Raw genomic sequence first — 57,671 nt, forward strand, 5'->3', positions numbered from 1 at the left:
CTAACATCAGGTTTGTAAGCATCCCCTTCTCCATAATATAGCGTTACTTTGTTTAGCGGTTTTTCTTTTTCGTAACGTAGTCTTGTTGCTGAAACCGCATAAAAACTTGCAATCTTTAAACCTGCTAAACTAGCTTTCCAACCAATAGTACCTCCTATGCTAAATGCCAAAATTACCACTTCTTCTTTTTCTAAACTCAATAAATTTTCAACAGCTTCCTCTACTCCACTTTCTATAAATAAACGGTGTCTCTCATGTTCTGTTATATCAAAATCTGGAATGCCAGCCAATTCACAACTACTGTAAAATACTACTTCAAAATCCTCCGATAAATTTTCAACATAGGTCGAAACCCAATCTGCATTCTCCTTTCCCCATAAATCAGATAAAATAAGTAATCTTTGTTTCATAAGCTGTTTTTTTGAAGGTAATAAAAAAATATTCCTCCCATAAAATACAATACGACATCTATGATATCAGCGGTGTATCTTGGATGAAATTTAGGCAGAACATATTCAAAAATAATTGCATAAAAACAGCATAAATAAAGAATTGCTCCAATAGAAATTTGGTAATTAGCATCATTTCTACTCCATCGTAAAACATACAAACTGACTATTAATACTATGGGGATGATTAAAAAATCATTCACATAGTTATTCACAATTACTGGAAGTTTAATCGCTAATTTTTGTGCAAGATAAATAAGGCTACCTGTAGCTAATGAAAATACAAAATAATATGGAAGTACTCTTTTATGCATACAATTCTAACCCGCAGCAACCATCGCTACAAACCAAGCTATTAAAGCTCCTATAGCACTTATTAATAAATATGCAGAATACAAAACCCAACCTACAATTCGAAACAGCCAAACTGGATGCTTTTTTAATCGTTCTGCTAAATTAGGATTCTCAATATCATATTTTACTTTTTTGAGTTCTTCTTCTTTGTAAGCTACTACTTTTTGCTCTTGTTTCTTTTCAAAAGAAATGAGTGTATCACAGTCTTTGCAATAATCTCTATTCGTATTAAAAACCCCGCAACTTGGGCACTTAATATTTTTAGTAATTACCATTTTCTTGTTCTTTAAAACTGTATTTATTTTTCTTTTTATAAGGACGAATAATCAATCTTGTTTCTCTATCAAAACGAATGTAATTATATACCCAATTCATAAATACAATTACTTTATTTCTAAAGCCTATTAATGAAAATAAATGCACAAACATCCACACAAACCAAGCAAATACTCCTTGAAATTTCCACTTAGGCAAATCTACCACGGCTTTGTTTCTTCCTATAGTTGCCATTGCTCCTTTGTCTTTATACTTAAAAGGTTTTAGTTTTTTACCCTTCAGCTTTGCTAGAATGTTTTTTCCTAACAATCGACCTTGTTGAATGGCTGGCTGCGCCATCATAGGATGTCCTCTTTCATAATCTTTGGTTTGCATACATGCTACATCGCCTATGGCATATATGTTATCGTAGCCAACTACTTTGTTATACTCATCTACTTTAAATCGATTAGCTCTTTCTATCACACATCCTTGGTTTAAACCTTTAACAGCATCTCCTTTTACACCTGCTGCCCAAATAACAGTTTGCGCTTTAAAATGGTCTTCCCCATCTGTTCTAACAGTTTCTCCATCATAATCTACTACACGTAAGTCCTTCCATATATCGACTCCTAATTTTCTTAAAAACTCTTCTGACTTTCTTGAAGAAGCCTCGCTCATCCCTTTTAGTAGTTCTCCTGAACTTTGAATCAAGTTAATTTTCATTTGTCGGATATCTAAATCCGGATAATCTTTAGGAAGTATTGCTTTTTTCATTTCTGCCAATGCTCCTGCCAATTCTACTCCAGTTGGCCCACCTCCTACAATAACAAAATTCATCAATGCTAAACGCTCTTCTAAATCGGTTACCAACAGTGCATCTTCAAAGTTTTCTAACACCAAACTACGAATATTCAATGCTTGTGGAACCGATTTCATTTCCATAGCATACTTTTGAATATTTGTATTTCCAAAAAAATTCGTGGTAGATCCCGTAGCAATAATTAACTCATCATATTCTAAATTTCCAATGGTTGTCTCTACGATATTCCTTTCCGCATTAATATTGGTAACTTTTGCCAATCTGAAATAAAAATTTTCAATATCATTAAATCTCTTTCGTAAAGGAAATGCAATACTATCGGGTTCTAAACCTCCAGTTGCCACTTGATATAATAAGGGTTGAAAAGTATGGTAATTATGTTTATCTATTAAAACAACCTGTAATTCTTGATTTTCTAATGCTCTTGCAGCTGCTAATCCTGCGAATCCTCCTCCTATAATTACAACTCTAGGAAAACTCGTTTGAGGTATGTTCATTATGTATTAGGGTTTTATATCCAATTAGCAAATTTAATTAAAAGTGAAGGGAGTTTCTTAAAATTTATTTTCTAGTTTTACGTTAAATTCTACAAACCAAACCGAGAAAAATATGTTGAGTTTTTTTAAAAAAAAGAAAGTAAAAGATTTAGTGATTAAGTGTGATACAGATATTATTCACATAGATGACAAACCTCTTACATTTCCAACTAGCTATGATGCCTTAACTCAAATTTTAGGTAGCCCTAGCAGAGAACTTAAAAAAAGCAACAACTACATTATTTGGGATCAATATGGTATTTTTTGTGGGTGTACGGATAATGATAATATTTTATCTATCAACATTTATCAAAACAAAAAAGATAAAAGCGAGTACAATACTAAACAACAGTTTAAAGGAAAACTTTTTTTAAACGACGATGAAATCACCAATACTGAATTCGGTAAAATCCCATTAGGCAAAGTCGCTATTCACAGATTAGGTAGTGAAAATGAAATTCGATTTGGCTTTAGTATTGGCGTTAATAGAGATTATAGAGAGTTATAATTCTAATTTTATTTGTTGTAAGCTTTTATTTGTATGTATTAATTGATCAACTAATAGCTTTCTTAACACTTCAATATCTTCATCAAAATAACGAGCCCATTTGTACTCTTTAAATAACGATTGAATTTGTTTTAAACGTTGATGTGCAAGTTCTGAGGTCATTAAAAAATGAGCTTCTTCAGAATTGTGTTGAATTCTTTTAATACTCACCTTATGCTCTGCATAGTCAGCTTCTAAATAAAACACCTTATCAGTACTATTTAACGGATAAAAGTCTGACCAATTTGCATATCCTACATAATAGTTCTGATTCTTATATTGGTCTATCCCTTGAATTTTCCAACGGCAATTAGCGACTCTTCCCCAGTGATTCGAATAACGAAAAACACCATTTTCAGTATAATAATAGTAGCTTCCTGATTTACTTTGAAAATGCGCTTTCATCTCTTCAAAAAAATTGAGGTTTTGCATTTCAAATTCACAATACGTGCTTCTGTAAAAATTGAATTTATGATATGTCATTTAATTTCCAAAGGCTGTTAGTACTACTTTTCTTCTTCCTCCATAATTTCTGTGCTCTCCTAAGTATACTCCTTGCCAAGTTCCTAAATTAAGCTTCCCTTTGGTAATTGGAATTTGCACCTGACATCCTAACATAGAACTTTTAAGATGTGCTGGCATATCATCGGTACCTTCATAATCGTGCTTATAATACGGCATGTTTTCAGGAATCATTTTGTTAATGTGTGACTCGAAATCCATTCGCACAGTTGGGTCTGCATTCTCATTAATTGTCAAACTAGCAGAAGTATGTTTTATAAACACCTGTAGCTGCCCTATTTTGATTGTAGTAAACTCCGGAAAAGCTTCTAACAAGATATCGGTAATTAAATGATACCCTCTATTAAACGCAGGTAATTGAATTTCTTTTTGGTAAAATTTCATATTGGAAAAGTAAAAAAGCCACTGAACGTATTCAATGGCTTTTCGTTTTATTTTGGATTCTGAAATAAATTCAAAATTACTTTACTTCTTCGAAGTCTACGTCTTCTACGTTATCTCCTTCAGTTGAAGAACCTGCATCTGCATTTCCTTGCGCACCTGCTCCGTTAGCTTGTGCATCTTGTTGTGCTTTATACATTTCTTCTGAAGCAACTTTCCAAGCTTCATTAATCTTTTCCATTGCAGCATCAATAGCAGCAATATCTTTAGATTCGTGTGCTTTCTTTAACTCTTCTAAAGCAGCCTCGATTGGTTCTTTTTTATCTGCTGATAATTTATCACCAAACTCTTTTAATTGCTTTTCAGTTTGGAAAATCATAGAATCTGCTCCGTTAATTTTGTCTGCAGTTTCTTTTGCTTGCTTGTCTGCTTCAGCATTTGCTTCAGCATCAGCTTTCATCTTTTCGATTTCTTCATCTGTTAATCCAGAAGAAGCTTCAATACGGATGTTTTGAATTTTTCCTGTCGCTTTATCTGCTGCAGATACGTTGATAATTCCGTTTGCATCTATATCAAATGTTACTTCAATTTGAGGAATTCCTCTTGGTGCTGGTGGAATATCTGTTAATTGGAAACGACCAATTGTTTTGTTATCTGCTGCCATCGCTCTTTCACCTTGTAATACGTGAATATCTACCGATGGTTGATTATCTACTGCTGTAGAGAATACTTGCGACTTTTTAGTTGGAATGGTTGTATTTGCATCGATTAACTTTGTAAATACATTACCCATAGTTTCAATTCCTAATGATAACGGTGTTACATCTAATAATAATACATCTTTTACATCACCTGTTAACACTCCTCCTTGAATTGCTGCTCCTAACGATACAACTTCATCTGGGTTTACTCCTTTACTTGGCGCTTTACCAAAGAACTTCTCTACTGCTTCTTGAATAGCAGGGATACGAGTTGAACCTCCTACTAAGATGATCTCATCAATATCAGAAGTTGATAAATCTGCATTTTTTAATGCTGTTTGACAAGGCTCGATAGTTCTTTTTACTAAATCGTCGATTAATTGCTCAAACTTAGCTCTACTTAAAGTTCTTACCAAGTGTTTTGGTCCACTAGCTGTAGCTGTGATATATGGTAAGTTAATTTCTGTAGAAGTTGTACTTGATAATTCAATCTTCGCCTTTTCTGCAGCTTCTTTTAAACGTTGTAATGCCATAGGATCTTTACGTAAATCCATACTTTCTTCAGCATTAAACTCTTCTGCTAACCAGTTGATGATCTTTTCATCTACATCATCACCCCCTAAGTGAGTATCTCCATCAGTAGCTAATACTTCAAATACTCCGTCTCCTAATTCTAAGATAGAAACATCGTGTGTACCACCACCAAAGTCGAATACTACAATTTTCTTATCATCATTCGCTTTATCTAATCCGTAAGCTAATGCAGCAGCAGTAGGTTCGTTAATAATACGACGAACTTTTAACCCTGCAATTTCACCAGCTTCTTTAGTAGCTTGACGTTGTGCATCGTTAAAATATGCTGGTACTGTAATTACCGCTTCTGAAACTCCTTGACCTAAATAATCCTCAGCAGTTTTTTTCATTTTCTGTAATATCATTGCAGAAATTTCTTGAGGCGTGTACATACGATCATCAATCTTTACTCTTGGTGTATCGTTGTCTCCTTTCACTACCTTATAAGGAACTCTATCTGCTTCTTTTTGAGATTCAGAATACTTATTTCCCATAAAACGCTTAATAGAATAAACTGTTTTTGTTGGGTTTGTTACTGCTTGACGTTTAGCAGGATCACCTACCTTACGCTCACCACCTTCAACAAATGCTACAATAGAAGGTGTTGTTCTTTTTCCTTCAGCATTTGGAATTACTACTGGCTCATTTCCTTCCATTACAGACACACATGAGTTCGTAGTACCTAAATCTATACCTATAATTTTACTCATAATCTTTATTTATCTTTTAAAGTTTTTAATTCAATTTTACGAGTAGTAAATAGTCAAAGTGTATGCCAATAAACTTCAGCTATTATTTTGGCAGAAAAAGAAAAGATATCGATAGTTTTTTATGACATAGTGTCATTAATCTATTCCGTTTATATATGAATCGTAGACAAGTTGAATATTTTCGTAGGTGTTTTCAAGTGATTTCTTAACCCCTTCGCTATTTTTAAACGCTACCTCTGTAATTCCTTCTTCTAATTGCGGAGTTAAAACACCTTCATAATTAGAATGCATAAGGTACCAATGTGTTTCTTTTAAGCGATATTCATTTTGCAGTGCGAATAAATGGTACGTAACCAAAAGCTTCCTTTCAATGGTAAGGTTTTCAATACCACATTCTTCTTCTACCTCTCTAATAGCAGTTTCTTCAATTTCTTCTCCTCCTTCAATACGTCCTTTTGGCAAGTCCCATTTATTACCTCTATAAATGAACAAAACATCTTTCTGATTGTTCAAAACCAATCCTCCTCCTGCAACAATTACTTTAAATTTTATTTTGAAAGCCTTCCAAGTTTCAGCTAAATTGTTAGAAAACAAATACAGCCCATTTAATTCCCCTATTTTTAACTTATAAATAAGTTCTTCTATACTTTCATTTTTGTAAATATAAACAGGGTAATTATCTTCATTTTTAAATGAAGTTGTAAAAATTATTGGTTTATCATTGACAAAAACTTTATACATTTGTGCTATGGATTTTAACAAAGATACAGCAAAAAAAACTGCCGAGCTTCTTTTGCAAATTAAAGCTATAAAGCTAAACCCACAAACTCCTTTTACTTGGGCTTCTGGGTGGAAATCACCTATTTATTGTGATAACAGAATTACATTATCGTACCCAACTGTTAGAAATTTTTTAAAAGAGGAAATTGCTAAATTAGTTGAGGAAAAACATGGTAAACCTGATGTCATTGCTGGGGTAGCAACTGGCGCTATAGCTATTGGGATATTAGTTGCCCAAGAGCTAGGAGTCCCTTTTGTTTATGTAAGACCTGAACCTAAAAAACATGGGAGACAAAATCAAATTGAAGGGCATCTTGAAAGTGGACAAAATGTAGTTGTCATTGAAGATTTGATTAGCACAGGAAAAAGTAGTTTAAATGCTGTTAAAGCTTTAAAAGAAGCACATGCTAATGTAAAAGGTATGATTGCTATTTTTTCTTACGGATTTGAAATTGCTACTGATAATTTTAAAAACGATAACGTAGAGCTTACTACTTTAAGTAATTATGAATACTTACTAGAACAGGCTTTGGATAGTAAATATATTACTAGCGAAGAACTTCTTACTTTAGAAGACTGGAGAGTTGAACCTAGCAAGTGGAAACAAAACGAAAAATAACAGCACAATACAATGAATATAGAAGGAAATACAGTAACTGTAAAAAAATCGTCTGAAGATTTATTCAATTTTTTAACCAAACTTGAAAACTTTGAACAATTAATGCCAGAAAACACTCAAAAATTTGAAGTTGATGGTGATAGTTTTATTTTTGGATTGAAAGGAATGCCAGAAATTAGATTGGTTATGAAAGAAAAAACAGAATATTCTAATGTAACTTTAGGTGCTGCCAGCAGTAAATTACCTTTTACTTTAGCTGCTGATATTAACGAAATATCAGAAAACGAAAGTAATGTAACGTTGAAGTTTAATGGTGAGTTTAATGCAATGATGGCAATGATGGTAAAAGCTCCTTTAACAAAGTTTATTAGCACTTTAACTGAGAATTTAGCAAAATTATAAACTGGCAAACGAAACCTCTTTCAAACCAAACTCTTGAATTGTTTCGTTTTCTAACTCAATTTGGAGATTTCCGTTCCTTGAAACTCCAACAATTTTACCCATAAACAAAATGTTCTGATTGTCTTTAAACATCATCGGAACATTTTTTTTATACAACACATCTAAATATGCTTCTTCTAAAAATTGAAATTCTTTTTTATTCAAAAGCTCAAACTTTTCTCTCAACTTAGAAAGAATAGCCTCTAGTAAAATATCTAAATCAATCTCCCTTTCTAAAATCATTTTTATTGAAGAAGCATTGGCTAATTTTTTTGAAAACGAATCTTGATTCACATTCACCCCAACTCCTATTACAGAAGAGCTTATATTACTCCCTCTTAATGAATTTTCTATTAAAATTCCTGCTAGCTTTTTATTTCCTGACAGAATGTCGTTAGGCCATTTTACTTTTAAATCAGGTAGTTTTAGGTCTTTTAACGCTTCATAAACACTAAGGGAAACACAAAAGTTCAGGTACTTATGATTAACTATCTGTAGCTTTGAAAAGCTAGAATACACGCTAAAAGTCAAGTTTTTACCCTCCTCTACAACCCATTCAGAATTCATTTGCCCTCTACCCTTTGTTTGAGTTTTAGCAACTACTACTGTAAAATCATCAATTGACATTTTTGACACCATATTCTTTAAAAAGGTATTAGTAGAGTCAATGGCATTAAGTTTGATTATTTTCATACAGATTTTGTGAGTAAAACAAGTATCAATATTACATAAATTACTCGCAAAAAAATAATAACTTTGCTAAAACTTAATTTTTTTTAATGACAATAAAACAAACAAACACAGACGATCTAATAGCTGTGATTATTAAAGGGATTGATGATGTAAAAGGTGAGGACATCCAACTACTAGATTTAAGAGAAATAGAAAATACTGTTTGTGATTATTTTGTAGTTTGTTCGGGTAATTCAAACACACAAGTCAACGCCATTTCTGGTTCCGTACAAAAAGTAGTAAGTAAAGAACTTAAAGACAAACCTTGGCATATAGAAGGACAAGGCAATTCTGAATGGGTTCTTATGGACTATGTAAATGTGGTAGTTCATATCTTTCAAAAACAAGTACGTGAATTTTACGATATAGAAAGCCTTTGGGGTGATGCTAAAATCACCGAAATTAATCCAGCTTAATTGCTAACTATTTAGACAACTTTTTATGAGTGATAATAAAAAAAACACGCCAAAATTTACCTTCAATTCATTTTGGTTATACATACCTATCTTAGTAATATTATTAGGGTTGAGTTTCTTTAATTCTAGTAACTTAGGATCTCGTAATATTTCTAAAAATGAGTTTACAAAAATTCTTCAAGCTAACGATATTGAAAAAATTGTTGTAGAGAATAATAATGTTGCTCAAATTTATTTAAAGCCCGAAGCAGAAAAAAAAGAAGAACATAAAAAATTAGCTGATTCTCCTTTTTACCGAAGTGGTACTCCATTATACACATACAACTTTGGAGATTTGCAAAATTTCGAAAATGAAATCAACAAAGAAAAAGAAGAGAAAAATCTTGATTTTGACAAAGTAAATATTGAAAGAACTAGTATGATGGATACCATCATCAGCTTTCTTCCTTTTATTTTACTTATTGCTATTTGGCTTTTCTTTATGAGAAGAATGTCAGGAGCTGCTGGTGGTGGCGGTGCTGGTGGACAAATTTTCAACATCGGTAAGTCAAAAGCAAAACTTTTTGATGAAAACACCAAAGTAAAAACTACTTTTAAAAATGTAGCTGGTTTAGAAGGTGCCAAAGAAGAAGTACAAGAAATTGTTGACTTCTTAAAAAGCCCTGAAAAATACACTAAATTAGGTGGTAAAATTCCTAAAGGAGCTTTATTAGTAGGACCTCCAGGTACTGGTAAAACCTTATTAGCGAAAGCTGTAGCAGGTGAAGCTGGTGTGCCTTTCTTTTCTTTATCAGGTTCTGATTTTGTTGAAATGTTTGTAGGTGTTGGTGCCTCACGTGTACGTGATCTATTCAAACAAGCGCAACAAAAATCTCCTTCAATCATTTTTATTGATGAAATTGATGCCATAGGACGTGCCAGAGGTAAAAATAGTATGACTGGTGGAAACGATGAGCGTGAAAATACCTTAAACCAATTGTTAACAGAAATGGATGGTTTTGGTACTGATACTAATGTTATTGTATTGGCAGCAACAAACCGTGCAGATGTACTAGATAAAGCTTTAATGCGTGCTGGTCGTTTTGATCGTCAAATTTATGTTGATTTACCAGATTTACACGAACGTAGAGAAATCTTCAATGTACATATTAAACCTTTAAAATTAGCAGAAAATGTTAATTTAGAATTCTTAGCTCAACAAACCCCTGGCTTTTCTGGTGCTGATATTGCTAATCTTTGTAACGAAGCTGCTTTAATTGCAGCTAGAAAAGGCAAAAATGCTATCGAACATCAAGATTTCTTAGATGCTGTTGATAGAATTGTTGGTGGTTTAGAAAAGAAAAATAAAGTAATTACTCCAAAAGAAAAGAAAGTAATTGCGTTTCATGAAGCTGGTCATGCAACAGTAAGCTGGATGCTTGAACATGCTGCTCCTCTAGTAAAAGTTACAATTGTACCTCGTGGGCAATCACTTGGAGCTGCATGGTATCTTCCAGAAGAAAGAAAAATTGTTCAAACAGAGCAAATGCTAGATGAAATGTGTGCTACTATGGGTGGTAGAGCAGCTGAAAAATTAATTTTCAATAAAATATCTACTGGAGCGTTAAGTGATTTAGAGAAAGTTACCAAACAAGCTCGCGCGATGGTTACTGTTTATGGATTAAATGATAAAGTTGGTAATATTACTTATTACGACTCGTCAGGAAATGATGCTTTTGTTAAGCCTTATAGTGATGCTACGGCTCAAAAAATTGATGAAGAAATTTCTGAAATCATAGAAAACCAATACAAAAGAGCTATTGATATACTGGATCAAAACAGAGATAAGTTAACTGAACTAGCTGAGTTATTACTTGAAAAAGAAGTTATCTTTAAAGACGATTTAGTCAAAATTTTTGGTGATAGACCTTTTGACAATAAAGAAGAATCTAAAATTACAACAGAAGAATAGTTTTATATTTGAATGAATTTTTTCAAAAAATTATTTAAAACATACCAAGAATCATCTAAAGAAAAGGAAATAAATGAACAAATAGTTCATTTATCTTTAGATGATTCCTTTGTTCATAACTTTATTAATAGAGGTGGTAAATTTTTATATTGCACTTCTATTAATGAAGTTACGAATAATTTAAAACACATTTTACAAGAAAACAACTGGAATAAAATTACTTGTACAGATTTTGATTTATTAAAAATTACTGAAAAAATTGATGTAGCGGTACAAAAACATTCCTCTGAATCAATACCTTTTTTTACTTCTTGTGAGCATCTTATTGCTGATAAAGGAGAAATACTATTCTCTTCTAACCAACTAAGCAGTTATAAATTAGCTTCATACTCTAAACATTTTATTGTATATGCTACTACTAGTCAATTAGTGAAAAATACAGGAGAAGGATTAACAGGTATAAAAACACATTTTAGTGGCAACATTCCAACCAACATAAGTTCTATAAAGAATTATAAATTTGAGGTTGATGATGATAATTTTTTAAGTTATGGGAACAATAACACAAAAGATTTATATTTGCTGCTCTTTGAAGACCTTTAAAATATGTCTAATCTTTTAACAAGAACTCTTTCTGCCCTTGTTTATGCTGTACTATTTATTTCTGCTATTCTTTTTTCTGCAGAAACGTATATAGGCTTACTAGCTGCATTTGCTACAGTTTGTATTTGGGAGTTTTCTAAACTTTTAAAACTCAAAAGTCTTATCCCTTATATACTTTTAGCTTACAGCACCTATATCTCTGTACAAAACATAACTTTTAATTATAGCAATATTCTATTTGGAGCTACTTTAACTGGATTACTTATCCTTTTATATTTATTAATAAGCTCTAAACCAATTAAGATGGATTCTTTTGGGCAAAAGGTATTTTTACAAGCTATCTATTTAATCTTGCCTTTTTACTTTCTAATGAATCTTCCTTTTATTAATAGCATCTATAATCCAAATATTATTATTTATATCATTCTTATTATTTGGACAAACGATAGCTTCGCTTTTTTAGTAGGGAAAAACTTCGGAAAAAGAAAGTTATTTGAAAAGGTATCGCCTAAAAAAACAATTGAAGGTTTTATTGGTGGCTTACTATTTTCAATTGTTGCTGGATTTATAATTGGTCAGTACTCAGGAATTTTTTCTACGCTTAATTGGGTAGTTATTTCAATTATTGTAGCTGTGTTTGGGTCTTTGGGTGACTTAGTTGAGTCTAAATTTAAAAGACAAGCCAATATAAAAGACAGTGGTACAATTATGCCAGGTCATGGAGGATTATTAGACAGGTTAGACAGCTTGTTTTTCCTTGCTCCCTTCGTATATTTGTATGTACATTATATAATGTAAACTATCTGCACATTTAACTATCCTACCCCATGGAAGATGATTTAGATTTAAGATTTAAAGAAGCTTATATAAAAGCATCTGAACTAGAGGAAAAACTTCCTCCAGACATTATGCTTAGACTATATGCTTACTATAAACAGGCTGTAAAAGGTGACAGATTTACATTTAACGACAATAGTGACTTACGAAATGCTTTTAAATTTAACGCCTGGATGCAGTTAAGAGGTATGAGCGAAAAGGAAGCTAAAAAAGAATATATTAAATTAGTAAATTCAATCATAAAATAAACCTCATGAAAAAAATCGTTTATTCATTAATTATCTGCTTTACAATTTCTCAAATGATTTCTTGTAAATCAGAAGCTAAAAAAGAAACAGAAACTACAAAAGAAGAAATTAAAACAGAAAAACAAGCTGCATTTGTTTTACAAGATGCTAACAACTCTATAAACTGGGTAGCCTATAAAACTACAGAGAAAATACCTGTTAAAGGGCAATTTCAAAAAGTAAATATTACTGCTGGTGGTGAAGGTAATACTGCTAAAGAAGCAATTAATAATGCTGAATTTTCTATCCCAGTTAGTAGCATTTTTACCTCAGATACTAGTCGAGATTTTAAAATTAAGAAGTTTTTCTTCGGAATTATGGATAAAACGGAGTTACTTTCTGGTAAGTTAGTGTTAGAAAATGACTCTATCGGTTATGCAGACTTAACAATGAATAGTGTTACTAAAAAACTTCCTTTTAAGTATACCTTAAATGGAAAAGAATTTAACTTAAACGCTACCATGAAAATTTCAGATTGGCAAGCTCAAAATGCTTTAGATTCATTAAATACAGCTTGTAAAGATTTACATAAAGGTGCTGATGGTGTTTCTAAAACATGGGACGAAGTAGCCTTAACTATCTCTTCTATTTTTAAGTAAGTAGAGAACTAAATATTAATAAAAAAATCCGAAGTATATGCTTCGGATTTTTTTATTCCAATTAACTTGAACTTTTACAGGCATAGTGTATTAATCAAGCTTTCTTCTTCTCTTCTCTTTCCATTCTTAAATTCATAATTCCTAACATAAAAACATTAAGATGTAATTAACATAAATATTTTCAATTTCAATAGTAAAGCTATTAAATTTGCGATATTAATTTTTATTTATGAAAAATTTACTATCAAATTTGAAAATAGAAATCCCATCAGGAACTTACATTAAAGACCCTCAGACTTCTGATTTAGGAAAAAGAATCATAGAACATAGCATTATATTAATTGAGGATATTGGTTTTGAGAACTTTAACTTTAAAAAGCTAGGTAAGCTAATTGGATCAAATGAAAGTTCTGTATATCGCTATTTTGAAAGCAAGCATAAACTACTGATATATTTAACTTCATGGTATTGGGGTTGGATTCAATACCAATTGGTTCTTGAAACATACAGTATTCAAAACCCTAAAGAAAAATTACTAAAAGCCATTGAAGTAGTTACTAAAACCACTAAACAAGACAGTAATTTTTCTCATGTTAATGAAGTTTTATTAAACTCAATTATCATTAACGAAAACTCCAAATCTTACTTAACAAAAGAAGTAGATATCGAAAATAAAGAAGGTGTCTTTAAGCTATATAAAGAGGTGATAAAACGTTTTGCTGAAATAATATCATTGTATAACAATTCTTACAAACACCCTCTAACATTAGCAAGTACAATAATTGACGGTGCTTTGCATCAACAATTTCTTAAACAACACTTTAAGTCATTAACTAATTGCAATGATAAAACATCACCAACATCTTTTTTTATTAACTTAACCTTAAAAACACTCTCTGATGAAAGAAAATAATCAACTAACCCCTTGGCAGCGTTTTTTAGGCTTAGTAAACCTTGAGAAAAAAGACACATTGCAAATAGCCTATTATGCCATTTTTGAAGGTATTGTAGCTCTATCGCTTCCTTTGGGAATTCAAGCAATTATAAATCTGTTACAAGCAGCTCAAATTTCTGCATCATGGATTGTTCTTATAATACTTGTTACAGGTGGTGTAGCTTTTAGCGGCATTTTGAAACTAATGCAATTTAGGATTATAGAAACGATTCAACAAAGAATTTTCACAAGAGCGTCAATAGAGTTAAGTTATCGATTCCCAAAACTTAAGATGAGTGGATTAAGAAACTACTATCCACCAGAATTAGCCAATAGGTTTTTTGACACTTTAACTATTCAAAAAGGATTTTCTAAGATTTTGATTGATGTTCCATCAGCTCTTATACAAATTATTTTTGCACTACTTCTACTATCATTTTACCATCCCTTTTTTATAATATTTGGCTTATTGGTACTTACATTAATATTCGTGGTATTCAAATACACCGCAAAAAGTGGTTTGGAAACAAGTTTAAATGAATCAAAAAACAAATACAAAGTTGCTCACTGGCTACAAGAAATCGCTCGAACAATCATTAGCTTTAAACTATCTGGTAAAACTAACTTAGCTCTTCAAAAGAGTGATATATTGGTTAATGATTATTTAAAATCAAGAGAAAGTCATTTTAAAGTTTTAGTGATACAATACATCCAAATGATTAGTTTTAAAGTAATTGTTACTGCTGGACTTTTATTTATGGGTGGCTTTTTAGTACTAACCCAACAAATGAATATAGGTCAATTTGTAGCTGCTGAAATTATCATTTTATTAATAATCACCTCTGTTGAAAAATTAATTTTAGGATTGGAATCTTTTTATGATGTCCTTACTTCCATTGAAAAACTAGGTCAGGTTGTAGACAAACCCATTGAATCACAACAAGGCACAAATATTAATAACGACAGACCATTTACTATTGAAGTACAAGATGTTTCATACAATATAAAAACCGAGGACAAACCTATACTGAAAAATATTTCTTTTGATATCAAACCTAGTGATAGAATTCTAATTCAAGGAAGTAGTAATTCAGGAAAATCGAGTCTTATAAAACTTATATCTGGTTTAATAGAACCTACCTCAGGACACATTTTTGTAAATGATTTATCATTAAAAAGCCTTCTTATTAACAATTACAGAGCAAATTTAGGATTATCATTAAACGGAGAAACTCCTTTTGAAGGAACCATAAGAGAAAATATAACTTTCGGAGACGCCTCAATTAGTGATGATAAAATTTATGAAACATTTAAAATAGTTGGATTAACCGAATTCTTAAAACAACAGTCTAAGGGATTAAATACCGATTTAAAACCAGAAGGGAAGCTTATAGGTTACACAGTTGCTAAAAAACTTATACTAGCAAGAGCTATTATAAAAAAGCCTAAACTATTAATTTTAGAAGACCCACTAGATCAATTTGAAAAAGATGAGGCAAATAAAATCATTAATTTTATTACAAACCCTTCTCAGCCATGGAGCTTAATTATCATTAGTAAAAATGAAAATTGGAAAGAAAAATGTAATAAACAAATTACTCTTCAAAAAGGTAGTATCACTAACTTTAAATCATAGGCATCCATGTTAAACATATCTAAGAATAAAATTTCCAATCAAGTAGACTTAACTAAGCTTAAGTCTGGAAAAGAAATTTTCACAAAAGAATACCACAAACGATTTAAAAAGTTCCTGCTTTTCTTTTCACTATTACTACTGATTATATTATTTCTGCCTTGGACTCAAAACGTATCCAGTAACGGAAAAGTTACCACTTTAAAACCAAATCAACGTCCACAAACACTCCAATCTCAAATTCCTGGACGTATTGAAGAATGGTTTGTACAAGAGGGAGATTTGGTAAAAAAAGGAGACACTATTTTAAGAATTTCTGAAATAAAGAGTGACTATTTTGACACTAAATTAGCTGAAAGAACCGACAAACAGTTAAACTCAAAAAATCTATCTGCAAAAGCCTACACAAACAAAATAAGTGCTTTACAAAAGCAAATAGCTGCTATTCAAAACGAACGTATTCTAAAGCTACAACAAGCTAAAAATAAGTTGAAACAAGCTCATTTAAAAGTTAAAAGTGATAGCATTGATTTAAAAGCAGCCGAAATTAAACAAAACATAGCTCAAACACAATTAAACAGAACACTTACACTTCAAAAAGAAGGCTTGAAAGCTGTAAAAGATGTGGAAGAAAAAAGAGCCAAACTTCAAGAACTAACAGCAAAATTAGTCTCTCAAGAAAACAAATTTTTAAGTTCTAAAAATGACCTTATCAATGCTCAATTGAGTATTAGCAGCATCCAAGCTTCTTATATTGATAAACTTTCAAAAGCAGAAAGTAGTTTATACACAGCTCAATCTGATGCTTATGATACAGATGTACAAGTATCTAAATTAGAAACCAGTTTAGCTAATTATAACAAACGTAGCTCTTTATTATATATAACGGCTCCACAAGATGGGTATATCAATAAAACGATAAAATCAGGAATTGGTGAAACCTTTAAAGAAGGTGAACAACTTGTTAATATTATGCCCGCTAATTATGATTTAGCTGTTGAAATGTATATACAACCTATCGATTTACCATTAATACACACTGGTGAAAGTGTTCGTGTTCAATTCGATGGCTGGCCTGCTATGGTATTCAGTGGTTGGCCTAATGTATCGTACGGAACCTATGGAGCTAAAATTGTAGCTATAGAAAACTTCATCAGCAGTAATGGTAAATACCGTGTATTAATTGTTCCTGATAGCAATGACGAACCTTGGCCCAAAGCTATTAGGGTTGGATCAGGAGCTAAAACTATTGCCATGTTAGAAAATGTGCCTATATGGTATGAATTGTGGAGACAACTCAACAGCTTCCCTCCTAACTTTTACCAACCAAAAAACAAAAACGACAACTATAAATCAAAGGAAGATAAATAATGAAAAAACTATATATCATTTTTTTATTTCTGAGCTTTGCTTCCTTTTCTCAAAACGAACTAGCAACTCAGCTGAGTTTAGAAGAATATTTAGGATATGTAAAAAAATACCATCCAATAATAAAACAAGCTGAACTTATTACTAGCACTAACGAAGCTAAATTATTAAAAGCTAGAGGGGCTTTTGACCCAAAAATAGAGGTGGATTATAGCAGAAAAGAGTTTAAAGATACTGAGTACTACAAAAAACTGAATTCCACTTTTAAAATCCCAACATGGTACGGAGTGGAATTGAAAGGTAGTTATGAAAATAATTCTGGTCAATATTTAAACCCTGAATTTAAAACCCCTGAAGATGGTTTATATAGTGTTGGAGTTACTGTTTCTTTAGCTCAAAACCTATTCATCAATAAAAGAATGGCTACCTTAAAACAAGCAAAATTATATGCAAAACAAGGTAAACTCGAACAACAATTATTGGTGAATGATATTTTGTTTGAAGCTATTTCTGCCTATTTAAATTGGCTACAGTACTATCAAAGTTATGATATATATAAAGACTATTATACCAATGCAAACACTAGATTACAAAATGTAATTAAAAGCTTTAAAGCTGGTGACAAACCTGCTATAGACACCTTAGAAGCTAATATTAATTTTAAAAACAGACAACTAGATTTAGAAAAATCGAAAATTAAATATATCAAGTCAAAATTTGAGTTAGCTAATTTTTTATGGATTGGTAACAACATTCCTATGGAATTAAAAGAAAATATGATTCCGGACACCAATACTATTTCTAATATCGATACAATTTTAAACACTTCTGTAAGTGTGTTATTTTCTGATAATTTTGACAATCATCCTAAATTAAAGCTATTAGAACTAAAGAAAAAGAACCTCAATATTAATAAGCAGTTAATGATAAACAATTTACTACCTAAAGTAAACTTTCAATATAACTTTTTAAGTTCTAAAGTAAGTAATTTAGATGCTTTTGATGTAGCCAATTATAAAAACTCACTACAGGTTAGTATTCCTTTATTTTTAAGAAAATCCAGAGGTGATTTAAAACTCGCTAAAGTTAAACTTCAAAATATCAATTTTGAAATTGCTTCAACCAAAGTTTCTTTACAAAACAAGGTAACAGCCACCGAACAAGAAATTGAATCTTATCAGAAACAAAATGATATTTTAAAAAAACTTGTAAATGATTATACAACTCTTGTAAAAAGTGAAGAACGCAAATTCTCTTTAGGTGAAAGTTCTATATTCTTAGTCAATTATAGAGAAGTAAAGCTAATTGAAAGTAAGTTAAAAGAAATTAAAAACCAATATGAATATGCTAAAACAAAAAGCAAATTAATTAAACTACTTGGTAACTTAAACAGTTTATAAAACAAAAAACCGAAGTAAATACTTCGGTTTTTTTATGTCTGCTTCTTCTATTTTAGAATTTTAGAAACTAACTCTTTTTTAGCTTTCTCGTCATCACCAAACAACCATTGCAATACATTATCCTCCCACATCTCATCACGTTCTGTTTCTGTAATAATATTTCTGTCAATCGCTAAATCTAAAATTTTTCCTGGATATGATGACTGAATTTCACTTTCCATTTCTCCTAACGGATAAGGGTCATCTAATCCTATTAACACCTGCTTTGATCCTTGATTTTTGATCAATAAGCCTAAAGAACCTGTATCATGAACCAGTGTATCAAAGAAAATATTTTTATGCCCTACAGCCTTACGAGGATGTTGTTTTCCTTCGAACAAATCAGGTCTTCCGTCAAATCCTTGTATACGACGTCCTAAATTCATTTGTGCTAACTGACCTCCATGAGCAAAACACACGCGCATATTAGGATACTTTTCATAATATCCGTTTAAAGTTAAGAAGTGATATGCATCTGCACATTGCGCCAACATCCAAATTAAGTGGAAGCGCCAACTTGTATTTTGTAGTTTGATAAATTTCTCTCCATCATACGGATGAATTTCAACCGCTAAGTTGTATTTATCAGCTAATTCAAAAATAGGCTCGTTCTCTTCATCAAAAATACAACGCCAAGTACCAATGGTATCCATATAGTGCGTTGGTAAGCACAACAAACGCATTCCCAATACCTCAACACAACGTTCTATTTCCCATAAGGCACCACGAACAAATCCTGGGTGCACCACAAATCCACAAGTAAATTTACCCGGATTATCATGCTGTACACGCGCATTAAAATCATTCTGAAAGCGTAAAGCTTGTTTCATCTCTTCTAAGCGCAAACCATTTCCATATAATTGAGATAAGTTCAATACAACCGCATGGTCAATTTTAAAATGCTCCATCCATTCTAGCTTTTCATCCAAGAAAAAACTAGAATCAGTTACTGGTCGACTCCAATCTTTTTGAAGCATAAATTTTCTATCCTTATCCACCCAAAAGATTCCTTTGTCTTTCATAAACTGTGGAATCTGTTCTGGATATGGTAATAAGTGTGAATGTCCGTTTATTCTTAGTTTACGTTTTTCCATTTTTATTGTCATTGCGAGGCTTTAGCCGTGGCAATCAGTTTTTTTAGTTTGAAATTACTTCGTCATTCTTCCTCGTAATGACGATTATATTTTGATTAAATTCCGACCTTCTCAGAAACAATAAATTACTTTATCTTATTAGGAGCCTCCATTACTGTACCACATTTATCACAAGTACATTTCTCTTTATCAGAATAATACTTATCAAATATTATTGGCATATCAGTTTCAATATTATCTAAAGCAAATTCTTCTCGGTATAATTGATGTCCGCAATTTTCGCAATACCATTCTAAAGCATCCATCATTCCTTCATCACGTGGATATTCTATAACCAAACCTACCGTATTCACTTTACGTTGTGGTGAATGTGGTACCTTTCCTGGCAACAAATAAATATCTCCTTCATTAATTTCAACATCTATCATTTCACCTTTATCATCAATAATTTTCAGCACCATATCTCCTTCTAATTGATAGAAAAACTCAGGTGTTTCGTTGTAATGGTAATCCTTACGGTTGTTAGGTCCTCCAACAACCATTACGATATATTCACCATTATCCCAAACTTGTTTATTTCCTACTGGTGGTTTTAATAAATGACGATTTTCATCAATCCACTTTTTGAAATTCAAAGGTTGTACTAACTTGCTCATTTTATTTAGATTTTGTCATTGCGAAACAAATTTCAATTTGCTGTAGCAATCCGTTATTTTATTCTTGAGATTATTTCGTCATACTTCCTCATAATGACGGAAACTTTATAAAGTTACTTAAATTTGTATTGATTCTATATGCTTACAAACTTTTTGTTCTTCCTCCATCTACAGGAACATTAATTCCATTGATAAAGCTTGCTCTTTCGCTTGCTAAAAACACAATAGCATTAGCTACTTCTTCAGGTTTAGCAAAACGTTTTGCAGGCGATGCATTTTTCATCATTTCGGCAACTTCCTCAACTGTTTTACCTGTTTTTGCTGCTTTATTATTGATGATTTCTGTCAAACGTTCTGTAGCAGTTGCCCCAGGTAATACGTTATTTACCGTGATTCCGAATTGACCTAATTCATTCGCTAATGTTTTACTCCAATTAGCAACTGCTCCACGAATCGTATTCGAAACTCCTAAACCATCCAACGGCTGTTTTACAGAAGTAGAAATTACATTAATAATTCTACCATAATTTTCTTCTTTCATAAACGGTACTACAGCTTGTACTAACACATGATTACATTTTAAATGCATCGTAAAAGCACGTTCAAACTCTTCTAATTTAGCGTTGAATACTGGCCCTCCTGCTGGCCCTCCTGTATTATTTACCAAAATATGAAACTGTAAATTTGTTGCCTCTAACTTCTCTTTTAAATCTGTTGGATTTGTAAAATCAGCAACTAAATAACTGTGATTTTGATTGTCATTTGGTAACTCAGCTAATACCGCTTTTAATTTATCTTCGCTACGAGCTACTAAAGTTACATTTACTCCTTCTTGAGCTAATTGTATTGCTGCTGCTTTTCCTATTCCTTGTGTACTACCACATACCAAGGCGTTTTTATGTTGTATATCTAAATTCATTTTATTCGTTATTCTGAATCATTTGTTTAATCTTAACCGCTTTCTCAAAATGATCTAATTGGTGTGTCTGAATCCACCAAGTAGCCACTTCCATCAGTACTTTCGGATTGTCATTTTTATTTTTGAAAAATGCATAAAACGAAAGCCCTACGTTTTCTCCTTTTTTAGCAATTTTCTCTTCACAAACAGCAATTATTTTTTCCTTTATTTCCTTATTCATATTTTATACATACATTTTTGGGTTCTGTAAAAAAGCGTAAAGCTTCAAAACCACCTTCACGTCCTACTCCACTCGCTTTTTGACCTCCAAAAGGAGTTCTCAAATCACGCAACAACCAAGTATTTACCCAAACAATTCCTGTATGTAATTCTTTAGACATACGCATGGTTCTCGTCAAATTGTTAGTCCATAATGTTGATGATAATCCATATACCACATCATTAGCTAATTGTAAAGCCTCTTCTTCCGTTTTAAAAGACATTAAGGTTACTACTGGTCCAAAAATTTCTTCTTGATTTAATCTACATTGATTACTAGAAACCTCTATAATAGTAGGCTCTAAATAATATCCATTCTCACTACCTTCTACCGTAACCGTATTTCCTCCATATAAAATCTTACCTCCTTCTTGTTCTGCAATATCTATATATGATTTTACCTTTTCTAAATGTGGTTTCGATACCAAGGCTCCAATATTTGTATCTTCATCAAAAGGATTTCCTATTTTTAGTTCTGATACTTTCTGAACAAAATCTTTTTTGAATTGCTCATAGATACTTTCTTCTACAAAAATTCTACTTCCGCACAAACAAATCTGACCTTGATTAGCAAATGAAGAACGAACTGTTGTTGCCAACATATTTTCATAATCGCAATCCGCGAAAATGATGTTTGGATTTTTACCTCCTAACTCCAACGATAACTTCTTAAACATAGGTGCTGCTGTACTAGCTATGTGTGCTCCTGTAGCAGTTCCTCCTGTAAATGAAATCGCTTTAATATCTGGATGTTCTATAATAGCTTGTCCTGTGGTAGTTCCTAATCCATGAACTATGTTCAACACCCCTTTAGGTAAACCTGCTTCATTACAAATTTCACCTAATAAATAGGCTGTCATGGGCGTTACTTCACTTGGTTTTGCTACGACACAATTTCCTGCAGCTATTGCTGGAGCAATCTTCCACGTGAATAAATAAAGTGGTAAATTCCACGGAGAAATACATCCCACTACTCCAATCGGTTGACGTAACGTAAAATTCATAGCTCCTAAGCCAACACTTTCATGCGCTTCGGATGAAAATTGTGTAATCGCATCTGCAAAATATTGAAAATTTGATGAGGCTCTCGGAATATCTATCGCTGTAGCCAAACTTAATGGTTTTCCATTATCTTTAGCTTCAGCTTTTGCCAATTCTGGTAATCTCTGTTGAATTAACTGTGCTATTTTAGAAAGAATATCTCTACGTTCGTTTAAGGTAGTATTCGACCACTGCTTAAAAGCAGATTTAGCACTTTGATATGCTTTTTCTACATCTTCAGTAGTAGAGTTAGGTATTTGACCGTATACTTCTCCAATAGAAGGATTGTAGTTATCTATAAACCCTCCCTTAATTGGATTAACGAATTCTCCGTTTATGTAGTTTTTAATGTTCTGCATAAGGCTTTTAGCTTTTTGCTTTTGGCTTATACGCCACCACTTTAATTTCAATCAATAAATGAGGGTGTGGTAATTGATGTACGGCTACGGTTGTTCTCGTTGGTCCGTTATAGTCAAAGTATTCAGCATATACTTCATTATAGCCTCCAAAATCATTCATATTTACTAAGAATGAAGTTACATCTACAATATCAGATAAATCAGCCCCAACTTCTTGTAAGATATCTCGAATGTTTTCTATTACCGCTCGTGTTTGTTTTTTAATATCTAAGTTGGTCGTTCCGAATTCATCTACCTCAACTCCTTCAAAAGAATTATCAGGTCTTCGAGAACTTGTTCCTGATACATAAATAAAATCTCCTACTTGTTTTACATGTGGAAATTTCCCTCTTGGTATTGCCTTTCCTTTGATTACTTTACTATCCATGTTTTATATTTTTTGATTCCAAACGCATTTTTCATGAGATTTCTCCCTTTGGTCGAAATGACATTTACGAACTGGCTAATTCTAATAGTTTTATCGTTGTTTTTAAATTGCGTGTAGTTGCTACTACTTTCAACTTCTTTTCGATTACACTGTTTGTCAATTTAGTTTTTCCAAAACCTGACGGACAATACAAACACACCACATCATCAACTATTTTATATTTGTCTTCGTTAATTCCTTTAACTTCAATAACTGATTCTTGAGTTACTCTATCTAAAAAAGTAAAAGCTACTATTTTTTCATTTTCTTGTGAAAAAGGATAACTATCTAATGTACTTTTCCATTCCTTTGGAGTTCTAGCCAACACAGGCACATCATATCCAAATTTAGCAGCAATCGCTTCTTTAATTTTCTGACAAACTATCTCTTTTCTTTCTTCAGAATCTAAAATAATATTACCACTTTGAATGTAGGTTTGTACATTTTGAAACCCTAATTCATTCAATATTTCTCGTAATTCAGCCATCGGAAGCTTGTTTTTTCCCGAAACATTGATTCCTCTTAGTAATATTATATATCTATTCATTTTACTTATCACTAAATCTAAAGTGGTTAATTCTCTTATGTATTGGAACCAATTCAAGTTCCTTTCTTAAATCTCTTCTTAACTCCTCCAATAACGGTGAAAAATTTCTTGTTTTAATACCTTCTTCCAAAAAGAGAATCTGTTCTGGAGTTCCTAAAAACTGTATTAACTCAATCGCTTCTTCAAACTCTTTTCTCTCTTTAGTATCTGTTTCTCTATTAGATGAAAAAGCTATTACCCTATAAGCTTTAATTAAATACTCTAACCTAATCCCTCTTTTCTTATTTTTAAAATCTTTTTTAGAATTAAGTCTATAAGCTACAACCCATCCTATTGCTATAATCGATGCAGACAATATACTTCCTATCTCAATATTCCAATCAATGCTCATTTTAGTTTTTTTATTACAGTCCTGCTATTTTATCTTCTTCTAAAATCTCATTAGTTTCTTCTTGCACCTTTTTTAATACCTCATTCAAATCAGTGATGGTATCTAAATCGTGATGAGCTACCATATTTAACAAGGCTTTATCTTGCGCACGTCCTTTTTTCATCGCTTCTGCATACGGAATTTCTTCATTAAAGGTTACCATTGAGTATTTTGAAAAATATTCTGTTGGGAATGTTTTTTCTAAATCCATTTCTAACTTTCTTTTTTGCTTAAATAATGGATTCGCTACATGATCTCGCATTTCATAAAAATTGTCAATAGCTAAATCAGCAATCGCATCGGTATCTTCTTTACGTGCTTTTTCATACGCTTTAAAAGTCGCTTGCCAATCTCCTTCGTGTGTATCTAAAATCGTATCAAATACAGTTACATCTTCAAACGATGCATTCATTCCTTGTCCATAAAAAGGAACAATCGCGTGTGCTGCATCTCCCATTAACAAGGTCTTGTTTTGATAATGCCAAGGTGAACACTTTACCGTTCCTAAAGCCCCTGTTGGGTTGTTTAAAAATTCGTCTTTTATGCTTGGTATTAAAGCCAACGCATCTGAAAATTCTTTTTCAAAAAACTCGGTTATCTTTTCTTCGGAATTTAAATTATTGAAATTGTATTCTCCTTCGTCGTAACTTAAAAACAAGGTTACCGTAAAACTTCCATCTAAATTCGGTAACGCGATTAACATGTACTCTCCACGAGGCCAAATATGCAAATGATCTTTACTTATTTGATGGTTTCCTAACTTGTCTGCAGGAATTTCTAATTCTTTATATCCGTGCGTTAAGAAATTCTGTGAATAGCTAAACAAGAATTTTCTTTCTAAATAGTAACTCTTTCTCAATGCAGATCCAGCACCATCGGTTCCAAAAATCACATCTCCATCTACTGAAAACTCTTCCTTGGTATTAAAATTCTTAAAATATGCTACCGTATTTTCAATATCTACCGAAGTACATTCGGTATTAAAATGTATGGTTACATTTTCGTGTTTCTCTGCTTCGGTTAGTAAAATTCCATTTAAATCACCACGAGAAATTGAATTGATATACTCTCCTTCTCTACCTGAATAGTTCGATGCAAACGTATTCCCTTCTCTATCGTGCATTAAACGCCCGTACATTGGAATACAAATTTCACGTGCTTTTTCTTCCACACCACATAAACGTAAAGCTTTAAAACCACGATCAGATAATGCTAAGTTGATAGAACGTCCTGCTGAAATATCGATAACTCGTAAATCTGGACGACTTTCATACATTGCTACCTTATAGCCTCTTTGTGCTAAACGAAGTGCTAATAAACTTCCGCATAAACCAGCACCTATAATTACTATGTTTTCTTGTTTGCTCATTTGTTTTATAACAATGTTTTTAAAATTTCAACCATCCTGTATACATCTTCAAAACTATTATACATTGGCACTGGTGCGCAACGGATTACATCAGGCTCTCTCCAGTCGGTTATAATATTATTTTCGGTTAGTTTTTTGTGTAAACTTTTATCTGCATTCTTTACTTGAATAGATAATTGACACCCTCTTTCTTTTGGATTCGATGGCGTAATTATTTTAATTCTATCCGTATCAATCTGATTGATTAAATATTCAAAATAGCCCGTTAATTTTTCCGATTTGGCTCTTAACGCTTCCATTCCTACTTCTTCAAACATATCTAACGAAGCTCTAATTGCTGCCATCGATAAAATTGGCGGATTTGATAACTGCCAACCTTCTGCTCCCTGCATCACATCAAACGGTTGACGCATATTGAAACGAGTTTCTTTATTATGGTTCCACCAACCTGCAAAACGAGGTAACTCTTTATTATGTGCATGCTTTTCATGTACAAACAACCCTGCTAAACTTCCTGGACCCGAATTCAAATATTTATAAGTACACCAAGCTGCAAAATCTACTCCACTATCATGTAATTCAGGTGAAATATTTCCTGCTCCGTGAGCTAAATCAACACCTACCATACAATTTTTAGCATGTCCTATTTCTGCGATACGTTTGATATCTAAATACTGTCCTGTATAATAATTCACACCTCCTATCAATAACAAAGCAATTTCATCACCTTGCTCATCTACTATTTTCTCAAGATCTTCAATACGTAATAATTCTTCTCCTTCACGAGGTTTCCATTCTATCAATCCTTCTTCTGTATCAAACCCATGGAATTTTAATTGCGATTGTACCGCGTATCTATCCGAAGGAAAAGCATCGCTTTCTATAACAATTTTATACTTTGTTTTAGTCGGTTGATAAAACGACACCATTAACAAATGTAAGTTGGTTGTTAAGGTATTCATCACCACAACTTCTAGTGGTTTTGCTCCTACTATATTCGCCATCGAATTTGTTAAAAATTCGTGATATGGCATCCATGGGTTTCGAGCTTCAAAATGCCCTTCTACTCCATATTTCGCCCAATCGTCTAATTCTTGTTGAATGTATTGTTGCGTTTGTTTAGGTTGTAATCCAAGAGAATTTCCTGTAAAATACAACCAGTCATTTCCTTTTGCATCTTTTGGAATATGAAACTGCGCTCTTAAATGCGCTAAGTTATCTTCTTTATCTAGTTGTTGTGCGTAATCGAGTGTTGGTTTATACATACTTATTATATTTCTAAAAACCATTTCTAAAACACTAAAGATACTTCATTTTTACCTCAAAATAAAACCTAAAGTGTTTCACATAATAAAACGGTGTTTTATAAATTTACATATTTTTATTATATTAGTCAATAATTTTTTGAGAAAATGAATACAGATTCTAAAAATTTAAACCAATCTATCATCAAAGCGTTTGCTGTTTTAGATGCTTTCACCAATGATAAAAAAGAATGGGGCGTTAGAGAATTAGCTACTAAAACTGGCTACAACAAAAGCACCGTATATAGATTACTAAGCACTTTAGTTTCATTAAATGCTGTGCAACAAAACGACAACGAAAAATATCAACTAGGAAGCAAGCTGTTTGAATTAGGCAATCGTGTTTCTATATATAAATCACTAAGAGATTTAACCAATGAACCAATACAAAAGGTAGCCTTAGAAATTCAAGAGACTGTTTTGTTGGGTATTTTAAAAGAACAGCAAGCATTTCATATTAATAAAGCTGATAGTTTACAAGGGCTTAAAATAAGTACCTCTATTGGTTCTTACGCACCTGTTAACGGAAGCGCCATTGGAAAATTACTCTTAGCTTTTTCTTCGATAGAAACTCAAAAAACTTTTTTCAACTCGATTTCTTTAGAATCGTTTACCAGAAACACTATCACTTCAACTTCAAAATTCAAAAAGGAATTATTACAAATTCAACAGCAACAATTTGCGTTAGATATTGAGGAATCAGAATTGGGTTTAGTTTGTATTGCCATTCCTATTTATAATAAAAAAGGGAAAGTGATTGCTGGCATTAGCGCTTCTGGACCTTCTAGTAGATTTAAAATGGAAAATGTATCTAGTTACATTCAGATCTTACAAAAAGGTGCCAATACTATAGAACAAAATTTAAGTGACTTTGATAGTTTATAAAATATGGAACAAATAAAAACACTTTTGCAATCTTTTGCTGACATCTCTGAAAAGGACTCAAATTATTTTTGTTCTAAGCTCGAAAAAGTAACACTTCAAAAGAGAGAAATCATATTAACCAAAGGAACAACAGAAAACTATCTTTCTTTTGTTGAAACAGGAATTTTAAGATTATTTATTCCTAAAATTGAAAACGATGTAACTTTTGGATTTGTTTTTAAAAATAGTTTTATCAGTGCTTATGATTCTTTTTTAACACAAACTCCTTCCGAATACAGTATCGAAACGTTAACCCCTACGGTTTTATGGAGACTATCTTTTAATGATTTAGAAGACATCTACCGAAACACCACTATTGGTCATGAAATTGGAAGGAAAAATGCAGAGAATTTATTTTTACTAAAATCAAAGCGAGAGCTATCCTTATTAAACAATACACCAGAAGAAAGGTATCTCAACCTCTTTCATGAAAGACCTGAGTTAATTCAACATATCCCTTTAAAATATATAGCATCTTATATCGGAGTAACTCCACAAGCACTGAGTAGAATTAGGAAACGAATTTATTAACCCAAGTTCATTGGTTCTATCTAAAAGTTTCTTCAATTTTGAATAAAACTTTTTAGTCAATGAAACCATTATTTATTTTACTCTTAACTTTTATAATTTCTATAGGAGCGCAAAAACTTATTTCAAAAAACATCAATTACCTGCTTTCTGCTAGAATAGCCATGTGTGCAATGCTATTATTTACCGCTTTAGGACACTTTTTGTTTACTGAAGGCATGAGTAAAATGATACCGAATTTTATTCCTTTAAAACCAACTCTAGTATTAGTTACTGGAGTTTTAGAAATTATATTAGCCATAGGTTTACTATTACCAACTTACAAAAGAACAACAGCTTGGATTCTTATCTTTTTCTTACTATTGATGCTTCCTGCAAACATAAAATCTAGTTTAGAAAACTTGAATTACCAAACAGGTACTTATGACGGAAAAGGACTTTCATATTTATGGTTTAGAGTTCCATTACAACTCTTTTTTATAGCGTGGATTTACTTTTCTACCCTAAAAACGAACACTATAACAGCATTCAATTTATAAAACTTACCTCTAAAAATAAAACGAGGTCTACAAATTATCTGTGGACCTCGTTTATTTCTTAATAAAATCAAAACCTTATTAATACAGTACTCTAAATTTAATAGTACCATCTACTTTTTTCAGTTTTGCAATTACTTCTTGGTTATACTCTTTATCTACATCGGTAATTACGTATCCTACCTTTTCATCTGTAGACAGGTATTGTCCTGTAATGTTCAACTCGTATTTCGCTAACACTTTATTGATCTTCGCCATTACTCCAGGTACGTTTTTATGAATATGTAAAAAACGGTGTGCATTTTTATGCTTAGGTAAACGAATATTTGGGAAATTAACCGCATCTACTGTATTTCCTGAATTGATATACGCCATAATTTTGTTCGGAACAAAATCAGCAATATCCTTTTGAGCTTCTTCTGTACTACCTCCTACATGCGGAGTTAAAATTACATTATCTAATCCTTTTAACTCGGTATAAAACTCCCCATTTTTTCTTGGTTCTTCAGGATATACATCTACAGCAGCTCCTGCAATTTTACCAGACTTTAATCCTTCTACTAGAGCTTCAATATCCACTACAAATCCACGTGATAGATTCACAAAATGAACTCCATCTTTCATTTCAGCTATTTCTTCTCTACCTATAAAATTTTTGTTGGCGGAATTATCGTCTACATGCAACGTAACTACATCAGAAACATTTAACAGCTCTTTTAAGGTGTTCATTCTGGTAGCATTTCCTAAAGCTAATTTGTCTTCTACATCGTAATAGTACACATCCATTCCAAGCGCTTCAGCTAACACCGATAATTGCTTTCCAATATTTCCGTACCCTACAATCCCTAACTTTTTACCACGAACTTCTCTAGATCCCTCTGCTGTTTTATTCCATTGACCGTTGTGAATTTCTGTACTTCTTTGAAATACACTACGCATTAACATAATAATTTCTCCAATCGCTAATTCAACTACAGAACGTGTATTACTGTAGGGTGCATTGAAAACTACCACTCCGTTTTCTTTACATGCCTCTAAATCGATTTGCTTGGTTCCAATGCAAAAAGCAGAAACCACCATTAGTTTTTCAGCAGCTTCAATCACTTTACGAGTTACTTGTGTTTTAGAACGGATTCCTAACACATGAACATCTTTTAGTTTCTCTATCAATTCATCTTCCGACAAACTTCTTGAAACAGTTTCTACAGAAAACCCATCACTCGTTAACTTTGTAAAAGCATCAGGATGTACATTTTCTAACAGTAGAATTTTAATTCTATTCTTTGGGTATGATAAGTTTCTAGGCAATTTGTTAACGTATAAAAATTCATCTAAATTTGGTGTAATATGGTCGGCATTGGCTATTGTTTTATCTCGCAATACATTTTCTGTATAGGCAAAAAACTTATCTGCCACACCAGCTTCTTTGGTTACTGCATCACTATAGCCATCTCCAATCACCTGTACTTCACCATCTAAATTTAAGGATTTTAAACAATCTATTTTACCATTATGTTTAGATAATGGGTTTTTAGTGTCAAATCCTACAATAATTCCAGCTTCGTCAACCTCAAATGTATTTGCAAATACTCTTTCCGAGGGAATATTATATGCAGCTACTATCGGATCTATAAATTCTTTAAATCCTGCGGAAATCACATAAATATCATCAGAGAATTTTTCAAAAAACTCTTTGTTTCTCTCTATTGATGGAGATACTTTTTGTTTTAATTCTTCTATTAATAAAGGTAAATCCGATTCTTTTGCTTTTAATAACTGAATGCGTTTTTCTAAGGATTCAGTAAAAGAAATATCACCATCAATTCCTTGATTGGTAATATGGATTATCTTTTGAACAATCTCCTTTTTTTTCGGATTTTCAGCTAGCGTGATTTCTGCCAAAACATCTAATGCCTCTACACGAGTTAACGTGCTATCGAAATCGAAAACGAAATTTCGTTTTACTAAATTCATGTTACTTTTTATTGTGTTTTTGTTGTTGTGTTGTTAAGCCAACGAATGTACAAAGGTTTTCATAAAAACACACATATCAAACTAGTTAACTTTCAATTTTTAAAAGGATATGATTTTTAATACTACCTCAATTACACTTTAGTAACATTCAGCACTAAAGAATTTCATTTTTAAAGTAAAAACAACAAAAATAACCATAAAACAGGAACCGCTTCTACCCAAAAAGAACTATAATATTTAGATTGATTCGTTTCTGCTCTCATTAACAAAAAGAGTATTAAAAAAAACAGTCCTAAAAACACTGATCTAAACTGAGTATTAGGGCTAATCATAAATTCTAAAACCAAACATAAAAGCAATAAAACATACCCAAATTTTTTTGTGTTTTCTACACCTATCTTTTTAGGTATGGTTTGTAAAGAAATGGCATCGTACTGTACATCGCGAATATCAAAAGGCAACAACAATATTATGATTAATAAAAAACGTTGCATAACAGACAAGTATACTTCTGCTGTAAAAAAAGTATCATTAGCGTATACTGGTAACAATACCGTGGTGCCTGCCCAAACAATAGCTACTACTATTATTTTTAAATACCCAATACTTCTCAAGTTTTTTTGAAATCCACTTAGAAAAGGAACTGCATATAAAAAAGTTAACAACCCAAAAGGCACAAAAAACAGCAAAGTTTTTAAGGGAAGTAACCATGCAAAATAACACATCAACAAAAAGCAGATCAAAGAAAAAATCTGGATTATCTTTAAGTGTGTTGTTAAACTACGATGATGTAATTTTGCTACTCCAGCATATTTTACAAAATTATACCCCGTAATTGTTGCAAAAAAAACAAATAAACCCAACGGTTCATTGTACGAAAGTTCAAAATATAATTCTGTAATTCGCACCAATGCATACACCGCTAAAGCAACATGAATACTAGAATTTATATAAAAATCGAGTGCTGTTTTAAGAAACTTCATCTAACAAAAATAGCTTTTATGTTTATAACCCTACTGTTTGGTTAATAAAATATCACTTTTTAACAAAAAAATATGTAGTATCAAGTCAGGCAATTTCACTATTTTTGAGCCACTTAAAACAACAACACAATAATGAACACAAATTCATTTCAATTAAGACATATAGGTCCTCGTGTTAAAGACCAAGACCAAATGCTTAAAACGATTGGTGTAGAGAGTTTAGACCAATTGATTTATGAGACTATCCCTGACGATATTCGCTTACAAAAAGAGTTAGATTTAGCTCCTGCAATGAGTGAATATGAATACTTAACTCGCATCAACGAGTTAGGTGCTAAAAACAAAGTTTTTAAAAGTTATATCGGTTTAGGATATCACGAAGCAATTATACCTAGTGTAATTCAACGTAATATTTTAGAAAACCCAGGATGGTATACTGCCTATACACCTTATCAAGCTGAAATAGCACAAGGTCGTTTAGAAGCCTTGTTAAATTACCAAACAATGATTTGTGATTTAACAGGAATGGAGTTAGCAAATGCTTCGTTATTAGATGAAGGTACCGCTGCTGCCGAAGCCATGGCTTTATTATTTGATGTTCGTGAAAGAGCACAAAAGAAAGCCAACGCAAACAAATTCTTTGTTTCAGAAGAAATTTTGCCACAAACTTTATCAGTATTACAAACACGTGCCATTCCTATCGGAATTGAATTAGTAGTTGGTAATCACCAAAAGTTTGATTTCTCAGAAGAATTCTTCGGAGCTGTCGTTCAATACCCAGGTAAACACGGACAAGTTTATGACTATACTGAATTTGTAGCAAACTGTAACGCAAAAAACATCAAGGTAGCTGTTGCTGCTGATATTTTATCTTTAGTAAAATTAAAGGCTCCAGCTAAATTTGGTGCAGATGTAGTTGTTGGTACTACTCAACGTTTCGGAATTCCGTTAGGATATGGAGGTCCTCATGCAGGGTTCTTTGCTACGAAAGAAGCATACAAACGTAGTATGCCAGGACGTATTATTGGAGTTACGAAAGATGTTGACGGTGGTCGTGCATTACGTATGGCATTACAAACACGTGAGCAACATATTAAACGTGAAAAAGCAACTTCTAACATTTGTACTGCACAAGTATTATTAGCAGTTATGGCGGGTATGTATGCAGTGTATCACGGAAAAGATGGATTACAATATATTGCTGACCGCGTTCACACAAGTACTACAACCTTAGCGAAAGCTTTAACCGATTTAGGTTTCAAACAAAAGAACACGTCTTATTTCGATACTATTTTAGTTGAAGTTGAAGCTAATAAATTACGTTCAGTAGCTGAAGCGAACGGAATCAACTTTAACTATATTGATGAAAACCACATTTCAATCTCTGTAAACGAAACAGTTGGTTTAAAAGAAATCAATGCTATTGTTGATTGTTTCGAACAAGCTTTCAATATCACAGATATTACGGTTACTGAATTTACTACAACGGATGTAATTCCTGCTGGGGTAAAAAGAGCAACTTCTTTCTTAGATAACGAAGTATTCAACACGTATCAATCAGAAACTGAAATGATGCGTTATATCAAAAAATTAGAACGTAAAGATTTAGCGTTAAATCACTCGATGATTTCTTTAGGGTCATGTACCATGAAACTAAACGCTGCTTCTGAAATGTTACCATTGAGTAATCCACAATGGGGTAATATCCACCCATTTGCTCCTTTAAATCAAGCAGAAGGATACCTAATCATGTTAAAAAACCTTGAAAACCAATTAAACGTAGTTACTGGTTTTGCAGGTACTTCTTTACAACCTAACTCAGGTGCACAAGGGGAGTTTGCTGGTTTAATGGTAATTAGAGCTTATCATGAAGCAAACGGAGATACAAACAGAAATATCTGTTTAATTCCTGCATCAGCTCACGGAACCAACCCTGCATCGGCTGTAATGGCAGGTATGAAGGTAGTAGTTACCAAAACTGATGAAAAAGGAAACATCGACGTAGAAGATTTACGTGCTAAAGCTAAAAAACATAAAGATAATTTAGCTGCTTTAATGGTAACCTACCCGTCTACTCACGGAGTATACGAAAAAGCAATTAAAGAAGTTACACAAATTATCCACGATAACGGTGGACAAGTATATATGGATGGTGCAAACATGAACGCACAGGTAGGATTAACCAATCCTGCTACCATTGGTGCTGATGTTTGTCACTTGAACTTACACAAAACATTTGCGATTCCTCACGGTGGTGGTGGACCAGGTGTAGGACCAATTTGTGTGGCACCACAATTAGTACCGTTTTTACCAACCAATCCAGTAGTAGCTACAGGTGGTGATAATGCCATCACTGCTATTTCAGCAGCTCCTTGGGGTTCTGCATTGGTATGTTTAATTTCTTACGGATACATTACTATGTTAGGTGCTGACGGATTGACAAATTCTACCAAGAATGCTATTTTAAACGCCAACTATATTAAAGAGCGTTTAAGTGGTCATTACAGCACTTTATATACTGGTGAAATGAACCGTGCTGCTCACGAAATGATTTTAGACTGTCGTGAGTTTAAACAAAATGGAATTGAGGTTACTGATATCGCAAAACGATTAATGGACTACGGATTCCACGCGCCTACTGTATCATTCCCTGTAGCTGGAACGATTATGGTGGAGCCAACAGAATCTGAAAGCGTAACAGAATTAGATCGTTTTTGTGATGCATTAATCTCTATTAGAAAAGAGATTGCTGAAGCGAGTAAGGAAAACCCTAACAACCCGCTTAAAAATGCACCTCATACACAAGAAATGTTAACTGCTGATGAATGGAACTTACCATATTCTCGTAAACAAGCAGCATTTCCATTAGAGTATATTGCAGACAATAAGTTTTGGCCTTCTGTACGTCGTGTAGACGATGCTTTTGGTGACCGTAACTTAATTTGTTCTTGTAATCCTATTGAAGATTATATGGAAGCGGAAGCTTAATTATAAATAAAAAAAAGCCCTCGAAATTTCGAGGGCTTTTTTTATGCTACTCTTACGATTCTTTCAAGCGGAATGATAGTAGATTCTTTTAGTATTACTGATTTATCAGTAATACCCCAAACAGTGGTTTCTACTTTCTTTAAACCATCCACATCCATAAAAAATATTTTTACCTTTTCTCTTTCTAGATTTCCTAAAGACAGAGCTCGCTGTAAATCTAAAAAACGATTTACCACTGCTTTCTTTTTATTTAACACCTCTTCTTTTGGAAATTTTAAGAACTTAATTTGTTCTTTTGCTACGGTTATAAAACCTGTGTTTGTAGTCATATTATTGGGGAATTATAGGTTACTACTTTGTGATAATTAGATTTAAGTTATACTACATAAATCTCATCGCCAATGTATACATTCCAAACTTCAATTACAAATAATTCAAACAAATAATATAAATTTTAATTTTTACAACAAAACACATCCTGTAAATTAAACAATTAACAACAAAATAGCTTAATGATTAAAAATAAAAAAAACCAACATTTAGAAATTATTCTCTTGAATAAGATTTAGCTTCTCTGAACCTCACGGTTTCTCCTATCTTCGGAATGACACTTATTAATCGTCATAGCGAGGAGTGATAACGACGCGGCTATCTTTTGCTCGACTAACAGATTGCTTCACTGCGTTCGCAATGACAATAAATTAATCGTCATTTCGAACTGAAGCAACGCGGAGTGTGAGAGATTTCAATAATAAGAGTTACTTCACTTCATGAGATTTAGCTTCACTGAACCTTACGGTTCCTCCTATCGTCGGAATGACACTTACTAATCGTCATAGCGAGAAGTGATAACGACACGGCTATCTTTTGCTCGACTAACAAATTGTTTCACTGCGTTCGCAATAACGAAACATCCCGTCTTCTCGAACTGAAGCAACGCGGAGTGTGAGAGATCTCAATAAGAGGAATTACTCTACCTTAATTTTATATATTTGGAAACAAATTTCTATGTAGCAGTAACCTCAATTTTTAATGATATATCTTTCTGTAATTATACTCGTAGGTGTTTTTTATATATTCAATAAAAATACCTCAACCTCAAATTGGAAACAACCTACTACTCCATTCCCAAACAAATGGAGAATTATTCTAACTAAAAATGTAGCTTTTTACAACGCATTAAATTCTGATGAAAAAAAACTCTTCGAATTCAAAGTATTTGAGTTTATATTAAATCATGAGGTTATAGGAGTCGACGTTACGGTTACCATTACTGATAAACTATTAATCGCCTCAAGTGCTGTAACTCCTATTTTTAATTTTCCTGAATGGCGCTACCCTAATATCAAGAAAATTATATTATATCCTGACATGTTTAACAAACATTTTGAAACAGAAGGAGATAATAATAGAAGAATATTAGGAATGGTAGGTAACGGATATTTGGAAGGTAAAATGATTTTATCAAAACCGGCATTACATTTAGGCTTTACCAACGAAACAGATAAAAAGAATACTGCCATCCATGAATTTGTGCATTTAATTGATAAATTGGATGGTTCTATTGATGGAGTACCACAGGTTTTACTAGAAAAACAATACAGTATTCCGTGGATAGAATTAGTCAATAAAAAAATTGAAGAAATCTACAACAATACGTCTGACATCAACCCTTATGGAGGAACCAATAAAGCAGAATTCTTCTCGGTTGCCAGCGAATATTTTTTTGAACGCCCTAAACTATTAGCAAAAAAACACCCAGAACTCTATCATTTATTAGAGCAAATCTTTAAGCAAGATATGGATGACATGAACTTACACTTAAAACGTCTTGACATTTCCAGAAACGATCCTTGTCCTTGTGATAGTGGTTCAAAGTATAAGAAATGTTGCGGAGTGAACTAAACCTTCTCCTCTACTCGTCATTTCGAGGGAGGTACGACTGAAAAATCTTCAGAAAAGAGGACACTCCCTTCATGAGATTTAGCTTCGCTGAACCTTACGGTTTCTCCTAACACCTAATGAACGTCATAGCGAGGAGTAAAAGCGACGCGGCTATCTTTTTTTCGACTAACAGATTGCTTCACTGCATTCGCAATGACGAAACCATATTGTCATCTCGAACTGAAGCAACGCGGAGTGTGAGAGATCTCAATAACAGGAGTTACACCTCGTGAGATTTAGCTTCGCTGAACCTTACGGTTTCTCCTATCGTCGGAATGACACCTAATAAACGTCATAGCGAGGAGTGATAACGACGTGACTATCTTTTTCTCGACTAACAGATTGCTTCACTGTGTTCGCAATGACAATAAAATTTAATGACTCATATTCTGCGTGTTATATCTCTTTTATTTTTTTATATATTTGAAAGAGACAGAAAAAAATACTTAAAAACAATTAACTAACCCCTAAAAACCAACTAACTATGAAACAAAAAATTTTATTCGTACTAAGCCTACTATTCGGATTAATGTTTATCAACTCTGGACTTAACAAGTTTTTAAACTACATGCCCATGCCTGAAAATCTTCCTGAAAAGATGATGAGTGCTATGACCGCAATGATGGAAATAGGCTGGTTAATGCCCTTAGTAGGATTTGCAGAAATTTTGGGAGGTCTCTTATTCATTATTCCTAAAACAAGAGCTTTAGGTGCTGTAGTTATTTTTCCTGTAATGATTGGAATTATGCTTACACACATTCTTCAAGCTCCTTCAGGACTTCCTATAGCTTTAGCATTATTTGCTATCAACCTTTGGGTCATTTATGAAAATCGTGAGGCTTATCAACCTATGATAAAATAATTATTTAGTGTGTCATTTCGAACTGAAGTGTAACGGAAAGAGAAACCGTAAGGTTCAGCGAAGCTAAATCTCAAGGATAAGAGTTACTAACCTCATGAGATTCCTCCTATCGTCGGAATGACACCTAATAAACGTCATAGCGAGGAGTGATAACGACGTGGCTATCTTTTTCTCGACTAACAGATTGCTTCACTGCGTTCGCAATGACGACAACTGAAGTGTCATTTCGACCAAAGGGAGAAATCTTAACCTTAGGAGCTGTTAGTTTCATGAGATTTCTCGCTATCGCTCGAAATGACATAAAAAATGACGTTTATTATAAATCAATCTCTTTTAACGCTTTAATGTTGTTACGCTCTAAGAACGCATCAATGGTTTCAAAGTGTTCTATGACACGTTGGTCTTTAAATTCAAATACTTTTTGAGATAAGCCTTGTAAGAAATCACGGTCATGGGATACTAAAATCAACGTTCCGTCGAAGTGTAATAAGGCTTCTTTAATTACCTCTTTTGATTTTAAATCTAAGTGGTTCGTAGGCTCATCTAATATCAATACGTTTACCGGTTCTAACAAGAGTTTTACCATTGCTAAACGGGTTTTCTCTCCTCCAGAAAGTACTTTTACTTTCTTTTCTAAATCATCGCCCGAGAACATAAAACGTCCTAATATATTTTTGATTTGCGTTCGGATGTCTCCTTCAGCAACCTCATCTACCGTTTGGAAAATTGTCAATTCAGGATCTAATAACGAAGCCTGATTTTGAGCAAAGTAGCCCACTTTAGCATTGTGCCCTAAACCACATGCTCCTTCAAAATCTATTTCTCCCATAATTGCTTTAATCATGGTTGATTTTCCTTCTCCGTTTCTTCCTACAAACGATACTTTTTCTCCACGAGCTATCGAAAAACTCGCGTCTTTAAACACAGTTAAGTCATCATATTTTTTGGTCAATCCTTCCACTTTCACAGGATAATCCCCTGAACGTGGTGAAGGCGGAAAACGCAGTTTTAATGCCGAAGTATCTACCTCATCAATCTCTACAGGAACCAATTTTTCTAACATACGCTCACGCGAAGCTACTTGATTCGTTTTCGAGTAGGTTCCTTTAAAACGCTCTATAAATGCTTTAGTATCAGCAATGAACTTTTGTTGTTCTTGGTAGGCTTTTAACTGATGTGCACGACGCTCTTTACGCAATTCTAAATAGTGCGAATAGTTCGCTTTGTAATCGTGAATGGTTCCCATCGTTACCTCAATGGTTCGGTTGGTAATATTATCAATAAACGCTTTGTCGTGCGAAATTACCACTACCGCTTTGGCTTTGTTTAATAAGAAATTTTCCAACCAAATTACCGATTCGATATCTACGTGGTTGGTAGGCTCATCTAACAAAATTAAATCGGGTTTTTGCAGTAAGATTTTTGCCAACTCAATACGCATGCGCCAACCACCACTAAACTCTGAGGTTGCTCTTTCAAAATCTTCTTGCTTAAATCCTAATCCTTTTAAAGCCTTTTCTACTTCTGCTTCGTAATTTACCTCTTCTAATGCGTAGTATTTTTCGCCTAAATCCGATACACGTTCGATGATTTTCATATAATCATCCGATTCGTAATCGGTACGAGTTTCTAATTGTTTGTTGAGGTCTTCCATTTCTGCTTTCATAGCAAAAACCGATTCAAATGCTTTAGAAGCCTCTTCTTTTACCGTACAATCGTCTTCCATTAACAAATGCTGCGGTAAATAGGCAATTACGGTATCTTTCGGACTACGAACGCCTCCTTTCGTAGCTTTGGAAACTCCTGCAATAATTTTCATCATGGTGGATTTTCCTGCGCCATTTTTACCCATTAAGGCAATTTTATCGTTTTCGTTTATTACAAACGAAACGTCGCTAAACAAGGTGTTACCACTAAACTCAACCGTTAATTGATCTACCGTAATCATACAAATAATTTTAAGCGGCGAAATTAGCAAAAATGGTGTATACCTTTGATAAAATTTTGGTATAACCTGAGTTTTATAAATTAACTAAAATCAATGGGGTGTCATGTCGATAGCATTAAGTATGAGTGATGAGAAATCTCAACAATAGATGTTATTCACTTTAATGAGACCCCTCTTTTCAATTGGGATGACGCTTTCTAGTGATCTTTAAAGGTAAAAACCAATACTGTTTACAGCTGCTTACTCATACTACAACTAACAAAATTCTACTTTTAAGTATTGGTTGATAGTTTTTTCTTGAGCTTTTTTAATGTTTACACCGAGAGCTTTTATAAAATCTGTTGAGATTTGAGGCTACGGCTAGCACCGCTGTCAACTTTTTTACGTGTGTTATTAATTTATCTATTGCCGTAGTATTAGCGACCCATGCCGTAGTGTCTTCAGAGCACGCCGTGATATCAACGACCCATACAAGCTTTTATGATAGCTAAAACTACTTTTATTACCTAAATAATTAAGCTTATGGGATTCCATAAGAAAATTAAATTATTATTGTTAAGTTCGTAAAAGTATAAACAAGTTAGCGGCAATTAAAACAAACAAAACGCATTTGACAAAAAACCCAAAAATATATTTGATTGATAAGAATAAAAGGTTGATAAAAGGAATTGTCGACACGGAAAAGATTATTCAAAAAATTATCAATACATCATTCAAAAAACTGGGAATTGCTCAAAATTTTAAATCTAAAAACCTTAAAAGAACTACAAAAGGAGAATTTACTTATTTCCTATACCTTTACAATTCGAAAGATATTGTCTCTGATTGGGAGGAATTCTTGCCTAAAAGTCTTACACAAGGAGAAGACTTTATCCAGCAAAAACTTTCTCTAATACTTTTCGTAGAAACTGAACATCACATTTTTTGTGTAATTGGCGGTAATGCTTATCAAATAATCCTTCCGTTTATAGACCAATCATTTGGTCTCTCAACTTATGCTCGAATTATGCAACCAGAAAAGGATGAACTTGCATCTATCAAATCGAGAGGAATTACAGGGACAAGAGCTGGACTAAGTGAACAATTCAGGAATAACTATCGAATTATTGATTTCATAAAATTTGGTAAGGTACCAAAAGAAATACATTTGAGATTAAGTCAAGAAACAACAGATTTATATTTCAAATTTCTTAAAAGTAAAAAAACAGATAGAATTCAATTTTTTGTAGGTAGAGCTTTTCAAATTAAAAAGACGATTGATTTTAAGACTCTGCATAAGATTATAATTGAACTTGGATATATAATGGAGTTAGTACCATCGGACTACCTAAGTTCTTACGAAGAAATTACTGATGAAACATTTAAAGCAAATAGATTACACCCAGAATTGATCACGCGAATTTTCAACGACACGGAGAATTTGGGAAAAAGAAATCAAAATTCAGGTACAACATTCGAACACGATTTTTGCAACCCAAATAATATAGAAAAATTCTATGAAGCTGATATCTATAAGCTAAAAGCGAAGACAGAAAATGGAGGCTATAAAATTTTTAAAATAGTATCAGATAGAAATGAAATTTATGATGCGGTTCTAAATCGTGCTGTAGAATTATATGGTGTAAATGATAGGTTTAAATTTATGGTTTTTATACAAGGCGTTAGAGTTACTTGCCATCAAAACAATAAAAAAACCGTTGCTTCAAGCTTTTTATTTCATATTTCTACAGAGTTTCCGATTGATGGCAAACCAGTTTTCTTAGTAGACACTAAATGGTATCATTTGCGAGATTCATTTGTTGAGGATTTAAAAAATAACACAAAGCACGTTTTAAAGACATATTCTGCACCACCAAAAATTGTAAATCTACCTTGGGATAAACAATTAATCAAAAAAGAAAAACACTATAATTTGCTTTATGACAAAATCCCGAATTATATTGTTATAGATACTATAATAGAAGACGGATTAGAACTCTGTGATATACTACATTATGACAATAGAAATTTATATTTAATCCACGTCAAATATGGTTTCAAATCTGAAATGAGAGAATTGACAAATCAAGTAATTATCTCGGCAAGAAGATTAATAAAAACATTAGGTACAGATGACAAATTAATACTGGAAAAGATTTATAAAAAGCTAAAAAAGAAAAAGAGAAGCGTTGATGGATTATCGTTAGACGAATTTAAAGATTTATTTGATAAAAAAATCTCTTTTGTTTTAGCTTTCACTTCTCACTTGAAGAAAGATTTGGATGTTTTATCTAATATTGAGTCGTTTGATTCAAATATCGCAAGATATTCACTAATACAATGTTCAAGTGAAATGAGAGCAAATTATTTTCCAATGCTTACACATCAAATTATGAGAAAATAACTACCGCTAACAATGGCTATAAGTAATTGCTTGTTATCGCCTACTTACGAAAGCCCTCGCAAACTTTCTATCTGCTATTTATTTGCTAACTTTAGTGCTTAAACACGCAACGAAATTATACATAATCACATTACAAATAATTTATGCTTGGAACATTTAAAGAAAAAGTTGAATTAATAAAAGAATTAGATATTCAAAATAAGTATGTTTTTTCCGAAAAGGCATCTTTAGATGATATTCTTATTTTTGAAAAAAAATATCAATTAAAACTACCTGAAGATTTCAAAGATTTTGTAACTAATGTTGCAAATGGAATTAAGGACAATGAACATAATGAGGTAATTTTTGACGAGACAAACTTTACAAATTATTTTGCTGACCTTGATGATGAAAGTCATAATCCTTATATAGAGTTTCCCGTTGTTGAAAGAACAAAAGACTCAACTAATGAATTTGATTATGACGAACTAACTAATGGGTGTATCAGTCTTGCTGGAACTGGTTGTGGCAATGGATATGTATTAATAATTAAAGGAAAAGCAAAGGGGCAGGTATGGGAAGATGAATTAGCATCAAATTCAGAAGTAATTCCTAAATATAATAATTTTAAAAGATGGATTGATCCCAAACTTGACAACATTATAAGAGAACTTAAGCCAAAGAAAAAAGTAAAAAAGAGTATTTGGGAAAGAATAATAAACTATCTGTAATACCTGATAAAATTAAAAGTTTAAACACATAATTAATCTTCTTACATAAAAATTAACTGATATTTTGATAAAGACTTTGAAACACATTAATATTCTATTATTGTTTTTAATATTTAGTTGTTCGAATAATAAAACAAAATTGAATGATAACAATAATTTAGCACAGAATATTGACACTATTAGATATTCTTACGATGGATTTAATAATGGTTCAAGGCTTGATCTGTTAAGTGATGGGAGGTTTATAAACGAAAATTATGTGTTTGGTTGTACTGGTGGTGGAGAAAGAGAAAAAGTATTCGGAACTTATAAAATGGATAATATAAACTTAAAATTGAGTCCTAAAACAATAGAACTTACCGAATATCCAATCGAATATCCTTTTGACAGGAAATCAAAACCAAAAACGACTAATATTAATTATGGAGTTGATTCACTTAAAATTAAAACTGAATTTCAAATTGTTACTTGGGAAAATAATAAATACCTTCTTTCTAGTTTTTATGATTATGGCTGGAGTCTTGAAAAGGAAAACGATTACATTAGATTCGCTAATCATTTAAATGTAGGTCTAGAACCTAGTACAAACGGAATGTATCTATCCAAGAAAAGTAAAGATTCAATAAAATCAGAATTTAATTTAAAACAAATTCCTGAAAAGTGGCAAGAGTTTTTTTTAACACAACCTATTTCAGCCAAAATAAAAAGTTTTAAAAAAATAACCGACCCGTACGATAACGAAAATTATTGGTGGGAAATAGAATTAGATAAAGGAAAGAATGACAAAATGAACAACCGTCTATCAATGACTACAAAAGATGATATGATTTTTTTAGAAATCGATTCTGTTTTAACAAATCGTAGTTTTGGTGTATATCGTCTACCTGATTTTGACCATAAAAAGTATCCTATTGGTACTGAATTAAGAACTAAATGGAAATAAATACGTTTACTAGCAATGCATAAGCTATATAAACCTTTAATGTAAAATCTTAAACAGTAATTCTTTAAAATATTGACATAATTTATCAACTTTAAAAATCATCAACTAAACAACAATACAAAATGACACACCCTTCTTTTTTACTTCGTTTGGCAGCTGCCATTATTTTACTAACTCACAGCATTCCCGGAATGTTTGACAACGGAATCAACGATTTTGGTAATTTGTACTTAAACCCAATGGGGTTTGCGCCTTTTGGTGTTTTTATCGCCTGGTCTATTAAACTATCGCATCTGGTTGCTGCTTTTTGTTTGCTTTTCAATAAGTATGTTAAATGGGCAAGTGCTGTTACCATATTTGTACTTATCGCAGGAATCGCCATGGTTCATTTTAAAGAAGGCTGGTATGTAGTAGGTGGCGGGAGAAATGGTGTAGAGTTTAGTTTTTTATTAATTTTTGTGTTATTAACATTGATGTTTCCTAACGGATTATCCTTTAATCAACTAAAAAAGAGTGAAAGCAATGCGACAACTGAAAAATAAGATTCAAACATTCTTAAGTCTTGCCTTATTAACTGTTTTGGTGGCTTCATGTTCAAACCCTAAAAACAAGGCAACACAAGCTAGCAACGATATAAAATCTGTTGAACTTAAAGACTCTATAGGTAGTGCTAGCAGTAATCAGTTTATAAGTCAACACTATTTACATGAAAAAACATACGGCCGTTATAATTTTACAACCGAACAGCAATGGGATAGTCTGAACAACATTTCTTACAAACCCATAGTTCATAAAAAAGGAAAAGTACACCCTGATTATCGCACATTTGGATGGCATGTATATTCCAACGGTTCTTCTTATAAGAGTTACAACTTTTCTCTGCTTTGGGGAATTTCGTACTTTTCATACACCGTTGAACCCGAAACGGGCAACTACAAAAGCATTCACCAATGGAAAACTACTCCGTTAATTGATAGTGCCAAAGTGAATGGTTGTAAAGTGTTTCTTACCGTTTCTAACTTTGGAGTTGAAAACAATGCTGTGTTCTTAAAAAACTCAAAAGCTCAAACAACATTGATAGATAAGGTAGCCGAATTACTTGCGTTAAAAAATGCAAATGGCATTAATATTGATTTTGAAGGAGTTGCCAAAGAAGACAGAAATCGCTTTACGCAATTTATCATTCAGGTTTCTAAAAAACTAAAAGAAAAGAATCCAAACTATATGGTTTCTATATGTTTGTATGCTATTGATTGGAACGATGTTTTTGATATACAAGCTATCAATCCGTATATCGATTTTTATACCCTAATGGGGTACGATTACTACGGTAGTTTTAGCAAAACTACAGGACCGGTAACACCTTTTAAATACAGCAAAACATTCGGAAATGGTTTAGAAACTTCTGTCAATTATTACAAAAATAAAGGGGTACCACTGAATAAACTAATTGCGGGACTTCCTTATTACGGAGCAGAATGGTATACAAAAAATTCTGAAATGGGTGCTAAAGTAACCAAATTCAAATCGCATCCTCGTTACAATACTATACGAGACATTTACATTGATTCCTTACAAATTCCCATCAAATTTGATTCTAAAAGCGCTTCAAGCTATATGGTTATTAAAGACCACAACGATGAGTATAGACAGTTGTTTTTTGAAGATGTACAATCTCTTTCAATGAAATACGACTGGATAAAAAGCAATAAAATAGGCGGTGTCGGTATTTGGGCTCTGGGCTATGACAATGGGTACTCTCAACTATGGGATTTGTTATCTGAAAAGTTTTCTAAAGAGTAAGAATTTCTACTATAGAACAATAAAAAACTCCAAGATTTCACTTGGAGTTTTTTATTGTTTTTAACATTCATGTTTCCTAACGGATTATCCTTTAATCAACTAAAAAAGGGTGAAAGCAATGCGGCAACTGAAAAATAAGATTCAAACATTTTTAAGTCTTGCCTTATTAATTGTTTTGGCGGCTTCTTGTTCAAACCCCAAAAACAAGTCAACACTATTTACATGAAAAAACATACGGTAGTTATAATTTTACAACCGAGCAGCAATGGGATAGTCTGAACAATATTTCTTACAAACCTATATAGTTCATAAAAGTAAAAACTAAACACACGTTTCATATTTTTATACGACTTTTAAATGTTAAAACTATGATAATTATGTGACTTTTTATACCATTTATGTGTTATATATAGTAAGAGCCTACCTGCAATTATTTATGGTAAAATTAAATGAACGGCTTTTTAAAATTATAAATAATTATAAAAATAAAGTATGAAACGTATTATTGTATTATTAATAATCCTTTGTGGATTTACAGTAAATGCTCAAGAAGTAAAAAAAGAAGGAAAAACCTACAAAGTTAAAAAGGAAAAAATCTATCTAGATGGAGAGGAAGTAACAAACATTTTAAAAGATGAAGAAAAAACAACTATTTTAAAACAAGCTACTTTAATTTCTGAACAAAAGGAATTAAAAGAAAAAGCAAAAAAAGAGACCGAAAGAGCTAGAAAAAAGGCAGAGAAGAAACGCCAAAAAGCGAGAAAAAGAGCAGAAAAAAAGATACAAAAAGCCGAAAAAGCAAAAAAGAAATTAGATAAGTTAACTGACAAACTAAGAAAAACTGAAAAAAAATATAGAAAACTAAAAAGAAAGGGAAAATTATCGCCTAATGCTGAAGAAAGATGGCTAAATAAAATAGATAAGACAAAAGTAAAAATTGAAAAAACAAAAAGTAAGTTATAAATTTAGGTATTGCAAACTGTGATGATTAACCAGTAATAAAAAAGTCGTCTAAAAAGTAATTTTAGACGACTTTTTTATACTATTACCTCAAGTTTATTTTGTTTTCCTAAACATTAACCAGAAACCGATTAATACTAACGGAATACTCAATACCTGACCAGTATTTAGAGAATTGAATACCCAATCTTCTCGTCCGTCAACTTGTGCTTCTTTTAAAAATTCTATTACAAAACGTAACGACCACAACACTACCATGAATAACCCAAACAAAAATCCTGTTTGATTCTTTTTATCGGTTTTCCAATAGAAATACCACAAAGCTACAAACAATGCTAAATAGCTAAATGCTTCGTATAATTGGGTTGGGTGACGTGGCACCGTCTCTCCTGCTCTTTTAAAAATAACTCCAAAACTGCTTCCTGTTGGTTTTCCATAAATTTCAGAATTGAAAAAGTTCCCGAAACGGATAAAAAATCCAGCTAAGGCTACCATTATTCCTAATCTATCTAAAATAAACAACCAAGGTTTGTGTAAGTGTTTCTTAGCATAGAAATACATAACAAGTGGAATTGCAATTGCCGCTCCGTGACTTGCAAACCCTGTAAATCCTGTGAATTTCCATCCATCTAACAATCCGAATAAAGCAGAAGAACCTTCGTGCTTTTTAAACGGTAGTATAATTTCTAGTAAGTGGTTTTGGTAATAGTCCCAACTGTAAAAGAACACATCTCCTAAACGCATTCCTACCAACATAGAAACGAATACGTACATAAATAACGGATCTAGTTTTTCAACTGGAATGTTATCGTTAATGTAAATCTTTTTCATTAATCGAAGTCCTAATACAAATGCTGCCACAAACATTAAGCTGTACCAACGAATACCAAAACCTCCAATATTTATTATTTCTGGGTTCCAATCCCACACTATGGATAAAAAATTCATCTATTCTTATTTAGTTTTAACATTGTCATTGCGAATGTAATGAAGCAATCTTAAAAAAGAGATTACTTCGTCATAAACACCTCGTAATAACGATTATTTTTTTTCTTTTTTCTCAGGAACAGGATCATAACCACTTCCGCCCCACGGATGACAACTAAAAATTCTTTTCAATGCCAACCAACCACCATAAAACAATCCGTGTTTTTGTAATGCTTCTATGGTGTAGCTTGAACAGGTAGGTGAATACCTACACGTAGCGGGTGTAAACGGTGAAATTGCAGTTTGATAAAACCGAACCAACAATATAAATGGATATGTTAGGATTTTTTTCAATTAATTAACTGTAAACGTTGTTCCTTCTCTACCGTCTTTTAATTGAATTCCTAAAGCTAATAACTTATCGCGAATTTCATCAGACAACGCCCAGTCTTTATTTTCGCGAGCTTCTTTACGCATCGTGATTAACATTTCTACCACACCACTTAGTTTTTCAGAATTGTTCCCTTCTGAAGTTTCATTCATCAAACCTAAAACATCAAAAACAAATGCGTTAACGGTGTTTTTAAACACTGCTAAATCTTCAGAAGACAAACTTGCTTTCTCTTCTTTTATCTGATTGATGACTTTTACCCCTTCAAATAAATGTGATATTAAAATTGGCGTATTAAAGTCGTCATTCATGGCATCGTAGCAATCTTGCTTCCACTTTTGAACATCAAATGTAGAAGTAGCACCTGCTTCAATTTTATCTAAGAAAGTTACAGCTTCCATTAACTTCGCATGTCCTCTTTCAGCTGCTTCTAAAGCTTCTCCAGAAAAATCTAAGATACTACGGTAGTTGGCTTGCATATTGAAAAAACGAACCACACTAGCTGAAAACGCTTTTCCTAAAATGTCATTTTCTCCTGTTAAAATTTCGTTTGGTAAAATAAAGTTCCCTGTTGATTTTGCCATTTTTTGACTGTTCAACAACAACATATTGGTATGCATCCAGTAATTTACTGGTTTTACACCACTACAAGTTTGCGACTGTGCAATTTCACACTCATGATGTGGAAATTTTAAATCCATTCCTCCTCCGTGAATATCGAACTGCTCACCTAAGTATTTGGTACTCATTACCGAACACTCTAAGTGCCAACCAGGAAAACCATCACTCCAAGGCGAAGGCCAACGCATGATATGACGTTCATCGGCTTTTTTCCAAAGTGCAAAATCTTGTGGATTTCTTTTATCTGACTGCCCGTCTAAGGCTCTGGTGTTATGAATAGCATCTTCAAACTTTCTACCCGAAAGAACTCCATAGTTTCCTGTTTCGTTATATTTTAATACATCAAAATATACCGAACCGTTTACTTCATACGCAAATCCTTTATCCATGATTTCTTTAATCATTTCAATCTGCTCTACGATGTGTCCTGTCGCAGTAGGTTCTATACTTGGCGGTAAAAAGTTGTAATTGTTTAATACGTTGTGAAAATCTACTGTGTAACGTTGAACCACTTCCATTGGTTCAATCTCTTCTAAGCGTGCTTTTTTAGCAATTCTATCTTCTCCTTCATCTGCATCATTTTCTAAATGACCAGCATCGGTAATATTACGCACATAACGCACTTTGTACCCTAAGTGTAATAAATAACGATATACCACATCAAAAAACATAAAAGTTCGTACGTTTCCTAAATGGGCATTGCTATATACCGTAGGACCACATACGTACATTCCTACACGTCCTTCAATTACGGGTTTAAAAAGCTCTTTTGATTTGGTTAAAGAGTTGTATATTTTAAGTTGATTTTCTTTGTATAATTCCATAGTAAAAGTGACTATTAACGAACGCTAAGATAGGCACTTTAAAAAGAATACAGAAATGGAATTTGTTAGCAATTTTATAAAAATAAAAAGTAGTTTTATTTCTGTTTCTTTATTTATTTTTCAATTTTAATTGACTGTATTTACCGTCTATTTCTATTTTTTTGTCTTTTGAAATAAGGGTAAAATCTCCGTTGTATTCTACGCTTCCGTCTTTTAACTTCTTAATTCTATCACTTTCTATAGTAAACACCTTGTTGGCTCCTACCAAGTTTACACCAGCTTCTGAATAGTTTAAAAAAACTTTTAAATTATTATGATTAGAATGCACTTTTGTAATTGTTAAGTTTCCGAACTCATTATTCACTTCTACATCATTATATACATTACTTAGTACCACTCCTGACGAGTTAAAATTTAACTTGGTATTGGTAACCGATGCTAACTGAGCATCGGTTACATTATTTAAGAACAACGTACACGCGTTTAATGAATTTATGTTTACAGGTGAATATGAAATATTCAATTTTCCACCATCAAGCGCATCAGCTTTAAAGGTACCGTAACTAACTTTTCCTGAAGCTTTGGTTTTTGGCAAGGTTACTTTACTGTGACGGGTATTTAAATCAAACGTTGCTGATTTTGGTACTTTTACAATAATTTTCTTGGTAACTTTTACTTTTTTACCGTTTACCATAAAATTGTTACTATCAGATGAAAAAGAGTAGCTAACACGATTTTTATTCATTTTTCTTCTTGCTTTATGCATCTCTTCTCTTGCCTTGTGCATTTCTTCTCTTGCTTTCGCTAGCTCTTTTCGTATCTCTTCTCTATTAATTTTTCGAACCTCAGCTCTCGCTTTCGCCACTTCTCTTCTAAGTTCTTCTTGATTAATTCTTTCTACCTTAATCTTTTTTAGTTCTTCTTTAATCTCTTTTTTTCTTTCTTCTTGATGTTTTTTAAACTCTTTATATTTATCTGTTTTCTTGAATTCTTCCCATTCTTTCTTTGATTTTATGGTAATATCATTTACACCATCTTTCCACCTAAAGAAATAATTATCACCGTCTTTTGCATACTTATCAAAGTCAAATTCGATGTCTTCTAAGCCTGTAACAATTTCTTCAAAATTAATTTCTGGGATTTCAATCTCAGGAATTTCTGGCATCTCTGGCATTTCAGGAATTCTTACCTCTGGAACTACAATTACCTCATCGTCACTATCAAATTGAAATGCTCTTGGAAAGTTATTATCTGATGAATTAAAGAACACAATATTATCATTTCCTAATGAACGGAAACTATTTCTATTTGCGTTGATTTGCACTTTACTTTTGTTACCTAAAGCTTCAAATTTCCAGTTATCTAAATACTTTTGAGCTTCTTTTTTATCAAGCCCTTCCACTTCAACAACTGCCTCTACTGAGACTTCGTTCTTGTTCCAAGTAGTTACATCGATCTCTGCATTAGATGCGTTAATGCTTACTACTACGTCTTTATTGGTTTTAAAATTTTCACTAAACTTTTTGTTGTATTTCTGAGCAGATACAACGCCAGTTACTAACAGTAAAAAAACACTGATTTTAAATTGTTTGAATGTCATTTTGAGTTGGATTTTTAAATTCTTGTAATTGTTTTTGCATACGTTTTAACAGCTGTAAACGCAGTTGCAGGTTTCCAATCAATGCATTGATAGTATCGTCGTTAACTCCTTTTGTATTGAGCTCTTGGGTTAACGATTTATATTCTTTGGTTAGTTCACCTATTTTGGTCAAATAACCGTCAAAAAGTTCTTTGTTTTCACTTGTTAATTCAAGTTGACTTAACTCGTAATTAATGGTATTTACATAATAATCTTCAACCGTTTTTAACTCGGGTGAAATGGTACCTAAACTAATTTGGTTTCGAATTTCTTTTGGAACCTCATTTATTATTGGATCTACAGTATTCGTTGGATAAAACTGAATTCCCAAACTCACCAACAACACTACAGACGCCGCTATATATAACCACTGATATGATTTTTTTGTTCGTGGTGTTGTATGCAATTCATCTAGCAACTTTTGTTGAAAACGCTGTCTGTGATTGGTTGATAATTTTTCTGTGTTTTCAACCTCATTTTTTAGTATTTCTCTAATATCTTTAGACATGATGTACTGCTTTTAATTGCTCTTGTACTTGTTTTTTTCCTCGTAATAAATGTGTTCTCGAACTCACTTCAGAAATCCCTAATATTTGTGAAATTTCTCCATGGTCATATCCTTCTAATAAGAACAGTGTCAACACTATTCTGTACTTTTCTTTTAATTGCTGAATGCAGTTTACTATATCTTGATACGATATGGTCGACGCTACATTCCAATTATCATGATCATCATCTACCAATGTGGTTGTTTCTTCATTTAAAGAAATCAATTCTAGCTTCCTCTTCTTTAAATAATCAATACTCTGATTGATAACAATCCTTTTCAACCAAGCACCAAACGTTACTTCTTCTTTGTACGAATCAATATTTTTAAACGCTTTTATAAATGCTTCTTGTACTACATCTTCCGCAGTAAATGAATCTTTCACATACCGCAATGCTACTGTAAACATCGCATCACAATACAAATCATACAATTGCATTTGTGCTTTTGCATCATTATTTCTACAGGCATCTATAACCGGTTGATGTATCTGTTTGGTTGACTTCATTATTGATTTCTTACCTTAAAGACGAGTCTTTTTCTGCTCCGTTGCATTTTCCTGCATTTTTATTTCTAAATTTACATTATTATTCTGTTTTAGCTATACAATGACCGACAAAAACAAATCTGCACTCTCTGAAAAAGATGGGGTTTCACAACCTGAAACTACTAGTAAATCATCCGCAGAAAAAATAAAACGTAGCAGAAGAAAAAATACCTCTACCGAAGAATTTGTAACCCAAATATTAGCAGGAAACATTCCTTTTTTAAGTAGAGCGATTACCTTGGTAGAAAGCACCAACCCGAAACACCAAGAACAGGCGAATGAAATTTTAGAAGCCTGCTTACCACATGCTAACAAATCGGTACGAATCGGAATTACGGGAGTTCCTGGAGTAGGAAAAAGTACATTTATTGAGTCTTTCGGAAAACATTTAACTTCGCTGGGTAAAAAAGTCGCGGTATTAGCAGTAGACCCAAGTAGCTCGGTACACAAAGGAAGTATTTTAGGAGATAAAACCCGTATGGAAGAATTGGTTACTGATGAAAACGCATTTATCCGTCCCTCTCCTTCGGGTACTTCACTAGGTGGTGTTGCCCAAAAAACACGAGAAAGTATTATTTTGTGTGAAGCAGCAGGTTTTGATACCATTATTATTGAAACTGTAGGAGTTGGTCAATCAGAAACTGCGGTACACTCCATGACCGATTTCTTTTTATTACTGAAGTTGGCAGGTGCTGGTGATGAATTGCAAGGAATTAAACGTGGAATTATTGAAATGGCAGATGCCATTGTGATTAACAAAGCAGACAGCGGTAACGAAAAAAATGCGAAGATTGCAAAAGTTGAGTTTAACAGAGCCTTACATTTATATCCACCTAAAGATAGTGGGTGGCAACCCAAAGTTTTGTTAGCAAGTGCGCTTCAACATCAAGGAATTGACGCTATTTATACTATGATTGATGAATACATTACGTTGGCAAAAAACTCTGGATATTTTCAACAAAAAAGAAACGAACAGAATAACTATTGGTTGTTAGAAACCATTAATCAGCAACTAAAAAGTAATTTTTACAACAACCCAAAAATTAAAGAATTATTGCAGCAAGAAGTTGCCAAACTAGAAAGCGGAAAAACCACACCGTTTACGGCTGCAAAGCGATTATTAGATAAAAACTATGGAAAATAATAACAGTTTAACTTGGAGTGATTTTACAAAAGTAGAGATGCGTATAGGTACTATTATTTCTGCTGAGCTATTTAAAGAAGTAAAAAATCCTGCCTATAAAATGCAGGTAGATTTTGGTGACTACGGAATTAAAAAAACCTCTGCACAAATTACCAAGCTATACCAACCTGAAGACTTGATAGGAAAACAAGTCGTTGCTGTGGTAAACTTTCCTAAAAAACAAATTGCGAATATGATGAGTGAATGTTTGGTTTTGGGTGGTTTAGGTGATGATAAAGAAGTGACACTTTTAACAGCTGAACGTGCGGTTAAAAATGGGACTAAGGTTGCGTAAGTTTTTACTAAAAAAAGTTTTAGTGCTTTGGTTGAAAGAAATGACAAAACGTTTACACCCAACGGTTCAACAGTTTTAGTAACAGATGATGTACTTACCATACTTGGAGAAACCAAGTCTATCGCGAAACTGTATAAGGAATACATCAGTTATGAAATAGATAAACTAGATACGGAGGAGACTACTTAATTTTTGGTTTGATTTCTAAAGTTTAAAATAGCTATATTCGCTACTAAGCTATATCAGTTTACTAAAATGACGGATATCTAAATCATTTAGTCAAAAGCTGAAAAAATAACCTATGGATTTTAAACCAATAAGAAACAAATTAAGAAATCTCACTCTTGACTCAGTAACAAATGAGCTTTTAATAATCCTAAAAGAATTTGAAAAAGGTGAAAAAAAACATAGATTTTGGCATCCTTTGATTTTATTGAAGTGGAATTTAGAATTTTCAGATAAGAAACTCAAAGCTAAAAAAGCTAATAGAACTGATATTTTAAGACTCTTAAAAAAAATAGATGAATTAGAAATGTCTCATAATACCTTTCGTATTAAAAAAGGACAGAGTTATACAAAAACTTTTACGATACTGGCCCATCAACAATTCTTATATCAAGAATTTACATGGTGGGATAATTTTGCAAGACAATTAATTTTATTCAATGATTTAAAATCAAGGTACTCCATCAAAGAGTCTTTTAAAAACTTAACAAACCTTTCTGTATCTACATTTTTAAATATTTCATGTATAATTTAGCTTTATTCTCATAATGAGGAATTAACGAAAATACCTTATTATGGATATATAAATAATGACATTAAGACTCTCTTAATTACAATCTATTCGCAAGAAGAAGTAAAATCGTATTTAGATTTGCTAACTGTATCTAAAGATAATATTAATGAAGTATTGAATGAAGACAATAGAGTTTTAAGAAACTATAACCTTCAAACTTTTGAACCCTCTTTATTTACCAGAAAACCATATTTCTTGCACAAGAATAAACTATTAATTCCTCATAAAGATATACTTCATCATAACTTTAATTATTTTCTTTATGAGTACTTAAAACAAAAAGATGAAAACTTCACTACTGAACTTGGGTTGCGTTTAGAAAAATATGTCCAATTGGGACTTAATGAATCAAACCAGAATTATACAACTGAAAATCAATTGAAGAAATTAATTGGATTAAAAGAAAACTTAGTAGATTTTATTATTTCAGACAAAGTTTTTGTGGAAGTCAAAGCAATAGAATCAAAACCCTATGTGGGTGCTAATCCTACCGATAAAATTCTTGGAAATGAATTTAGAAAAAATTTGGTTAAAGCCTATGTAAAACAAATGGTTAATGTTGCCCATAATTTAAAATCACAAACTGAATATTTTGGCATTATAATTACATATAAAAAATTATTTTTAGGAACCTCTGAAGATATTTGGAATCAATTTTTGGAGGAAGAAACTCATAAAGTTTGGAAAAACAATGAATATTTAATTATTCCTTATTCAAATTTATTTGTAATGGATATTTACACTTGGGATAAGCTAATTCAAGTCTTAAAAGACAATTCTAGTGTAACATTGGAAACTATTTTGAGAAAAGTAAAAGAAGATAATGCCACGGAAGAAACTAAGAAATTTCATTTTTCTATGCATCTTGACGATTATAATTTTACAAAATTTGATTTATCTTATTTAAAAGAAGCAAATGACAGAGTTTTTTCAAAGACTAATTTGTAGTAATTATTATATATAATGCGCGACTCTACACCCCAAAAAAATAGACCCTTTGACAAAAGGGTTACTTAGTTCAGTACAAAGCCTGCGACTAAAACTTTCATCCTCTAACTATATATAGTTGATATCAATAACGAAACAAAACTCTCCTCTCCTAACTTTCTAAAAAAATCTAATTAACGTATCTTGCAGTCTTATTAAAAGACGCCTATAATGCAAGACAATACTACACGTACTTATATAAAAAATGTGTTAGAAAATATGCCAGTAGATTGGCTAAATCTAACCACACACCGACTGGATATTTATGTAGAAGAGCTAGCTAAAACTCAGTTTTTAGAGCAATTTGAAGATTTATATAAAAACAACAATGCAACTGCTACTGCATTGAAGGAATTACCTACTGCATACGATTATATTCGTTTAGGACACCCTTTATCATCTGTATTAGAATGGACGATAGCCAAATTACATAACACAAAAGCAGAAAATATAATTAGCTTTTCGTCGCAAACCGTTCCTGTATTAGCAGTGTTAAGAGCAAATTTGTTTGCTAACAAAAACACACGAATAGTATACACTAATGAATTACCAAGCTCTTTTGATGCAGAAGTAATTAAAAATGTATACGGGTATCAATTTGAGTTACAAAAAATTAATAGTATTGAGAATATTACAGAATTTGACGGTAGTACCGTATTCATTTCTGAGCAAAAAGATATTTGTCTTTTCAATAGCAACTCAACTATTGATTTTATCATTAATACACGCCCTGAATTAGGAAGTATTGTATTCGTAAATGGTGAACAAAATGATGCTTACATTTCAGAAATTCAACATGTAAGAAGAAGAGAAACCATTGCCATGACTCCTGCCAACACCTTGGTAGCTTTAAAAAAGCTTGTGGGTGAATCTGCTGACACTACTGTGACTGATGTAGTACAAAACAAAGCTAAAGTTGAAAAATTAATCAATCAAATTACCAATACCAGCACAAAAGCTTTGGTAGCATCAAGTGGACTTTCAATTCAGTATGCTATTTTAATGGGATTGATCGATTATGCGCTTGAAAATCACCAAGGAAAATCAATTAAAATTGTAGTTCCACCAAACTGTTACGGTGGTACTAATGATCAAGCAAGACGTGTAGCAGCTTGTTTAGATAATGTAGAAGTGGTTGATTTTGCTGTTGACGGAGACAACAATATGGTAGAAAACATTGATACGGTCTTAACCAATATTGCTGAACAAGATGCGGTTCCTTATATCATTGCTGAAATTCCTACCAACCCAAGGGTTGAAGTACCAAACCTTACCGATTTAAGAGATGTTTTAAGTAAAAAACGTACTACTCCAACTGGTAAAATAGCGGTAGATCCTGTTTTTATTTTAGATCAAACTTTCTGTCCAAACGTACACTTTTTAGGTGATACGGATATGTTAGCTAGCGTTAGAACTATTTCTTTTGCCAGCGGATCTAAATTCCCAAGTGGAGGTAAATGTACTGCGGGTTATTGTATTGGAAACAAAACAACAAATGTTTTAATCGATAAAATCGAAAAGCACTTACACATTTGTGATAATGAAGCGACTCCGCTTCAATATGAAATATTAGCGACACAAATGCCTTCGATGACGCAACGAATTAGCGATGCTTACAAGAATACTCGTGAGTTTGTAAACTTTATCCATGAGGTTTTACCAGAAGCAAAAATTAATTTTGTGTCAGAAGAACTAGCTTCACAAAGATTTACGCCATCAGTCTTTTCATTAGACCTTCCTACCAAGGGAAATACAGCTGAGGAAAAAGAAGCCTATAAAAGAGCCTTAAACTTGAAGCTTATCAATTTAATGATTACTGAAATTCCTGATGAAAGTAAGTATTGTGTAAGTTACGGACAGCTAAAAGGATGTTACTGGACAATCCCAGCTACCTCAACGCAAGGAACTACCAAAGAAGGTGATAAAGATTATATTGCCCGTGTAGCACTATCTCCTGATATGGATTTGGAACTTCATAAAAAAGTTTTTCTAGATTTTGTAAAAAGTATATAATTAAAAGGAGGTTTAAAAACCTCCTTTTTTGTTATTATTCTTAAACTATTTAATTAATGTAAAATCTTAAAAAGTAATTCTTTTAAGATGTCTGCTTGAGTTTGGTTAGCTCCTACTCCTTTACTCTTTACATCGGCTTCGCGTAATAAAGCTATAATTTGCGATACTTTACGCATTGGATAATTACGAGCAGCATTAACATAATCATCAACAAAATAAGGGTTCACCCCTAAATTTTTAGCTACAGAAGCTTTCGATTTATCTTTCAGTCCGTGATACATTAACAGCTGTGTAAAAAAACTGTTCAGCAAAGAAATTGTCATTACCAATGGATTGTTCTTTGGGTTTTGTGCAAAATAATTGATAATCCTATTCGCTTTTACCACATCACGCTGTCCCACTGCTTTACGTAGCTCAAAATTGTTAAAGTCTTTTGAAATACCAATATTTTCTTCAATATGTTTATCGGTAATAATCGT

The 57,671-nt window shown here is 32.5% G+C and carries 61 protein-coding genes (2 of these 61 only partly in view); 31 read left to right on the top strand and 30 right to left on the bottom strand.

The window, feature by feature from the left end:
- The 4 genes in view from DFQ07_RS08350 to DFQ07_RS08365 are tightly spaced (at most 6 nt apart) and all read right to left on the bottom strand, a layout consistent with a single transcriptional unit that may run on beyond the window.
- Positions 1-410, bottom strand: the 5' portion of a protein-coding gene (locus tag DFQ07_RS08350; protein WP_133535838.1) for an alpha/beta hydrolase. The gene continues 115 nt to the left of window position 1, outside the view; only the first 410 of its 525 coding nucleotides appear in the window; the start codon lies at positions 408-410; its stop codon lies off the left edge, out of view.
- Positions 407-763, bottom strand: a complete 357-nt coding sequence (locus tag DFQ07_RS08355) for a hypothetical protein (protein WP_133535839.1) — start codon at positions 761-763, stop codon at positions 407-409. The genes DFQ07_RS08350 and DFQ07_RS08355 overlap by 4 nt, the downstream gene beginning before the upstream one ends.
- Positions 764-769: 6 nt before the next feature.
- On the bottom strand, positions 770-1,078 hold the full coding sequence (locus DFQ07_RS08360) for a hypothetical protein (RefSeq protein WP_133535840.1): 309 nt from the start codon (positions 1,076-1,078) through the stop codon (positions 770-772).
- Positions 1,065-2,378: an NAD(P)/FAD-dependent oxidoreductase gene (locus tag DFQ07_RS08365; protein ID WP_133535841.1), complete on the bottom strand. Its 1,314-nt coding sequence runs from the start codon at positions 2,376-2,378 to the stop codon at positions 1,065-1,067. The genes DFQ07_RS08360 and DFQ07_RS08365 overlap by 14 nt, the downstream gene beginning before the upstream one ends.
- A gap of 112 nt (positions 2,379-2,490) precedes the next feature.
- Between DFQ07_RS08365 and DFQ07_RS08370 the strand changes: the two genes are divergently transcribed.
- Positions 2,491-2,925 carry a DUF7738 domain-containing protein gene (locus DFQ07_RS08370; protein ID WP_133535842.1) on the top strand — a complete coding sequence of 145 codons (435 nt, stop codon included), beginning with the start codon at positions 2,491-2,493 and terminating at the stop codon, positions 2,923-2,925.
- On the opposite strand, the gene DFQ07_RS08375 is transcribed toward DFQ07_RS08370, so the two are convergent.
- From DFQ07_RS08375 to DFQ07_RS08390, 4 genes are all read right to left on the bottom strand, one after another.
- Positions 2,920-3,447 (bottom strand): hypothetical protein, encoded by a 528-nt coding sequence (locus DFQ07_RS08375; RefSeq protein WP_133535843.1) that lies wholly within the window; start codon positions 3,445-3,447, stop codon positions 2,920-2,922. The genes DFQ07_RS08370 and DFQ07_RS08375 overlap by 6 nt on opposite strands.
- Positions 3,448-3,870: a secondary thiamine-phosphate synthase enzyme YjbQ gene (locus DFQ07_RS08380; RefSeq protein WP_133535844.1), complete on the bottom strand. Its 423-nt coding sequence runs from the start codon at positions 3,868-3,870 to the stop codon at positions 3,448-3,450.
- Positions 3,871-3,946: 76 nt separating this feature from the next.
- Positions 3,947-5,851, bottom strand: a complete 1,905-nt coding sequence (gene dnaK / locus DFQ07_RS08385) for a molecular chaperone DnaK (RefSeq protein WP_133535845.1) — start codon at positions 5,849-5,851, stop codon at positions 3,947-3,949.
- A gap of 135 nt (positions 5,852-5,986) precedes the next feature.
- The gene (locus DFQ07_RS08390; protein WP_133535846.1) at positions 5,987-6,592 is read right to left on the bottom strand and encodes an NUDIX hydrolase; all 606 of its coding nucleotides are present in this window, start codon (positions 6,590-6,592) and stop codon (positions 5,987-5,989) included.
- Between the two features lie 7 nt (positions 6,593-6,599).
- On the opposite strand from DFQ07_RS08390, the gene pyrE reads away from it, so the two are divergent.
- The gene (gene pyrE, locus DFQ07_RS08395; RefSeq protein ID WP_133535847.1) at positions 6,600-7,250 is read left to right on the top strand and encodes an orotate phosphoribosyltransferase; all 651 of its coding nucleotides are present in this window, start codon (positions 6,600-6,602) and stop codon (positions 7,248-7,250) included.
- Between the two features lie 12 nt (positions 7,251-7,262).
- Complete coding sequence (locus DFQ07_RS08400) at positions 7,263-7,652, top strand: Rossmann-fold NAD(P)-binding domain-containing protein (RefSeq protein WP_133535848.1); 390 nt, start codon at positions 7,263-7,265, stop codon at positions 7,650-7,652.
- Here DFQ07_RS08400 and DFQ07_RS08405 read toward each other — a convergent pair.
- The gene (locus tag DFQ07_RS08405; RefSeq protein WP_133535849.1) at positions 7,647-8,384 is read right to left on the bottom strand and encodes a biotin--[acetyl-CoA-carboxylase] ligase; all 738 of its coding nucleotides are present in this window, start codon (positions 8,382-8,384) and stop codon (positions 7,647-7,649) included. The two genes, DFQ07_RS08400 and DFQ07_RS08405, sit on opposite strands and share 6 nt — an antisense overlap.
- Before the next feature lie 86 nt (positions 8,385-8,470).
- Between DFQ07_RS08405 and rsfS the strand changes: the two genes are divergently transcribed.
- The 10 genes from rsfS (at position 8,471) to DFQ07_RS08455 (ending at position 18,451) form a co-directional block, all read left to right on the top strand.
- The gene (rsfS, locus tag DFQ07_RS08410) at positions 8,471-8,839 is read left to right on the top strand and encodes a ribosome silencing factor (RefSeq protein ID WP_133535850.1); all 369 of its coding nucleotides are present in this window, start codon (positions 8,471-8,473) and stop codon (positions 8,837-8,839) included.
- Between the two features lie 25 nt (positions 8,840-8,864).
- Complete coding sequence (gene ftsH / locus DFQ07_RS08415; RefSeq protein WP_133535851.1) at positions 8,865-10,790, top strand: ATP-dependent zinc metalloprotease FtsH; 1,926 nt, start codon at positions 8,865-8,867, stop codon at positions 10,788-10,790.
- 12 nt (positions 10,791-10,802) lie between these two features.
- Entirely contained in the window at positions 10,803-11,393 is a 591-nt protein-coding gene (locus tag DFQ07_RS08420; protein ID WP_133535852.1) for an LUD domain-containing protein, read from the top strand.
- A 3-nt stretch (positions 11,394-11,396) separates the two neighbouring features.
- On the top strand, positions 11,397-12,191 hold the full coding sequence (locus DFQ07_RS08425; RefSeq protein WP_133535853.1) for a phosphatidate cytidylyltransferase: 795 nt from the start codon (positions 11,397-11,399) through the stop codon (positions 12,189-12,191).
- 29 nt (positions 12,192-12,220) lie between these two features.
- Positions 12,221-12,478, top strand: coding sequence for an acyl-CoA-binding protein (locus DFQ07_RS08430; protein WP_133535854.1), 258 nt, complete (start codon positions 12,221-12,223; stop codon positions 12,476-12,478).
- Positions 12,479-12,483: 5 nt separating this feature from the next.
- On the top strand, positions 12,484-13,116 hold the full coding sequence (locus DFQ07_RS08435) for a YceI family protein (RefSeq protein ID WP_133535855.1): 633 nt from the start codon (positions 12,484-12,486) through the stop codon (positions 13,114-13,116).
- 229 nt (positions 13,117-13,345) lie between these two features.
- Positions 13,346-14,029, top strand: coding sequence for a TetR/AcrR family transcriptional regulator (locus tag DFQ07_RS08440; protein WP_133535856.1), 684 nt, complete (start codon positions 13,346-13,348; stop codon positions 14,027-14,029).
- Positions 14,016-15,686 (top strand): peptidase domain-containing ABC transporter, encoded by a 1,671-nt coding sequence (locus DFQ07_RS08445; protein WP_133535857.1) that lies wholly within the window; start codon positions 14,016-14,018, stop codon positions 15,684-15,686. The genes DFQ07_RS08440 and DFQ07_RS08445 overlap by 14 nt, the downstream gene beginning before the upstream one ends.
- A 6-nt stretch (positions 15,687-15,692) precedes the next feature.
- Complete coding sequence (locus tag DFQ07_RS08450; protein ID WP_133535858.1) at positions 15,693-17,054, top strand: HlyD family secretion protein; 1,362 nt, start codon at positions 15,693-15,695, stop codon at positions 17,052-17,054.
- Entirely contained in the window at positions 17,054-18,451 is a 1,398-nt protein-coding gene (locus tag DFQ07_RS08455; protein ID WP_133535859.1) for a TolC family protein, read from the top strand. The genes DFQ07_RS08450 and DFQ07_RS08455 overlap by 1 nt, the downstream gene beginning before the upstream one ends.
- 47 nt (positions 18,452-18,498) lie before the next feature.
- On the opposite strand, the gene DFQ07_RS08460 is transcribed toward DFQ07_RS08455, so the two are convergent.
- The 10 genes from DFQ07_RS08460 to kynU all read right to left on the bottom strand — a co-directional run bounded on the left by DFQ07_RS08460 (position 18,499) and on the right by kynU (position 26,894).
- Positions 18,499-19,584: an amidohydrolase family protein gene (locus tag DFQ07_RS08460; RefSeq protein ID WP_133535860.1), complete on the bottom strand. Its 1,086-nt coding sequence runs from the start codon at positions 19,582-19,584 to the stop codon at positions 18,499-18,501.
- A gap of 125 nt (positions 19,585-19,709) precedes the next feature.
- Entirely contained in the window at positions 19,710-20,240 is a 531-nt protein-coding gene (locus tag DFQ07_RS08465) for a 3-hydroxyanthranilate 3,4-dioxygenase (RefSeq protein ID WP_133535861.1), read from the bottom strand.
- Positions 20,241-20,382: 142 nt separating this feature from the next.
- Entirely contained in the window at positions 20,383-21,159 is a 777-nt protein-coding gene (locus DFQ07_RS08470; RefSeq protein WP_133535862.1) for an SDR family oxidoreductase, read from the bottom strand.
- A gap of 1 nt (position 21,160) precedes the next feature.
- Positions 21,161-21,379, bottom strand: a complete 219-nt coding sequence (locus DFQ07_RS08475; RefSeq protein ID WP_120187375.1) for a DUF6500 family protein — start codon at positions 21,377-21,379, stop codon at positions 21,161-21,163.
- Entirely contained in the window at positions 21,372-22,817 is a 1,446-nt protein-coding gene (locus DFQ07_RS08480) for an aldehyde dehydrogenase (protein ID WP_133535863.1), read from the bottom strand. The genes DFQ07_RS08475 and DFQ07_RS08480 overlap by 8 nt, the downstream gene beginning before the upstream one ends.
- A 7-nt stretch (positions 22,818-22,824) precedes the next feature.
- Entirely contained in the window at positions 22,825-23,244 is a 420-nt protein-coding gene (locus DFQ07_RS08485) for a RidA family protein (protein ID WP_133535864.1), read from the bottom strand.
- 64 nt (positions 23,245-23,308) lie between these two features.
- On the bottom strand, positions 23,309-23,830 hold the full coding sequence (locus tag DFQ07_RS08490) for a DUF1697 domain-containing protein (RefSeq protein WP_133535865.1): 522 nt from the start codon (positions 23,828-23,830) through the stop codon (positions 23,309-23,311).
- A gap of 1 nt (position 23,831) precedes the next feature.
- Positions 23,832-24,221: a hypothetical protein gene (locus DFQ07_RS08495; protein WP_133535866.1), complete on the bottom strand. Its 390-nt coding sequence runs from the start codon at positions 24,219-24,221 to the stop codon at positions 23,832-23,834.
- 13 nt (positions 24,222-24,234) lie between these two features.
- Entirely contained in the window at positions 24,235-25,629 is a 1,395-nt protein-coding gene (locus tag DFQ07_RS08500) for an FAD-dependent oxidoreductase (RefSeq protein WP_133535867.1), read from the bottom strand.
- A gap of 5 nt (positions 25,630-25,634) precedes the next feature.
- The gene (kynU, locus tag DFQ07_RS08505; protein ID WP_133535868.1) at positions 25,635-26,894 is read right to left on the bottom strand and encodes a kynureninase; all 1,260 of its coding nucleotides are present in this window, start codon (positions 26,892-26,894) and stop codon (positions 25,635-25,637) included.
- Positions 26,895-27,041: 147 nt separating this feature from the next.
- On the opposite strand from kynU, the gene DFQ07_RS08510 reads away from it, so the two are divergent.
- Genes DFQ07_RS08510 through DFQ07_RS08520 form a run of 3 tightly spaced genes read left to right on the top strand, consistent with a single transcriptional unit; the run spans position 27,042 to position 28,924 of the window.
- Complete coding sequence (locus DFQ07_RS08510; RefSeq protein ID WP_133535869.1) at positions 27,042-27,818, top strand: IclR family transcriptional regulator; 777 nt, start codon at positions 27,042-27,044, stop codon at positions 27,816-27,818.
- A gap of 3 nt (positions 27,819-27,821) precedes the next feature.
- On the top strand, positions 27,822-28,388 hold the full coding sequence (locus tag DFQ07_RS08515; RefSeq protein WP_133535870.1) for a Crp/Fnr family transcriptional regulator: 567 nt from the start codon (positions 27,822-27,824) through the stop codon (positions 28,386-28,388).
- Between the two features lie 59 nt (positions 28,389-28,447).
- Positions 28,448-28,924, top strand: a complete 477-nt coding sequence (locus DFQ07_RS08520; protein ID WP_133535871.1) for a DoxX family protein — start codon at positions 28,448-28,450, stop codon at positions 28,922-28,924.
- Positions 28,925-29,002: 78 nt separating this feature from the next.
- On the opposite strand, the gene serA is transcribed toward DFQ07_RS08520, so the two are convergent.
- Positions 29,003-30,895, bottom strand: coding sequence for a phosphoglycerate dehydrogenase (serA, locus tag DFQ07_RS08525; RefSeq protein ID WP_133535872.1), 1,893 nt, complete (start codon positions 30,893-30,895; stop codon positions 29,003-29,005).
- A gap of 170 nt (positions 30,896-31,065) precedes the next feature.
- On the bottom strand, positions 31,066-31,878 hold the full coding sequence (locus DFQ07_RS08530) for a UbiA prenyltransferase family protein (protein WP_133535873.1): 813 nt from the start codon (positions 31,876-31,878) through the stop codon (positions 31,066-31,068).
- 132 nt (positions 31,879-32,010) lie between these two features.
- On the opposite strand from DFQ07_RS08530, the gene gcvP reads away from it, so the two are divergent.
- A complete protein-coding gene (gene gcvP, locus DFQ07_RS08535) occupies positions 32,011-34,866 on the top strand; it encodes an aminomethyl-transferring glycine dehydrogenase (RefSeq protein ID WP_133535874.1) in 2,856 nt (951 codons plus the stop codon).
- 41 nt (positions 34,867-34,907) lie between these two features.
- On the opposite strand, the gene DFQ07_RS08540 is transcribed toward gcvP, so the two are convergent.
- The gene (locus tag DFQ07_RS08540; RefSeq protein ID WP_133535875.1) at positions 34,908-35,195 is read right to left on the bottom strand and encodes a hypothetical protein; all 288 of its coding nucleotides are present in this window, start codon (positions 35,193-35,195) and stop codon (positions 34,908-34,910) included.
- A gap of 703 nt (positions 35,196-35,898) precedes the next feature.
- Here DFQ07_RS08540 and DFQ07_RS08545 point away from each other — a divergent pair.
- On the top strand, positions 35,899-36,771 hold the full coding sequence (locus tag DFQ07_RS08545; RefSeq protein ID WP_133535876.1) for a M90 family metallopeptidase: 873 nt from the start codon (positions 35,899-35,901) through the stop codon (positions 36,769-36,771).
- A 523-nt stretch (positions 36,772-37,294) separates the two neighbouring features.
- Positions 37,295-37,672 (top strand): DoxX family protein, encoded by a 378-nt coding sequence (locus tag DFQ07_RS08550; RefSeq protein ID WP_133535877.1) that lies wholly within the window; start codon positions 37,295-37,297, stop codon positions 37,670-37,672.
- A gap of 316 nt (positions 37,673-37,988) precedes the next feature.
- On the opposite strand, the gene DFQ07_RS08555 is transcribed toward DFQ07_RS08550, so the two are convergent.
- Positions 37,989-39,620, bottom strand: a complete 1,632-nt coding sequence (locus DFQ07_RS08555; protein ID WP_133535878.1) for an ABC-F family ATP-binding cassette domain-containing protein — start codon at positions 39,618-39,620, stop codon at positions 37,989-37,991.
- A 610-nt stretch (positions 39,621-40,230) separates the two neighbouring features.
- Between DFQ07_RS08555 and DFQ07_RS08560 the strand changes: the two genes are divergently transcribed.
- From DFQ07_RS08560 to DFQ07_RS08585, 6 genes are all read left to right on the top strand, one after another.
- A complete protein-coding gene (locus DFQ07_RS08560; RefSeq protein ID WP_133535879.1) occupies positions 40,231-42,003 on the top strand; it encodes a DUF6119 family protein in 1,773 nt (590 codons plus the stop codon).
- Between the two features lie 143 nt (positions 42,004-42,146).
- Complete coding sequence (locus DFQ07_RS08565; RefSeq protein WP_133535880.1) at positions 42,147-42,713, top strand: SMI1/KNR4 family protein; 567 nt, start codon at positions 42,147-42,149, stop codon at positions 42,711-42,713.
- A gap of 139 nt (positions 42,714-42,852) precedes the next feature.
- On the top strand, positions 42,853-43,656 hold the full coding sequence (locus tag DFQ07_RS08570) for a hypothetical protein (protein WP_133535881.1): 804 nt from the start codon (positions 42,853-42,855) through the stop codon (positions 43,654-43,656).
- Positions 43,657-43,778: 122 nt separating this feature from the next.
- On the top strand, positions 43,779-44,198 hold the full coding sequence (locus tag DFQ07_RS08575) for a DoxX family membrane protein (protein WP_133535882.1): 420 nt from the start codon (positions 43,779-43,781) through the stop codon (positions 44,196-44,198).
- Positions 44,179-45,459, top strand: coding sequence for a glycosyl hydrolase family 18 protein (locus DFQ07_RS08580; protein WP_133535883.1), 1,281 nt, complete (start codon positions 44,179-44,181; stop codon positions 45,457-45,459). The genes DFQ07_RS08575 and DFQ07_RS08580 overlap by 20 nt, the downstream gene beginning before the upstream one ends.
- 492 nt (positions 45,460-45,951) lie before the next feature.
- Positions 45,952-46,422 (top strand): hypothetical protein, encoded by a 471-nt coding sequence (locus tag DFQ07_RS08585; RefSeq protein WP_133535884.1) that lies wholly within the window; start codon positions 45,952-45,954, stop codon positions 46,420-46,422.
- A 93-nt stretch (positions 46,423-46,515) separates the two neighbouring features.
- Here the strand turns inward: DFQ07_RS08585 and lgt are convergent, their stop codons facing one another.
- The 6 genes from lgt to DFQ07_RS08615 form a co-directional block, all read right to left on the bottom strand.
- Positions 46,516-47,367, bottom strand: a complete 852-nt coding sequence (gene lgt / locus DFQ07_RS08590) for a prolipoprotein diacylglyceryl transferase (protein WP_133535885.1) — start codon at positions 47,365-47,367, stop codon at positions 46,516-46,518.
- 93 nt (positions 47,368-47,460) lie between these two features.
- Positions 47,461-47,700: a membrane protein insertion efficiency factor YidD gene (yidD, locus tag DFQ07_RS08595; RefSeq protein ID WP_125343682.1), complete on the bottom strand. Its 240-nt coding sequence runs from the start codon at positions 47,698-47,700 to the stop codon at positions 47,461-47,463.
- A complete protein-coding gene (gene cysS, locus DFQ07_RS08600) occupies positions 47,701-49,182 on the bottom strand; it encodes a cysteine--tRNA ligase (protein ID WP_133535886.1) in 1,482 nt (493 codons plus the stop codon).
- A 109-nt stretch (positions 49,183-49,291) separates the two neighbouring features.
- Positions 49,292-50,782 (bottom strand): hypothetical protein, encoded by a 1,491-nt coding sequence (locus DFQ07_RS08605; RefSeq protein WP_133535887.1) that lies wholly within the window; start codon positions 50,780-50,782, stop codon positions 49,292-49,294.
- Positions 50,763-51,329, bottom strand: coding sequence for a hypothetical protein (locus DFQ07_RS08610; protein ID WP_133535888.1), 567 nt, complete (start codon positions 51,327-51,329; stop codon positions 50,763-50,765). Before DFQ07_RS08610 ends, DFQ07_RS08605 begins: the two co-directional genes overlap by 20 nt.
- Complete coding sequence (locus DFQ07_RS08615; RefSeq protein ID WP_133535889.1) at positions 51,322-51,876, bottom strand: RNA polymerase sigma factor; 555 nt, start codon at positions 51,874-51,876, stop codon at positions 51,322-51,324. The genes DFQ07_RS08610 and DFQ07_RS08615 overlap by 8 nt, the downstream gene beginning before the upstream one ends.
- Positions 51,877-51,976: 100 nt before the next feature.
- Between DFQ07_RS08615 and meaB the strand changes: the two genes are divergently transcribed.
- From meaB to DFQ07_RS08640, 6 genes are all read left to right on the top strand, one after another.
- A complete protein-coding gene (gene meaB / locus DFQ07_RS08620) occupies positions 51,977-53,059 on the top strand; it encodes a methylmalonyl Co-A mutase-associated GTPase MeaB (protein WP_133535890.1) in 1,083 nt (360 codons plus the stop codon).
- Positions 53,049-53,393, top strand: coding sequence for a tRNA-binding protein (locus DFQ07_RS08625; RefSeq protein WP_133535891.1), 345 nt, complete (start codon positions 53,049-53,051; stop codon positions 53,391-53,393). The genes meaB and DFQ07_RS08625 overlap by 11 nt, the downstream gene beginning before the upstream one ends.
- Positions 53,394-53,420: 27 nt before the next feature.
- Positions 53,421-53,582 carry a hypothetical protein gene (locus DFQ07_RS15580; protein ID WP_166627756.1) on the top strand — a complete coding sequence of 54 codons (162 nt, stop codon included), beginning with the start codon at positions 53,421-53,423 and terminating at the stop codon, positions 53,580-53,582.
- Between the two features lie 112 nt (positions 53,583-53,694).
- Positions 53,695-54,153, top strand: coding sequence for a hypothetical protein (locus tag DFQ07_RS08630; RefSeq protein WP_133535892.1), 459 nt, complete (start codon positions 53,695-53,697; stop codon positions 54,151-54,153).
- 117 nt (positions 54,154-54,270) lie between these two features.
- Positions 54,271-55,140 (top strand): hypothetical protein, encoded by an 870-nt coding sequence (locus tag DFQ07_RS08635; protein WP_133535893.1) that lies wholly within the window; start codon positions 54,271-54,273, stop codon positions 55,138-55,140.
- A 210-nt stretch (positions 55,141-55,350) separates the two neighbouring features.
- Positions 55,351-57,192 (top strand): PLP-dependent aminotransferase family protein, encoded by a 1,842-nt coding sequence (locus DFQ07_RS08640; RefSeq protein WP_133535894.1) that lies wholly within the window; start codon positions 55,351-55,353, stop codon positions 57,190-57,192.
- Between the two features lie 53 nt (positions 57,193-57,245).
- Here the strand turns inward: DFQ07_RS08640 and holA are convergent, their stop codons facing one another.
- Positions 57,246-57,671: the 3' end of a DNA polymerase III subunit delta gene (gene holA / locus DFQ07_RS08645; protein WP_133535895.1), read on the bottom strand. 576 nt of this gene lie beyond the right edge of the window; only the last 426 of its 1,002 coding nucleotides appear in the window; its start codon lies beyond the right edge, outside the window; its stop codon occupies positions 57,246-57,248.

It is taken from the genome of Tenacibaculum caenipelagi, assembly GCF_004363005.1.
Taxonomy (GTDB): domain Bacteria; phylum Bacteroidota; class Bacteroidia; order Flavobacteriales; family Flavobacteriaceae; genus Polaribacter; species Polaribacter caenipelagi.

Bases quoted from the DNA above. Each gene is read 5' to 3' on its own strand.
- DFQ07_RS08370 (WP_133535842.1), top strand. From the start codon at position 2,491: ATGTTGAGTTTTTTTAAAAAAAAGAAAGTAAAAGATTTAGTGATTAAG.
- DFQ07_RS08615 (WP_133535889.1), bottom strand. From the start codon at position 51,876: ATGAAGTCAACCAAACAGATACATCAACCGGTTATAGATGCCTGTAGA.
- DFQ07_RS08480 (WP_133535863.1), bottom strand. From the start codon at position 22,817: ATGCAGAACATTAAAAACTACATAAACGGAGAATTCGTTAATCCAATT.
- DFQ07_RS08540 (WP_133535875.1), bottom strand. From the start codon at position 35,195: ATGACTACAAACACAGGTTTTATAACCGTAGCAAAAGAACAAATTAAG.
- DFQ07_RS08355 (WP_133535839.1), bottom strand. From the start codon at position 763: ATGCATAAAAGAGTACTTCCATATTATTTTGTATTTTCATTAGCTACA.
- DFQ07_RS08500 (WP_133535867.1), bottom strand. From the start codon at position 25,629: ATGAGCAAACAAGAAAACATAGTAATTATAGGTGCTGGTTTATGCGGA.
- DFQ07_RS08400 (WP_133535848.1), top strand. From the start codon at position 7,263: ATGAATATAGAAGGAAATACAGTAACTGTAAAAAAATCGTCTGAAGAT.
- dnaK (WP_133535845.1), bottom strand. From the start codon at position 5,851: ATGAGTAAAATTATAGGTATAGATTTAGGTACTACGAACTCATGTGTG.
- DFQ07_RS08520 (WP_133535871.1), top strand. From the start codon at position 28,448: ATGAAACCATTATTTATTTTACTCTTAACTTTTATAATTTCTATAGGA.
- DFQ07_RS08405 (WP_133535849.1), bottom strand. From the start codon at position 8,384: ATGAAAATAATCAAACTTAATGCCATTGACTCTACTAATACCTTTTTA.
- DFQ07_RS08610 (WP_133535888.1), bottom strand. From the start codon at position 51,329: ATGTCTAAAGATATTAGAGAAATACTAAAAAATGAGGTTGAAAACACA.
- DFQ07_RS08465 (WP_133535861.1), bottom strand. From the start codon at position 20,240: ATGAGCAAGTTAGTACAACCTTTGAATTTCAAAAAGTGGATTGATGAA.
- DFQ07_RS08430 (WP_133535854.1), top strand. From the start codon at position 12,221: ATGGAAGATGATTTAGATTTAAGATTTAAAGAAGCTTATATAAAAGCA.
- DFQ07_RS08390 (WP_133535846.1), bottom strand. From the start codon at position 6,592: ATGTATAAAGTTTTTGTCAATGATAAACCAATAATTTTTACAACTTCA.
- DFQ07_RS08530 (WP_133535873.1), bottom strand. From the start codon at position 31,878: ATGAAGTTTCTTAAAACAGCACTCGATTTTTATATAAATTCTAGTATT.
- DFQ07_RS08495 (WP_133535866.1), bottom strand. From the start codon at position 24,221: ATGAGCATTGATTGGAATATTGAGATAGGAAGTATATTGTCTGCATCG.
- DFQ07_RS08565 (WP_133535880.1), top strand. From the start codon at position 42,147: ATGCTTGGAACATTTAAAGAAAAAGTTGAATTAATAAAAGAATTAGAT.
- DFQ07_RS08580 (WP_133535883.1), top strand. From the start codon at position 44,179: ATGCGACAACTGAAAAATAAGATTCAAACATTCTTAAGTCTTGCCTTA.
- DFQ07_RS08435 (WP_133535855.1), top strand. From the start codon at position 12,484: ATGAAAAAAATCGTTTATTCATTAATTATCTGCTTTACAATTTCTCAA.
- DFQ07_RS08550 (WP_133535877.1), top strand. From the start codon at position 37,295: ATGAAACAAAAAATTTTATTCGTACTAAGCCTACTATTCGGATTAATG.
- gcvP (WP_133535874.1), top strand. From the start codon at position 32,011: ATGAACACAAATTCATTTCAATTAAGACATATAGGTCCTCGTGTTAAA.
- DFQ07_RS08460 (WP_133535860.1), bottom strand. From the start codon at position 19,584: ATGGAAAAACGTAAACTAAGAATAAACGGACATTCACACTTATTACCA.
- ftsH (WP_133535851.1), top strand. From the start codon at position 8,865: ATGAGTGATAATAAAAAAAACACGCCAAAATTTACCTTCAATTCATTT.
- DFQ07_RS08380 (WP_133535844.1), bottom strand. From the start codon at position 3,870: ATGAAATTTTACCAAAAAGAAATTCAATTACCTGCGTTTAATAGAGGG.
- DFQ07_RS08575 (WP_133535882.1), top strand. From the start codon at position 43,779: ATGACACACCCTTCTTTTTTACTTCGTTTGGCAGCTGCCATTATTTTA.
- DFQ07_RS08640 (WP_133535894.1), top strand. From the start codon at position 55,351: ATGCAAGACAATACTACACGTACTTATATAAAAAATGTGTTAGAAAAT.
- DFQ07_RS08545 (WP_133535876.1), top strand. From the start codon at position 35,899: ATGATATATCTTTCTGTAATTATACTCGTAGGTGTTTTTTATATATTC.
- DFQ07_RS08365 (WP_133535841.1), bottom strand. From the start codon at position 2,378: ATGAACATACCTCAAACGAGTTTTCCTAGAGTTGTAATTATAGGAGGA.
- cysS (WP_133535886.1), bottom strand. From the start codon at position 49,182: ATGGAATTATACAAAGAAAATCAACTTAAAATATACAACTCTTTAACC.
- DFQ07_RS08445 (WP_133535857.1), top strand. From the start codon at position 14,016: ATGAAAGAAAATAATCAACTAACCCCTTGGCAGCGTTTTTTAGGCTTA.
- DFQ07_RS08475 (WP_120187375.1), bottom strand. From the start codon at position 21,379: ATGAATAAGGAAATAAAGGAAAAAATAATTGCTGTTTGTGAAGAGAAA.
- DFQ07_RS08420 (WP_133535852.1), top strand. From the start codon at position 10,803: ATGAATTTTTTCAAAAAATTATTTAAAACATACCAAGAATCATCTAAA.
- DFQ07_RS08490 (WP_133535865.1), bottom strand. From the start codon at position 23,830: ATGAATAGATATATAATATTACTAAGAGGAATCAATGTTTCGGGAAAA.
- DFQ07_RS08625 (WP_133535891.1), top strand. From the start codon at position 53,049: ATGGAAAATAATAACAGTTTAACTTGGAGTGATTTTACAAAAGTAGAG.
- DFQ07_RS08375 (WP_133535843.1), bottom strand. From the start codon at position 3,447: ATGACATATCATAAATTCAATTTTTACAGAAGCACGTATTGTGAATTT.
- DFQ07_RS08515 (WP_133535870.1), top strand. From the start codon at position 27,822: ATGGAACAAATAAAAACACTTTTGCAATCTTTTGCTGACATCTCTGAA.
- DFQ07_RS08605 (WP_133535887.1), bottom strand. From the start codon at position 50,782: ATGACATTCAAACAATTTAAAATCAGTGTTTTTTTACTGTTAGTAACT.
- DFQ07_RS08630 (WP_133535892.1), top strand. From the start codon at position 53,695: ATGGATTTTAAACCAATAAGAAACAAATTAAGAAATCTCACTCTTGAC.
- lgt (WP_133535885.1), bottom strand. From the start codon at position 47,367: ATGAATTTTTTATCCATAGTGTGGGATTGGAACCCAGAAATAATAAAT.
- DFQ07_RS08455 (WP_133535859.1), top strand. From the start codon at position 17,054: ATGAAAAAACTATATATCATTTTTTTATTTCTGAGCTTTGCTTCCTTT.
- DFQ07_RS08485 (WP_133535864.1), bottom strand. From the start codon at position 23,244: ATGGATAGTAAAGTAATCAAAGGAAAGGCAATACCAAGAGGGAAATTT.
- meaB (WP_133535890.1), top strand. From the start codon at position 51,977: ATGACCGACAAAAACAAATCTGCACTCTCTGAAAAAGATGGGGTTTCA.
- pyrE (WP_133535847.1), top strand. From the start codon at position 6,600: ATGGATTTTAACAAAGATACAGCAAAAAAAACTGCCGAGCTTCTTTTG.
- rsfS (WP_133535850.1), top strand. From the start codon at position 8,471: ATGACAATAAAACAAACAAACACAGACGATCTAATAGCTGTGATTATT.
- DFQ07_RS08425 (WP_133535853.1), top strand. From the start codon at position 11,397: ATGTCTAATCTTTTAACAAGAACTCTTTCTGCCCTTGTTTATGCTGTA.
- DFQ07_RS08450 (WP_133535858.1), top strand. From the start codon at position 15,693: ATGTTAAACATATCTAAGAATAAAATTTCCAATCAAGTAGACTTAACT.
- DFQ07_RS08555 (WP_133535878.1), bottom strand. From the start codon at position 39,620: ATGATTACGGTAGATCAATTAACGGTTGAGTTTAGTGGTAACACCTTG.
- DFQ07_RS08470 (WP_133535862.1), bottom strand. From the start codon at position 21,159: ATGAATTTAGATATACAACATAAAAACGCCTTGGTATGTGGTAGTACA.
- DFQ07_RS08585 (WP_133535884.1), top strand. From the start codon at position 45,952: ATGAAACGTATTATTGTATTATTAATAATCCTTTGTGGATTTACAGTA.
- DFQ07_RS08510 (WP_133535869.1), top strand. From the start codon at position 27,042: ATGAATACAGATTCTAAAAATTTAAACCAATCTATCATCAAAGCGTTT.
- DFQ07_RS08440 (WP_133535856.1), top strand. From the start codon at position 13,346: ATGAAAAATTTACTATCAAATTTGAAAATAGAAATCCCATCAGGAACT.
- serA (WP_133535872.1), bottom strand. From the start codon at position 30,895: ATGAATTTAGTAAAACGAAATTTCGTTTTCGATTTCGATAGCACGTTA.
- kynU (WP_133535868.1), bottom strand. From the start codon at position 26,894: ATGTATAAACCAACACTCGATTACGCACAACAACTAGATAAAGAAGAT.
- DFQ07_RS08360 (WP_133535840.1), bottom strand. From the start codon at position 1,078: ATGGTAATTACTAAAAATATTAAGTGCCCAAGTTGCGGGGTTTTTAAT.